The following is a 57,671-nucleotide window of genomic DNA, read 5'->3' as shown; positions in this document are numbered from 1 at the left end:
GTTGCCGGATGAAGACGCGTGGCGTACCCACCTTGCCGCCCAGATCGATTGGGCGGCGAGCGAGTTCGGGTTCTTCTATGTCATCGGTCACGGCATCGATCAGGACCTCACCGACTCGCTGTTTGCGCTGAGCCGGCGCTTCTTCGCGCAGGACACGGCGGCGAAGAATCGCATTCACATGCAATGTGGCGGCCGCGCGTGGCGCGGCTACTTTCCGGTGGGCGGCGAGCTCACCTCCGGTCGCGCCGATCTGAAGGAGGGTATCTATTTCGGTGAGGAACTGGCCGCCGACGATGCGCGCGTGCGTGCCGGCCTGCCATTACACGGATCGAACCAGTTTCCCGAGCTGCCGGGTTTCCGCGATACCGCGCTGAACTACATGTCGGCGCTCAAGGGCCTCGGCCATCGGTTGATGGCATCGATCGGCCGCGGGCTGCATCTTGGAGACGAATACTTCGACGAGCGTTACACCGACAAGCCGACCACCTTGTTTCGCATCTTCAACTATCCACCGTCGGCGCCCGGGTTCGACGGCGCCGGGGTCGGCGAACACACCGACTATGGATTGTTGACCATGCTCGTACAGGACGAGGTCGGCGGTTTGCAGGTCAAATACAAAGAAGCCTGGCTCGAGGTGCCGTTCGTTCCCGGATCGTTCGTTTGTAACGTCGGAGACATGCTCGAGCGCCTGACCGGAGGCCGCTACCAGTCGGCCCTGCATCGGGTCATCAATCGCTCACGGCGGGAGCGGGTGTCGATGCCGTTCTTCTTCGATCCAAGGTTCGAAGCGGAGTTGCACGAGATCCCCGGGATTCGCCCCGCTTCCCGTGCCCGCATTGAACGATGGGATGGCCTCGAGCTTGCGCAGCTACAGGGAACCTATGGGGACTACCTGATAGGCAAAGTCTCGAAGGTCTTCCCCGAGCTCGGCGGCGAGCACCTTCGGCGCGAGACGCCTGCCCGGACGGCAGCGGTGTGATGGCGGTGCAACGTCAACGCTTGGCGGCCAGCAGCTGATCCAGGATCCCATCGGGACCGAAGTGTTCCGCGGTCACGCGATCCCACCCGCCAAACGTATCTTCCACCGAGGTGAGTTGAACCTTGGGAAACTGCGACTGGTAACGCGCGGCGATGGCCGTGCTGCGTACCCGGAAGTAACGCTTGGCGAGGATCTCCTGCCCTTCGTTGCCATAAAGGAACTGCAAGTAGGCGGTCGCGACCTTGCGGGTGCCGCGCCGGTCGACCACCTTGTCTACTACGGCGACCGGAAAATCCGCGCGCACGCTGACCGATGGATAGACCACGTCGAGTTTGGCCTTGGCGTACTCATTGCGTATCGAGATGACCTCGGATTCGAAGGTCACGAGCACGTCGCCGATCTCGCGTTCCACGAAGGTGGTGGTCGCGCCGCGGCCACCGGTGTCGAATACCGGCACGTTTGCCAGTAGTTGGCCGACCAGCGCCTTTGCTTTGGCCTCGTCGCCGGGGAACTTGCGCAAGGCATACGCGTAGGCCGATAGGTAGGTATAGCGGCCGTTGCCGGATGTCTTGGGATTGGGGAATACCGGCTGGATGCCGGCGCGGGCGAGATCGTCCCAGTCCTTGATGCCCTTCGGATTACCTTCGCGGACCAGGAATATCGGCAGCGAATAATAGGGAGAGGCGCCGTTCGGAAATTTCTTTGCCCAGTCGGGGGCGACGAGACCGGAGCGGGCGAGGAAATCGATGTCCGTCGCCTGGTTGAAGGTCACGACGTCCGCCGCCAGGCCTTCGGCTACCGATCGGGCCTGTTTGGACGAGCCGCCGTGTGACTGGTGAATCTCGAGCTGCTGCTTGTGCTTCTTGAGCCAGGCTGCCTGGAAGGCCGGGTTGATCTGCGCGAAGAGCTCGCGCGATACGTCGTACGACGCGTTCAACAATTCGACCTTTTCGTCCGCGGCAAAGGAAGTGCCCGCGAAGCACAACATCAACAACGCGAGGGGCAGCTGCCAGACTTTCTTCACGACGATCTCCAGAGGCGGGAACCAATGCGGCGCGGCAGTCTTTCAAACGCCGGGCGTTCGAACAAATGCACTTTGGGAATGTGCTGAGAACTAACGCACGTAGGTGCGCATCAACGCGTTGACCGCGGACATCTCGCGCGCGCGCAGCTTGCGGCTCGGCTCCGCCACCACGTGCTCCCGCAGGTGATCGTCGAGAACTTCCATCATGAGTCCCTGCACGGCGCCGCGAACCGCCGCGATCTGCGTAAGTACGGCCGCGCAATCGATATCGGACTGCAGGGATTTTTCGAGTGCCGCGACTTGTCCGCCGATGCGCCGGATGCGTGTCAGCAGCTTGCCGCGATGTCCGGTTACGTGCGCCATGGGGCGGGATGATATACCCTCCCGGGGTATATGGAACCGGCCACTCCCGAAAATCCCGCGCACCACTGCCAGTCGCCGCGTTTCGATACCGGCAATCCACTCGCCGAGCGGGGCATCCGCCGGGCAATGTGGCTCACCGCGGCGATGATGGTCGTCGAGATCGCTGGCGGCTGGTGGTTCAACTCCATGGCGGTGCTGGCGGACGGCTGGCACATGAGTTCGCATACGCTTGCGCTCGGCTTGTCGGCGTTTGCCTATTCCTATGCGCGCCGCCAGGCGCGGCATCGCGCCTATGCATTTGGCACCTGGAAAATCGAAGTGCTCGGCGGCTACACCAGTGCGATCCTTTTGTTAGGAGTCGCAGCGCTCATGGTTTTCCAGTCGGTCGAGCGGCTGTTGACGCCGCAGGCGATCCACTATCGCGAGGCCATCGTGATCGCGGTGGTGGGCCTCGCGGTCAATCTCATCTGCGCGTTCTGGCTGCGCGGCGGACACGACCATGGTCATTCACACGATCATGCCGATGCCCATGGTCACGACGACATGAACATGCGCGCGGCGTACGTACACGTGCTGGCCGACGCGGCGACCTCCGTGCTTGCCATCGTGGCGTTGTCAGGCGGGTTGTTCTGGGGACTCGATTGGCTTGATCCACTGATGGGCCTGACAGGTGCGGTGCTGGTTTCGGTATGGGCGTGGGGGTTGTTGCGCGATTCCGGCCGCATCCTGCTCGACGCTGAAATGGACGCGCCGGTGGTCGCCGAAGTGCGTGACGCGGTCGAAAAGGGCGAGGTGGCGGCGCGTATCACCGATCTGCACGTCTGGCGGGTCGGGCGCGCGAAGTATGCGGTAGTGCTCAGCGTGATGACGCCGTCGGACAAGGACGGCGAATATTTTCGCCGGCTGCTGTGCGTGCATGAGGAGCTCGCGCACGTAACCGTCGAAATCGAACGCAGCGGATAAAAGGGGACATGCCTATTTAAGAGATCACACTCTTAAATAGGCATGTCCCCTTTATTTGAGGAAGGGGATCTTGACGCTCGCGAACTCGCGGTCAACCGCCTCCTGATCGTCCGCGTTCTCTGCAGCGGCGACCTGCCGTTGTGTCAGATGCGGCGCGAGCATCTGCAGGAAGTCATACATGAAGCCGCGCAGCAACACGCCGCGGCGGAATCCGGCCCACGTCGTATGCACCGGGAACAGGTGCGACGCGTCACGCACCTTGAGATCGCTGTCTTCGATTCCATCGATCGCGACATTCGCGATGATGCCGACGCCCAGGCCTTCGCGGACATACTTCTTGATCACGTCGGAGTCCCAGGCGGTCAACGCGACGTTGGGTGTCAGGCCTTCCTCGGCGAACAATTCCACCAGCGAGGCGGGCCCGCTGAAGCTGAACGAATAGGTGACGAGCGGATACTGTGCGAGTTCCGCCATGGTCGGTTTGCTGATTTCGCCCAGCGGATGGCCGTCCGGTACGACGATGGCGCGATGCCAGCGATAACACGGCAGGCGCACCAGTCCCGAGAACATGGGGCTCGCGCCGGTGGCGATCGCGAAGTCGATGCGATCGGTGGCCGCCAGGTCTGCGATCTGCTCGGAGTTGCCCTGGTGCAGGTGCAGACGGACCTTCGGATACTTGTCGCGGAAGCGTTTGAGCACCGGCGGCAATACGTAGCGCGCCTGCGTGTGGGTGGTCGCGATGGACAAGGCGCCCGCTTCATCCTTGCGCAGCTCCGAGGCCAGCGCCTTGATGCTGCGCGCCTGGCGCACGATCTGCGAGGCGCGGTCGATCACCTTGTTGCCGGCATCGGTCGGGCGTACCAGCGCGCGTCCCTTGCGCTCGAACAACTGGAAGCCGAGCTCGTCTTCGAGCTGCTTGAGTTGTTTGCTGACGCCCGGTTGCGCCGCATGCAACACGCGCGCCGCCTGCGTGATGTTCAAGTCGTTCTCGGCGACGGCCACGAGGTAACGCAGCTGGATCAGTTTCATCGGGGGAACAACTCTGGAATCTGGTGGGCCGACGGGGAGGATGAGAAGTGAAAATTCGTCGAGGGGGGCAACTTTCTCAACTCTCACTGTCCCCGCGGCCCGGTCTGAAGAGTACGCGGCCACCGGCCGCGTACGTACTAACTATTCCTTATCTGGGTATTCTCTGTGGTCGCGTTGCCTTATTGCGCGTAGATCTGGTCGAACACGCCGCCATCGCCGAAGTGTTCCTTCTGCGCCTTGGTCCAGCCGCCGAAATCCTTGATCGTCACGAGTTCGAGTTTGGGGAAGAGTTCGGCGTGTTTCGCAGCGACCTGCGGATTACGCGGGCGATAGTAGTTGCGCGCGGCAATCTCCTGGCCTTCCGGCGTATACAGGTACTTGAGGTATTCCTCGGCGATCGTGCGCGTGCCACGGCGCAGCACCACCTTGTCGACGACCGCCACCGAAGGCTCCGCCAGGATGCTGATCGTCGGGATCACGATCTCGAATTTGTCGGGACCCAGTTCCTTGGTGGCGAGCCAGGCTTCGTTCTCCCACGAGATCGCCACGTCGCCGATGCCGCGCTGTGCGAACGTCGTCGTGGAGCCGCGCGCACCCGTGTCGAGCACGGGCACGTTCTTGAACAGCTTCTTGACGAATTCCTTCGCGGTTTCATCGCTGCCGCCGGGCTGCTTCTTCGCCCAGGCCCAGGCCGCGAGGTAGTTCCAGCGCGCGCCGCCCGAGGTCTTCGGGTTCGGCGTGATGACGGAAATACCCGGCTTCGCAAGATCGCCCCAATCCTTGATGTTCTTCGGGTTGCCCTTGCGGACCAGGAAAACGATCGTCGAGGTGTACGGCGCCGAATGATCGGGCAGGCGTTCCTCCCAGTTCACCGGCAGTAGTTTGCCCTGCGTGGCGATCGCGTCGATGTCGGCGGCCAGCGCCAGCGTCACGACGTCGGCGGCGAGGCCGTCGATCACCGAGCGTGCCTGGCGGCCGGAACCGCCGTGCGACTGGTTGATCTTCACCGTGTCACCGGTCTTCTTCTTCCAGTACTCGGCGAACGACTTGTTGAAGTCGACGTACAACTCGCGCGTGGGGTCGTACGACACGTTGAGCAGCGTCACTTCGGCGGCATTCGCGGCGCTCCCGGCGCCGCCCACAAACACTGCGGCCGCCATGGCCAGCATCAACCTGCGTTTCCAGTTCGTATTCAGATCCGACATGTTCATTCTCTCCAGAAATCAGAAGTTGATGGCGAAGCGCGACAGCAGCGCCTGCTCGTCCGGGCGATCGCCGGTCGCGGCGCCGCCTTCGAAGCTCGTGACCTCATAGTTGAGCGACAGCTTCACGGTGTTCCAGGGATACCAGTTGACGCCGACGCCGTACGCGCTTTCCTTGCTGACGGCCGTCAGCGGATTCGCGAACGAGGCGGCGCCGCCGACGAACGCGTCGTCGTCGATCTCGAGCTCGTGGTAACGCGCCACCAGTTCCAGCGCGCCCCAGCCGGGCTTGCCGACCTTGTAGGTGCTGCCGGGTGTGAAGCCGCGGAAGGATTCTTCCTCGCCGGTCACGAACCACGAGAACTGCGCCTGCCAGGCGGAGTTGTCGAGCGTGTCCGAGCGGGTCGTGCCTCCGACCACGCGCGACACATCCTGCTTCACCTGGGTGTATTCGCCCAGGAATCCGAAGCTGCCGCGCGAGTAGTACACCTGGGGCGCCAGCCGCAGGCGCTCGCCGTTGGCAAAGGTCGCATTGTTAGGCGTCGCACCCGTGGCCGTGTTCGCACGATAGCTGAACACGCTGAGCTGGCCGGCCGAGCGGTAGGCCGCGAGGTAGGTGCTCGCCGCGCTGCCCGGGACGTCCTGCCAGGTGCTGCCGATGCCGAAGCCCAGTCCGCGCAGATTGAAGTTGTCGGAATTCAGGAACGGCTGGAAGAACAGGCGCGCCGCGTAGTCGCCGCCGGTGTCGTTTTCGACGTCCGGAGTCGGTAGTGAGTCGCTGCTGTTGCCGTCGGTGACACCGTTGAAGTAGCCGACCTGGTAACTCACCGTGCCGCCCGCGATATCACCCGAAAGCTGCAGGCCGAGGTCGCGATTGGGCACGAGGTTGGTGGGCAGGCCGCGCTCGATGAAGCGAATGTCCGAGCCGCTCTGCAGGCGTTCGAGTCCGACCGGTGGTTTGAACTTGCCGACGGTTACGACAGCGGCCGGATTGAAGCGCGCGGCCACATACGCGTCGACGACGATGGTTTTTCCGCCCGCGAAATCCGGCATGAACTTGAAATCGAAGATATTGCCGAACGTACCTTCGACGGTGGGGCGAACGCGTCTCAAGATGAAAGTGTCGCCGGTCTCCGGCGCCGAATCGCCGCCGTACACGCGGTTGTCGGCGTGCAACGTGCCCCGGAAGCGGATGAAGTTCGCGCCGTCGGCGGAACCGAGCTGGAAACGCGAGGCGCTCGCGGTGATCTTCGGGGCAGACGTCGCGGCGGCCTTGGCTGCCTCGTCCTGGATCTCGAGCTTGCGTTCGAGGATCAGCAGCCGTTGCTTCTGGTCGTCGATTTCGCGGCGCAGATCCGCGTTGCTGTCGCCCGTTCCCGCTGACTGTGCCAGCGCCACCCCCGCAAAAGGCAGCAGCGCCGCGATGGACGCACCCGCTGCTGCTCGTTTGATTTTCACCTTCGTTCTCCTGATCGTGTGTGCCACAAGGCGGGGGAGAGCGTAGGAATCGGGGGGTTATGCCGTCAGTCGAGACCCGGTAACGCGCCGGTTACGTCGCAAGAGGTTTTGGTTATAGCCATATGAACGAAAGACTGCGCAACCCGGTTTCAGTGGTCGCGCAGGCTGGCGGCGTAGCTCGACAGAAGTTTGGCCGCGCGGCGGTTGTCACCCAGCGGGATCACGCTGCCGCCCGCGCCCAGCGCCGCGAACAGTAGTTTGAGATCGTCGACCAGCTTGAGGCGCGGCGGGCGTGAATCGGGCGCCACGGCCCGTGCGGTCTCGACATCGAGATCCTCGAGTGGGACACGCACGGGTGAGGCATGGAAAGGGGCCAGCCGGGCGGCAAGTTTGGCCGAGACGGTGGTTGGTATGTGATTGTAAGTGCTCATGTTCGTATCTCCATCGGCAGGGGGCCGGTGCGTGCAATCTGCGCTACAGTTCCGACCTGAACAAACGCGCTTCCTGATGCGCGCATAAGGAAAAGTGACGTGTCCACCGCCTACGCACGGTTGCCGCTCAACGCCCTGCGGGTCTTCGAAGCCGTGGCTTCGCGCCTGTCATTTGCGGACGCCGCGGAAGCCCTGCACGTGACCCCGGCCGCGGTCAGCCAACAGGTCAAATCGCTCGAGGACTATCTGCAGGTGCAGCTGTTCAAGCGTGCCGGAAGGCGTATCGAGCTGACGGCGGAGGGCCAGCAGCTGCTGCCCGGCGTGCGTCGCGGGCTCGATGAGCTGGAAGCGTCCATGCAGCATCTGAAGCAGCACCGCGCCGAGGGTCCGCTGCAGATCACCCTGTTGTCGTCGTTCCTGCAGCGCTGGCTGCTGCCGCGCATCAGCACGTTCAACGATCTCGAGACCGGAGTGGAATTGCGCTTTCACACGGGCCGCGATCCGGTCGATTTCTCGCGTTCGGAGATGCATGTCGCCATCCGCATGGGCCTTGGCAAATGGCCGGGCCTACACGTGGAGAAACTGCTCGACGAGTGGGTCATCCCGATCGCCTCGCCCGGTCTGCTCGCGAAATACGGTCCGGTGCCGCGCGGCCAGGACCTGCAGAACTTCCCCTTGTTAGGCAGTGTCGACGAACCCTGGCAGGCGTGGATCGAAAAGGGCCAGGAAGGCCAATGGCTGGCGCGCGCGCCCATCATCGACGATTCGGCGGGCGTCATCGCCGCGGCCGAAGAAGGCATTGGTTTCGCGCTGGCGCGCTGGTCGCTGGTCGAGCGGTCGCTCGAACAGGGAAGAGTGGTGCTGGCTGGCGATGCGTTGCTGCCATTCCGCTTCTCGTATTTCTTCGTCTGCCCAGAGCCCTATCTAGTCATGCCGAAGGTAAAGCGATTCCGCGACTGGATCTTCGACATGGCGAAACAGTTTCCGAAGCCGCACGACCTGTTTACCAGGCGTGTCGCGAAGGCCCATCTCCCGAAGGAGTTAGCCAAGAAGAGTTAGACGGGAAGAGCCAGGCGAACGGGTATTCATCCGCGCTTTGTACCGCGCCGCGCCAGTCGGGTTCCCCGGTCGCATTAGGCATTCTTATGCCGCATTCAGGCATCGCGTTTGTTAGTGCGGGTTACAGCGCTCAGCATCCTGCTCCAAGTTCTCAACTCGCTGGAGCCAGCAATCATCTTCTCGCAACGCCTAGTTTCCTTCCTGGGTTTCGGCCTCGCGGCCCTTGCCTTCGTCACCGTCCAGGGGTTTGCGATCGAGCGTCTGTTCGTCAACGCGCTGGCGTACTGAAGACGTGCCCTCGCAGGGAGACCGACTTTATGAGCGCCCAGACCTGTTTGTCAGGAGCCAGCAATAACTCCTGCGACGCGCGCAGCGTGATGCGTGCCAGCAATGTGGCGGTCCGCCCGATGTCTAGTTCGACCAGCACGGCGCTGCCGACATCGGGCGAGATCGACACGATTCGCGCCGCCACCACGTTGCGCACTGACAAGCCGCGCGGCGATTCGGTGGCGACGATGACGTCGCGAGCCAGTACCTGGATTTGGATCCGCTGACCGACGGCGGCGCCTTCGAACTCCACGCTCAGCGTGGCATCGCCGACGCGCAGCAGTGCCAGTCCCGCCGAATCCATCTTCTCCACCCTGCCGGACAACACCGCGCCGACCGCGTCGGGGCCGACGATGTCGCGCAGCTCCGCGGTACGACTGACCGTGGCGATATCGCCATCGGCCACGACGTGACCCGCGTCGAGCAGCGCGACGCGCGTGGCGAGACGCAATACTTCATCGAACTGGTGGCTCACATAGACCAGCGGAATAGCCAGCGCGTCGCGCAGGCGTTCCAGGTAGGGCAGCACCTCTTCTCGTCGCGCCAGGTCGAGTGCCGCCAGCGGTTCATCGAGCAGCAGCAGTCTCGGTTGTGAGAGCAGCGCGCGGCCCAACGCCACGCGTTGTTGTTCGCCGCCCGACAGCAGTCGTGGCCGGCGCTGCAGCAACCCGTCGAGTCCCAGCAGACTGACCACCTCGTCGAAGCCGATGCGTTGCGCCGTGCCGCGCGGAATCCGCTTCACGCCGTAGTTCAGATTCCCGAGCACTGACAGATGGGGAAAGAGGCGCGCATCCTGGAACACGACGCCGATCCGGCGGTGACGCGCGTCGAGCGAGAAGTGCCGCTCGCTGTCGTACAACACTTCGTCGCCGATCTGGATGCGGCCCGCGTCCGGAGTGAGCAAGCCCGCGATCAGCGAGATCAGCGTGGACTTCCCGCAGCCGGAGCGGCCGAACAGCGCGGTGACTCCGGGCGTCGGCGCGCTGAAGTTCACGTCGAGCGAGAAATCACCGCGGTTCTTGCGCAGCTGGACCAGCAGCATCAGCGGCCCAGCACGGTGCGCAGCCGGCGCGCGAGGAATTCGGAGACGAGCAGGCCCGCGAGCCCCAGCGAAAACGAGATCAACGCCAGGCGCGCCGCCATCGAATCGCCGTCGGGTGTCTGCAGCGCGGTGTACAGCGCCAGCGGCAGGGTGCGCGTCTCGCCGGGAATGTTGGACGCGAACGTGATGACCGCGCCGAATTCTCCGAGGCCCGCGGCAAACGCCGTGACCGCGCCGGCCAGCACGCCGGGTGCGATCAGCGGCAGCGTGATGGAGAAGAAGCGGTCGCCCGCGCCGGCGCCGAGCGTGCGCGCGGCGTCTTCGAGGCCACGGTCGACGTTGTCGAGCGAGATGCGGATCGAACGTACCACCAGCGGAAACGACATGACCGCGGTGGCAAGCGCGGCGCCGGTGCTGGTGAATGCCAGCTGGATGCCGAAATGTTCATGCAGCCAGCCGCCGAGCGGACCGCGGATGCCGAACAACACCAGCAGTAGATAGCCCACCACGACCGGCGGCAACACCAGCGGCAGGTGCACGAAGGCATCGAACAAAGTGCGGCCCGCGAATCGCGTGCGCGTCAGCAGCCACGCCACCAGCACGGCGAATGGCAGGTTGAAGGCGACGCTGCGCGCCGCGATCGACAGGCTCAACGACAGCGCTTCGAGTTCGGCTGCGGTGAGCATCAGGCGGCGGGGGCGTGACTGGACGGCATGCGGGCCAGAGTATCCAAAAAACGGTACCGAAAAACGCCCGTGATGGCCGGTGAGGGCTGCTAACCTTGCGCCGCACGTGGATGCAAAGCCTCATCTTTCCGCCTGGCAAACAGCCAAGATCTGCGTCGGCGCGTTTGGCATCCAGTTCGGCTTCGCGTTGCCCCAGGCCAATCTCACGCGGATCTTCCAGAACCTCGGCGCGAGTCTCGAAAACGTTCCACTTTTATGGCTCGCGGGCCCGGTAACCGGCTTGATCGTCCAGCCGCTGGTGGGCCACTGGTCGGATCGAACCTGGACGAGATTCGGCCGGCGACGTCCGTACTTCCTGATCGGGGCGACGCTGGCGGCGGCGGCACTCGTCGCGATGCCGAATGCAACGACACTGTGGACTGCGGCGTTGCTCCTGTGGCTGCTGGATGCATCACTCAATCTGACAATGGGCCCTTTCAGGGCCTTCGTCGCCGACCAGATGTCGGCCGGCCAGAGATCGAACGGCTACCTCATGTACATGTTCTTCGCCAGCGTCGGCGCCGTGATCGGCAGCTTCCTGCCATGGATGTTCACGCAGTTCGGCGTGGCGTCCAGTGCCGCCGCGGGTGAGATCAGCAGCGCGGTCAAATATGCCTTCTACGTGGGAGCAGCGCTGTTGTTGTTGGCGGTCTGCTGGTCGGCGTTCGCCAACCGCGAATATTCGCCCGAGATTCTCGAGAAGTTCGATGACGCGGCCGTCGAACGCTCGCCCGCCCGCTCGCCTGGAGACATGCGCCGTCACGGGCGCGTGTGGCTTGCTGCAGGTGCCGTCGCCATGTTGGCGGCGTGGGTAGGGAGTGCGCGCGCCGCGATTTACGTTCTCGTATGCGCGTCGCTTGCATATGGCGTGTTCCTGCTGACGGCCAGCCGGCTGCGCAGCGACAACACGTTTGCCACGATCCTCAAGGACGTGGAGTCGATGTCCGCGTCGATGCGCCGGCTCGCGCTGGTGCAGTTCTTTTCCTGGTTCACGTTGTTCGCGTTCTACGTCTATGCCACACCGGCAGTTGCGAAGATCCACTTCGGCTCGATCACCCCGGGGTCGCCTGGTTATGAGGCCGCGGCCAATTGGGTCGGCGTCCTGTTCGCGGCCTACAACGCGTTGGCCGCCGTCGCGGCGCTGTTCATTCCCCAGCTCGTCAGGCGTTTCGGCAAGCGCCGCGCGCACCAGCTGAACCTGTGCGTGGGCGCAGCCGGGTTGCTGTCGATGTTGTTGATACGCGAACCCGAATGGTTGCTGGTTTCGATGATCGGACTCGGGGTCGCCTGGGCTTCGATCATCTCGTTGCCTTACGCGATGCTCGCCAACAATCTCCCGGCCGGGAAGATGGGCGTCAACTTCGGGATCTTCAACATCTTCATCGTGATCCCGCAGCTGCTCGCCGCGGGGTTGCTGCCCACCTTGTTAGATGTGTTCGCCGACGGCGATCCGTCTTTTGCACTGGTTTTAGGTGCCCTGGGCTGGTTGCTGGCCGGGATCGCGGTGCTGCGTAAGTCGGTGCCGGGTCGGACTTAGGGGAGTTAGTTACACTAACTCCCCTAAGTCCGACCCGGCACCGACTTACGGCACCACCTCGCGATCAGAGCGCACGGAAGCGCACGGCGAGGCCGCCGCCCGGCGCCAGCGCCGCGTCGAGCTTGTCCTTCGAAGTGACGCGCCGCTTCTCGATGATCAACGCCGCGGGATTCGTGCGGAAATCCGCATCCGGCGCATCGCGATAGATCTGCGCTTCGTAGCTCTTGCCGCGTTCCAGGAAATCTAGCGGGATGACGAGCTGACGCGCGTTCTCGTCGGTAGTCGCACCGAGATACCAGTCGGCCGCGCCGCGCTGCTGGCGCGCGACGACCACGAAGTCGCCGATCTCGCCTTGCAACGTTCGCGAGGTCTCCCAGTCGGTGGGCACGTCGCGGATGAACTGGAATGCCTCGGGCCGCTGCTCGTAGTTTTCGGGCAGATCCGCCGCCATCTGCACCGGGCTGTACACGATCACATAGAGCGCGAGCTGCGTCGCAAGCGTCGACTGCACGCGTTCGTTGATATCGGTCTTGCCGAAGGTCAGGTCGAAGATGCCCGGCGTGAAATCCATCGGCCCGGCTAACAACCGCGTGAACGGCAGGATCGTCAGGTGTTCGGGCGGGTTGGTCGGGCGCCCCCAGGCGTTGAACTCCTGCCCGCGCGCTCCTTCGCGGCTCAACATGTTCGGCCAGGTGCGCCGCAGGCCCGTGTCCTTGACGGGCTCGTGCGCGTCGATCGAGATCTGATACTTCGCCGCCACCTCGGCCACCTTGATCTCGTGATTCACGCGGTATTGTCCGGCGAACCACTCGTGACCCATCGTGCCGTCGGCCAGCGTGCGCTCGATCGAGCCGCTGGCCTTCACGTAGCCGGTCTTGACGACGCTGATGCCGTGGGCGGCATACAACCGCATCGCGGCATCGAGCTGATGCTCGTAGTTCTCGAGCGCGCCGGCCGTTTCGTGGTGGCCGATGATGCGCACACCGCGCTCACGCGCGTACTCCGCCAACTTCGGCAGATCGAAATCCGGATAGGACTCGGTGAAGTTAAAAAATTTGCCGTTGGCGACCCAGTCGCCATCCCAGCCCTTGTTCCAGCCTTCGACCAGCACGCCGCCGAAGCGATTCCTGGCGGCGAAATCGATGTAGTGCTGCACGTTTGCATTGTTGGCGCCGTGTTTCTCACCGCTGCCCCAGGTCGAGCGGTTGAGATGCATTTCCCACCAGACCCCGACGTATTTTCCGATGTGGATCCAGGAAGTGTCCGCGATGCGGCTGGGCTCGTTGAGATTGAGCTCGATGCGCGAGTCGGCGAGACCTACCGCGGAGTCCGAGATCAATACCGTACGCCAGGGAGTCGTGAACGGACCGATCTTCTTCACCAACGCGCCATCCGACCAGGGCATGAGATCGGCCTTCAACGTGCGCTCGGCGGTGCGCTTGAGGTTCATGCTGGCGTAGTCGACCAGCGCCGCTTCGTGAATGGACAGGTACAGATCGCTGCTCTGCAGCGTGAGCGGCGTTTCCGCCAGGTTCACCAGGTACAGCGGCGAACGGTGGTACAGGTATTCATCGCGGTCGGGATTGCGCGCCGGATACCACCAGGCATCGAAGTCACCCGCGAGCCGGAACTCGGTGAGCTCATCGACGATGGCAACTTCGCGCGCGGCCGCGATCCCTTTAAACGCGTAGCGAAACCCGACGCCGTCGTCGAACACGCGCACCGTGAGGTCGTAGGGCTCCGTCTGCGCCGTATCTTTGCCGGACAGCGTGACGATGAGCTCGGCATGCCGGTCCTGGATGACGCGTTGTTCGCCCCAGGGTTGATCCCAACTGACGTTCACGGCGCTGCGGCGCGGATTCGACACGAGCGTCGCCGGCTGGTTGCCGAATCCATCGAGCAGCAGTCCCAGCCTCGAATGGGCGATCACCGGGTGATCGCCGCGATACACCTCGTAGTAGGGGCCGTGCGCATCGGCCGCCACGCAAACCGTGAGCACCGCGCGTGGCGAACCCACACAGGTGCCAGCGCGTGCCGGCAGCGTACCCATTTGGGCGGCATCGGCGCTCGTCGCCAGAATGAACATGAGGCCCCACGCGGCAGCCAAATACGTCTTCGTCATGATGTATCCCTGGTAGATATTGGTTTACGTCTGGACCGGCGCGGCTTGCTCCCCCGCGCGCCGCGCCCGTTCAGGCTCCACAGGACTCGCGAATGATCAGCTCAGTCGACAACATTTCCGGACGGGCGTCGCCAGTCCAGTCGAGTAGTTTGGAGACGAGCAGGCGGCCGGCCTTGGGTATGTCCTGCTGGACGGTGCTCAGGGTCGGCGTGCTGAGGCGGCTCAACAGGTTGTTGTCGTAGCCGACCACCGAGACGTCGCGCGGCACGGACCGGCCCGCACGGGCGAGCGCCCGGATGGCGCCGAGCGCGATCAGGTCGCTGGCCGCCACGATGCCGTCGAACGGAATCTTGCGATGCAGGAGCCGGTCGACCGCCGCCTCGGCGGATTCCGCCTCGAACTCGACCCGGCTGCTCAGCGCGTCGTCGATCCTGATTCCGGCTTCCTGCAACGCCTCGGTGTAGCCGCGGTGGCGCTGCGTGGCTTCCGGATCGGTGCCGCCGATGAACAGCAGGCGCTTGCGGCCCAGCTTCAACAGGTGTTGCGTCGCGCGCCTGCCGCCGAGCGCGTTGTCCGTGCCGACCGTGCAGTATTTCTGGCCGGGAAACTGCGCACCCCAGACGACGAAGCGGCTGTCGGTCTGCGCCAGCCGGTTGAACTCGTCGTGCAACGTGCCCTGGCCGAGGAAGATGACGCCATTGGCGCGTCCCGTGGTCGTTGCATGGACGAGATCTTCGTAGTTAGCCGGGGTCAGGTGACTGACGGTGAAATCGCAGCCGCGATCGCGCGCCGCTTCACCGATGCTGGCAAGCAGCTCGAGGAAGAACGGATGCGAGAGGGGTAGCGGGCGGCCGCGCACCCGCGGCGTCACGATGGTGACGGCACCTTCGGCGCCGATCGGGCTTGACGGCATGTGGCGGCGGAACTGGTAGCCGTGTTTGCGGGCCAGCGCCCACAACTGTTTCTTGGTCGAGCTGCTGATCGAAGGATGGTCATTGAGCGAGCGAGAGACGGTGGAGACGGACACCTTCGCGAGCTTTGCGAGCTTCTGGAGCGTCACCGGGCTTCCGCCCTCATCATTTGAACGACTCATAAAGTAATCAAACCCCTCGACGGACCGGTTGTTAGCGCTACCCCGGTGATTCGCCCCCGGTTGACGCGTCGCGGCAAGCTACCGAGTTACGCAAATTTACGCAAAAGCTCCGCAAGCTATTGCGCAATTTTTCGCAACTTGGGTAGTGTATCAGCACGATTTCGCGGATAGCGCGAAATTATCGAACGCAAATATACGCAAAAGACGTTCACAGGGGGCTCATGAAAATTCGCAACGGTTGCCCGATTCAGGGATTTATTTCCGCGCGGGGCGCAATCGCGTCATCGCCTATCAACCAGACAGTGGAGGGCGCGCGATGAAACCGACGCCCAGATTCACATCACGCGCTTTGTTCACCATCGTCGGTGGCAGCGTGCTCATCAACCCGGTGTTTGCGCAGGATCAGTCGCAGGACCAGGCGGAGGCAGTGCCGGAAGTCGTCGTGACCGGCGTACGCGCCGCGCTCGAGAACTCGCAGTCCATCAAGCTCGCAGCCGACACGTTCGTCGACTCGATCACCGCCACGGACATCGGCGCATTCCCCGACAAGTCGGTGGCCGAAGCGCTGCAACGCGTGCCGGGCATCACGGTGTCGCGCCTGCAATCGAGCGACGACAGCAATCACTTTTCGGCGGAGCCGTCCTCCGTATTGATCCGCGGCCTCACGTTCGTTCGCACGCAGTTCAACGGCCGCGACAGTTTCTCGGCCGACGGATATCGCGGGCTCAACTTCAACGACGTGTCGCCGGAGCTCATGGCCGGCGTCGATACTTACAAGAACCAGACCGCGGAGATGATCGAAGGCGGCATCGCCGGTGTCGTGAATCTGCGCACACGCCAGCCGCTCGATTCCGACGGCCAGGACATCGTGCTGACGGGCCGTGCGAACTACGGCTCACTCTCCCAGGATCCGACCTACGAAGCCTCGGGCGTCTACAGCAAGACCTGGGATACCGACAGCGGCCGATTCGGCGTGTTGGTGAACGCGGCCTACTCGAACATCGTGACGCGCACGGAATCCGTCAACATGACGCGCATCGCGACGTTCTGCTCGGACTACGCGCCCGGCGCTCCCGCCGTGGTCGATGCGGATGGCAATCCGGTCTGCAACGCCAATCCATACGGCGGCACCGGCTTCCGGTATGCGCCGGGGCAGGTGAATTTCTCGCAGGTCGACTACGACCGCACGCGCACGGGCGCCGCGCTCGCGTTGCAGTACGAGAATGACGCCAAGAACCTGAAGTTGACCTTCACGGCGATCGATTCGAAGTATGAAAACCCGTGGCTCGAACGCAGCTCCAACATCAGCTGGCCTACGGGCACCGGGTTCGGGACTCCCGTCTGGGCGCCCCAAGGCAATGCCCAGTGGCGCCCGATCACCGGCAGCTTCGCGTTCGGCGCGGACGGCATGCTCGATTCGGGTGTGATCGGACAACCCTCGAGCGAATTGGGTTTCAACGGCGCGAACGCCGCGGCGACATTGAGCCACGGCTCGGCGGTGCCCGGATTGCCGTTCGTGAACGCGAACGATTCCTGCGGCGGGGTTCCCTGCATCACGGGCGCGAACGTGAGCGACGAGGCACGCATCTTCAATCACGAAGAACAGACCCGCGATTTCTCGTTCAACGTGGCCTGGGACGTCACCGAGAAACTGCACACGAGCTTCGATCTCCAGTACATCAAGGCAAACACCCACAACTACGACATCCTCGTCGCGGCCAACAGCCTCGCGCAGGTCGACTACTCGACCGACAAACACGGCACGCCGCGCATCGGATTGTCGCCCGGGCCCAACGTGAACTACGCGGATGGCTTCCTCGCCAACCCGCATAACTACTGGATGCAGTTCATCCAGGACCACTGGGAACACAACGACGCGGACGAAACGGCCGCACGTGCCGATGTCGAATACGACCTGGGCAGCGGCGGTTGGCTCAACTCGCTGAAAGCGGGCGTGCGCCTCGCGGACCGCGAACAGAAGGTGCGTTACTCGGCGTACAACTGGGCGGCAGTCGCTCCGACCTGGGGCTGCAACGGCCCGGGCTTCAACATCGACAACACGTCGCCGGGGACCTATCCGGAGGAATGCAACAAGGCGAACGATCAGTTCAACGGTTATCCCGCGGGCATCTGGGAAGCGACCAGCCTGTCGGATCACTACGACGGCAGCGTATTCAACAACGGGCCGGTTGTATTCCTGAATCGCGCGACACTGCGCGACTACGATCTGCACACCGAAGGCCTCGCGGCCCGCAACGTGAATCCGCCGCAGCAGGGCTGGAACCCGCTGTGCGATCGCACCAACAACGTCGAAGAATGCTTCACGGATCCCGAGATCCTCGACGTGAACGAAAAGAGCAAGGCTGCATACATCATGTTGAGGTTCGGCGGTCCGGAGACGAATCCGGGCGGCATCAACATCACCGGCAACGTCGGCGTGCGTTACGTGCGCACCGAAGTCGAGAGTCACGGCCAGGTCGGCTTTCCGAATGCGAACTGGTACAACAGCGCGCTCGCACAGGATCAGGGCGGATGCGATGCCTCGAACAACGGACCTAACCAGGCGACCGATATCCAGTGCTGGCTGACGCCGGCGCTGCTGGCGTACAGCACGGGTACGGGCAGGGCGAACACGCTCGACAAGGTGTACACGAACGTCCTGCCGAGCTTCAACGTCCGCTTCGGGTTCACCGACCGGCAATTCGCGCGCTTCGGTTATTCGCGCGGCATGTCGCGTCCGGATTTCGGCCTGCTGCGCAACACGGTGTCGATCAACGCGCCGCCGATCGATGTGAGCAACAACTCGCCGTACCTGATCAAGAACGCGAGTGGCGCCGTCACCGGCTACAACTTCATATTCAACGCCGAAGCCGGTTACGCGGGCCTCGAGCCGGTGGAAGCCGACAACTTCGACCTGTCGTATGAGGTGTACTTCTCGAGGAGCAGTTCGTTCACGTTGGGCCTGTTCTACAAGAAGCTGGAGAATGCGATTGCCTACGGTCGTGCCGCGCGCGACATCGAGAACAATGGTTCGACCCAGACCGTTACGGTCCGCGGTCCGTCCAACGATCCGGGCAGCGGTGGCACACTCAAGGGCTTCGAAGTGGCCTACCAGACGTTCTTCGACTCCTTGCCCGGCGCCTGGTCTGGCCTCGGGGTGCAGTTGAACTACACGCGCACCGAGCAGGACGACATCAACAACTCCAACCTGGCGGTGCAGGCGGGCTATCTACCTGGCAGCACCACCGCCTTCGGCGGCGGCAACAACGGGTCGACCGGTGGCGCGGGCAATGCGGGCAATCCGCTGTCCTTCACGAGCAACGTGATCGACTCGCATCGCCTGGCGGGCATTTCGGACAATTCGTTCAACGTCGTGGGTCTGTACGAATTCGGCAAGGTGGGCGCGCGGCTTGCCTACAGCTGGCGTTCGGAATTCCTGACCGCGAACCTCGATTGCTGTATCGGACTTCCGGTGTGGCAGAAGGCGAGCGGCTACCTGGACGGATCCGCGCGCTACAGCCTCACGGACAACTTCGAGTTGTCGGCGGACGTGTCGAACATCCTGAATACCACTGCCGTCACTCAGCAGCAGGTATTCGGCGATTCGACGCTCACGCCCGGCGCGAGTCCAGTGAAGATCGATTCGGGCTGGGTGCGCAATGACCGGCGCTTCCAGCTTGGGGTCCGTTTCAAGTACTGACGCAGCAGCGTCGGGGAAACGCGCCGCTGCGGTCCGCACCCGCAGCGGCGCGTTTCTGTTATATGGGCAATCGAACAGGGGGGTGAACGGTGTCCTCACCTTTGCGAATCGTCATCGTCGGCGGTGGCTCGGCGGGTTGGATGTGCGCGGCGGCCTGCGCGCAGGTGCTGCCCTCGCAGCGGTATTCGATCACGCTGATCGAGTCGGACGAGATCGGCACGGTCGGCGTCGGCGAAGCCACGTTGCCGGCGCTCAAGCACTTCAACGATCTGCTCGGCATCGACGAGTCCGCGTTCATGCGCGAGACACAGGGCACGTTCAAGCTGGGGATCGAATTCCGCAACTGGGACCGCCAGGGCGATCACTACGTCCATCCATTCGGCTCGTTCGGCCAGTTGTGGGGCGGCGTGGAGTTCCAGCATCACTGGATGCGCGCCCGGAACCTTGGATTGAATCCCGCGCCACTCGAGGAATACTGCAGCGCCATCGCCGCGTGCCGCCGGAACGCCTTCGATTTTCCGGACACGCGCTCGATTCGATCGACCTATTACAGCTACGCGTACCACTTCGACGCGGGGCTGTACGCCAATTTTCTGCGCACCTGGACCATGGCGCGCGGCGTAAAACGCATCGAGGGGCAGGTGGTGGGCGTCGCGCTCCACGGCGAGAGCGGCAATGTCGAAACACTCACCTTCAAGTCCGGCGAAAAACTGACCGGCGATTTTTTCGTGGATTGCAGCGGCTTCCGTTCGCTGTTGCTGGGCGATCGATTGCAGGTGCCGTGGGAAGACTGGAGCGAATGGCTGCCCTGTGACCGCGCCTGGGCCGTGCCCTGCGAACGCTCGGCCGACTTCACGCCGTTCACGCGCTCGATCGCGCAGCCCGGCGGCTGGATCTGGCGCATCCCCTTGCAGCACCGCACCGGCAATGGACACGTGTTCTCGACGCGCTTCATCAGCGAGGACGAAGCGCGCGCGACCCTGCTTTCGCAGCTGGACGGCCGCGCGCAGATGGAACCGAAGATGCTGCGCTTCCGCGCCGGCCGCCGTGCGCAGGCCTGGAAGAAGAATTGCGTGGCGCTGGGGCTCGCGAGCGGATTCCTCGAGCCGCTCGAATCCACGAGCCTGTTCCTCATCCAGAAGGCGGTGCAGGACATGTTGCGGCTGATTCCGGCGCCCGAAGCCGGCGGCATCGACACCCGGCTGGCCGGCGAATTCAACCGGCTGTCGGACGCGCTGTACGAGCGTATCCGCGATTTCCTCATCCTGCACTACGTGGCCAACCGCAGGACAGGAGAGCCGCTGTGGGATCACGTGCGCACCTATCCACTGCCCGAGAGCCTGACGCACAAGCTCGCGTTGTTCGATTCCCGCGGCCACGTGCCTTTCTTCAAGGACGGATTCTTCTCGCGCGACAGCTGGCTGGCGGTGCTGTTCGGGCAGGGATTGATGCCGCAGAGCTACGACCGGCTGGCGGATTTTCTGCCCGCCGACCCGCTCGCGGAGAAACTGCGCGACCTGCAGGAACGAGTGGCGACGCACGTGGCCGACATGCCGACACACGCGGAAATCATCGCCAGCTACTGCGGGCAACCGACCCTGGCGCGGGCGGCAGCGCCGTGAAAAACGTCGCCCGTCACATCGTGATCGTGGGCACCGACGCGCCCGCGTGGCTCTCGGCCTGCGTGCTGCACTACGCCCTCGCGCCCGCGGGCGTGAGGGTTACCGTCGTCGAACTACCGGGCCGCGCGCGCCCGGCGGATGTTTTCGCCACGCTGCCCGCGCTCGAGCCGTTGCATACGCGGCTGCGCATCGACGAAGCGAAGTTGATCGGCGCGACGCGCGGCGCGTTCACGCTCGGCAAACTGTTTACCGACAGCGCCGGCCATGCCGCGCCGTTTTTCCATGCGTACGGCTCGACCGGGACGCGCATCGAAAAGAAGGAGTTTCTGCCGCACTGGTTGAAGGCTCACCGTGCCGGATTTCCGGTGGGGTTTACCGAGTTCTGCCTCACGGCCGCCGCCGCGCGCCATGGCCGCATGCTCGTACCCGATCCCGAGGTCGAGGGTTTCGGCTTCACGGATTACGGCTACCACCTGCCCGCGATTCCGTACGGCGCCTGGCTCAGGGCCCTGGCGTTGCGCCGTGGTGTGCAGGTCCACGCGGCGCAGTCGGTGGCGGCGTGCCTGGAAGCGGGCGGCGATATCGAAGCGCTCGATCTCGATGGCGGGCGCCAGGTGGTCGGCGATTTTTTTCTGGACGTCACCGGCGGCGATGCCAGTCTGATCGGCGCCGCGCTCGGCGTGGCAACAGAAAGCTGGCGGCCGTCCTTCATGGCCGATCGCGCGCTGACCGCCTTCGGCGCGCCGCTGCCGGCGGCGCCTATCTATTCGGAAGTCCGTGCCTGTGCCGAAGGCTGGGTGTCGCTGCAGGCGAGCCAGGTCTGCACGCACGTGCTGCATGCGTATTCGAGCGAGTCATATTCCCACGCGGGGGGCGACGAGGCGGCGCTGCGGACGCTCGCGCGTGTCACGCGCATGGAATTGCGCGACGCGGCGATTCGTCCGCTCGAGCCGGGTCGGCGCGCGTATGCCTGGCAACGAAACTGCGTGGCGATCGGCGAGTCCGCCTGCCGCTTCGATCCGATTCACGCCGTGGATCTGCAGGCCGTGCAGGTGGGCCTCGTGCACCTGCTGCCGCTGTTCCCGGTGAGCGCGGACTACGGCGTCGAGCGCGCCGAGTACAACCAGAACGTGCGCGCCGCGTTCGAACGCATCCGGGATTTCCAGCAGGCTCACTACCGTCTCAACCGTTATGGGACTTCGCCGTTCTGGCAGAAGGGCCGGGCGGCCCAGCCGGGGTCTGAGCTCGCGCACAAGATCGACGCATTTCGCGCGCGCGGCGATGTCGTTTATTACGAGGACGAAACGTTTGCGATCGACGACTGGCAGTCGTTGTTGCTCGGGCACGGCGTGCTGCCCGAGACCTACGACCCGGCGGTCGACCGCACGTCCCAGGAGGTCGTGGAACGCGAGTTCCGGCGGATCCTCGCGTTCATCGCCAAGAAAGTGGGTGAGCAGATGTCGCACACCGAGTATCTGCAGTCCGTCTGTGGCCTGCCGGATCCGGGTGCACGCGCGGCAGGGCCCGCATTCTCGTGACGCTGACGATCACGCAGTCGTTCGACGATCTGCCGCAGGTCGCGGCGCGTGGTGTGACGACGCCCGCGGAATTCGCGGACCTGGTGCGCGCGGAGGAGCCGGTCGCCCTCAGGCAGGCGCTTGACGGCTGGCCGGCGCTCGCCGCCGGCCGTGAATCCGTCAGCGCGATGAACCGTTATCTCAAGTCACTCGACGCAGGAAGGCCGGCGTCGATCCTGGAAGCGCGTGCGGCGAGCGATGGCTGGTTCATGTATCAGCCGGATCTGCGCGATTTCAATTTTGCGCATCGCGAACGGCGCATCGGCGACACGCTCGACCACATGGAGCGCCTGCTGGGCCAGCCGGACGCCCCGTTCATCGCGATTCAATCGCTGCCGCTCGCCGACCACATGCCGCTGTTCACCAGCGCGAATCCCGCGCCGTTCCTGCCGCCGCAGGTGTCGCCGCGCATCTGGATCGGCGGCAAGGTGCGTACGCAAACGCACCACGATCCGGACCACAATCTCGCCTGCGTCGTGGCGGGCCGGCGCCGCTTCCTGCTGTTTCCCCCGGAGCAGGTGTCGAATCTGTACGTCGGCCCGATCGACCGGCCGTTCCCGCCGCCGCTGTCGCTGGTGAATCCCGAAGCGCCCGATTTCGAGCGTTATCCGCGATTCCGCCGCGCCCTGGCGGCGGCGCGTATCGCGTGGCTCGAGGCCGGCGACGCCTTGTTCATCCCGAAGTACTGGTGGCATCACGTCACCTCGCTCGAGCCTTACAACGTGCTGGTCAACTACTGGTGGGGCAACGATGCGAAAGGCCTCGAGCGCGCGATCGACTGCTTCCTCACGGCACTGCTGGCATTGAAGGACCTGCCGCCGCGCGAACGCGCGTACTGGCGCGAGATGTTCGAGACGCATGTTTTCCGGCCGGACGGCGGCGATCCGGTCGCCCACATTCCGCCTGCGTTGCAGGGATTGTTAGGCCCTTTGAGTCCGGCGATGCGTCAGACGCTGCGTCAGCAGTTGAAGATGGCGTACCTGAAATCCTGACAGGTCAGGTGCCTTCCGGATTCACCTGCGCGTCGCGGCCCGCGACGGCGCGCGCGCGTTCCGGCGGCACGCCGAGACTGCGCAGCGAATACTCGAGCATGCCGCGCGCCAGTTCGCGTTCGCCCATGACCACGCGGCCCGCGCCCAGGTCCTCGAGCGTCTTGAATTCGCTGTCCTTGTGCGTGCGCACCACGATGTCGAGCGAATGGTTGAGGCTGCGCGCCAGCTCCACGATGTGCCGCGCCTGGAAGCTGTCGGGAGTGGCGACCACCAGCAGGCGCGCGTGCGCGATGCCGGCTGCCTGCAAGGTTCCCGGCGCGGCCGCGTCGCCGACCAGGGTGGGAACACCCTGCGCCTGCGCGTTGCTCAACATCAGGTGGTCGCGTTCGATCACCGCGAAGGGCAGGCCCTGTTCCTTGAGCACCGGGCCGATGGCGCCGCCGACGCGGCCGTAGCCGACGATGATGGCGTGTTGACGGAGCAGGCTGGTGTCACTGACCGGCGTACGATGGCGGTCCGCGCCGCGCCGCTCGAGTAGTTTGAGCAGCCGCGGCCGCGCTTCGATCCAGCGCGACAGCGGGGCGATGCCGGCGAAAGTGACCGGGTTCAGCGCGATCGACAACAACGCGCCAGCCAGTATGAAATCGCGGCCATCCGGCGGCAGCAATCCGAGCGCGGCACCGAGGCTCGCAAGGATGAACGAGAATTCGCCGATCTGCGCCAGGCTCGCGGACACGGTGAGCGCCGTGCGGACCGGATGGCGGAACGCCAGCACGATGACGAAGGCCGCCAGCGACTTCCCCACCATGATGATGGCCAGCACTGCGAGCACGGAGAGCGGCTCGCGCACCAGCACGGTGGGATCGAACAACATGCCCACCGACACGAAGAACAACACGGCGAACGCATCCTTGAGCGGCAGCGTGTCGTTGCCGGCCTGGTGGCTGAGCTCGGATTCGCTCAGGATGACGCCCGCGAAGAACGCGCCGAGCGCGAACGACACGCCGAACGCCGCCGAAGATCCGTATGCGATGCCCAGTGCGATCGCCAGCACGCACAACGTGAACAACTCGCGCGAGCCGGTCCGCGTGACGTGCATCAGCAGCCATGGCACGGCGCGCGTGCCGACGACCAGCGCCAGCACCACGAACACCGCGACTTTGGCGAGCGTGATGAGCAACGCGAGCCAGGTGTTGGTGGAGCCGACGTGTGGATCGATGACACCGGCGTTTCCGCCGAGCGTTTCTGCCAGCGCGGGCAGCATGACCAGCGCCAGCACCATGGCCAGATCCTCGACGATCAACCAGCCGACGGCGATCTTGCCTTCGGAGGACTGCAACGCATTGCGTTCCTCCAGCGCGCGCAGCAACACCACGGTGCTCGCCACGGACAGCGACAACCCGAACACGAGACCCGTGCCGAAACTCCAGCCGAGCAGGTGGGCCATGCCGGCGCCGATGGCCGTGGCCGTGACGATCTGCGCGATGGCGCCCGGCAGCGCGATGTAGCGCACGGACATCAGATCCTTGATCGAGAAATGCAGGCCGACGCCGAACATCAGCAGGATCACGCCAATTTCGGCGACCTGGCTTGCGAGGCCCGAGTCGCCGACGAAGCCGGGCGTGAAGGGCCCGACGGCGATTCCGGCGAGCAGGTAGCCGACGATCGGCGAGATACGCAGCGCGGCGGCCACCAAACCGAACAACAAAGCAAGCACGAAACCGATCGCCAGCAGCGCAATGAGTGAAGTTTCGTGTAATTCCACGGGCATACGCACGAGGGTACCGAAAAAAAGCGGCCCTGGGCGGTCGATCCCGGGTGAGTGGGCCTAAAATGCGCCCGTCGTTTTTTCAGGTTCTTATGAAGTCCCAGCAGGCTTTGGGTCCCGCGGTCATCGGCGCCATCGGCGTCGTCTTCGGCGACATCGGCACCAGTCCGCTCTACGCGTTCAACGCTTCGCTGTCCGCCGCGGAATTCGTGCCGGGCGATGCCGTGAAAGTGCTCGGCATCCTCTCGATGATCTTCTGGAGTCTGCTGATCGTCGTCACGATCAAGTATGTCGGCATCATCATGCGCGCCGACAACGCGGGCGAGGGTGGCGTGTTGTCGCTGGTCGCGCTGGTGCAGAAGCATTTCGGCACCGCGACGCCGTGGGTGCGTAATGCGGTCGCGCTCGGCGTGCTCGGCACCGCGCTGTTCTACTGCGATGCGTTGATCACGCCGGCGGTCTCCGTACTGAGCGCGGTCGAAGGCCTGTCGCTGCTGGATGCCGGATTCACCAAGGCCGTACTGCCGGTCACGATCGGCGTGATCGTCATCCTGTTCGCGATCCAGCGGCGCGGCACGGAGCGCGTCGGCCGGATGTTCGGTCCGATCATGGTGATCTGGTTCGTGACGCTGGCCGCGCTCGGCGTGGTGGCGATCGCCCGGGCACCCAGTGTGCTGCTCGCCGTGAATCCGCTCTACGGTCTGAGTTTGTTAGGCCACCATCCGGCGCTCGGTCTCGCCATCCTGGGCTCGGTGATCCTCGCGGTCACCGGTTGCGAGGCGCTGTACGCCGACATGGGACATTTCGGACGGCGGCCGGTGCGGCTGGGCTGGCTGATCCTGGTGTGGCCCGCGCTGGTGCTCAACTATTTCGGCCAGGGCGCGCTGATCCTGGAGAGCGTCACTGCCGTCGCAAATCCGTTTTATGCGCTGGCGCCCCAGGCCGCGCTGCCGCTGCTGGTGCTGCTGTCCACGGCGGCGACCGTCATTGCCTCGCAGGCGGTGATCTCGGGCGCCTTCTCGCTGACCCGCGAGGCGGTGCAACTCGACCTGCTGCCGCGCGTGCGCGTCATGCAGACCTCTGAGGAAGCGCAGGGGCAGATCTTCGTGCCCGCCGCCAACATGTTCCTGTTCGTTTCCGTGATCCTGTTCGTGCTGCTGTTCCGCAGCTCGGCGGCGCTCGCTTCTGCGTACGGCGTGGCGGTGATGGGCACCATGTTCGTGACCACCTTGTTAGGCGTGCTGGTCGCCCGTTCGATGTGGAAGTGGTCCTGGTGGAAGGTGGGGCCGCTGTTCGGGCTGCTGTTGCTGGTCGATCTCGCCTTCCTCGCCGGCTGCATGACCAAGATATCGACTGGCGGCTGGGTGCCGCTGGCCTTCGCGGCCGTGATGTTCGCCATATTCGTCACCTGGCGCGATGGGCGGCAACGCCTGCGCGCGGAACTGGAATACCGCGCCGTGTCGGTGAAGAAGCTGCCGGAACTGCTGGCGCCGACCGCCAAGGTGCCCGGCACCGCGGTGTTCCTGATCAGCCAATCCGGCTTCGTGCCGACCGCGCTGCTGCGCAACCTCGAGCACAACAAGGTGCACCACGAGCAGATCGTCATCCTGCACATCGAGATCCAGCGCGTGCCGCGTATCGATCCTTTGAGCCGGGTCCTGGTGGAGCAAATCTTCCCCGGGGTCTACGACGTGCGCGCGCGCTTCGGTTTCATGGAGACACCGGACGTTGGCGAGACACTGCGCAATGCGCGGCGGCAAGGCCTGTGCGTTTTCGCAGAAGACTCCTCTTTCTTCCTGGGGTGGCACCTGGTTCGGGCGCGGCCCCGACCCGGGCTCGCGGGCATCAAGGCGCGTGCATTCGCGTTCTTGCAGCGCCGCAGCGCACAGGCCGCCGAGTTCTTCCGCATGCCGACGCGCGGCGTGATCGTGCTGGCGACCGACATCGAGCTGTGACCGCGGGTTACTCGATCTTGCGCTGAACGAACTGCCATCGGTGCTGTAGCTGAACGACACCCTGGCACCGTCGGTCACCGTGGCGCGCAGATAGAGTAGTCGGCATACAGCACGGGATTCTCCTGCAGCGCCATCAACCAGAGAAGGCCGGTGAATCTATGGTCCGTGAATTGGTCTTACGCGAGGAGGCCGGATTGTACGCGGTGACAGAATGCGAGCTCGCGGCGAAATATTGCAGCGGTTTTCCGGGTCTCCTGCGTATACGGTGAAGGAGAAATGATGAAACGGACTCTCATGGCATTGCTGCTCTGCGCGACATCCAGCATCGGCGTACAAGCCAGCGAAGCGGCGGTGAAGATCCCCGCGCCGCTGGTCGATGACAAGCCCGCGGCGGGCGGTCTTCAGACCGCCGTCATTGCGGGCGGTTGCTTCTGGGGCGTGCAGGGCGTCTATCAACATCTGAACGGTGTGCGCAACGTGTTGTCCGGGTACTCCGGCGGCACGAAGGCGGATGCGGATTATCGGACGGTGGGTGGCGGCGACACGGGCCACGCCGAATCCGTGCAGATCGTTTACGACCCTGCGAAAGTCACGTACGGCCAGATCCTGCAGATCTTCTTTTCCGTGGCGCACGATCCGACGCAACTCAACCGGCAGGGGCCCGATTCCGGCTCGCAGTACCGCTCGGCGATTTTCTACGGCAGCGAACGTCAAAGAGAGATCGCACAGGCTTACATTGCGCAGCTGAACGCGGCCAAGGTGTATCCGGCCGCGATCGTGACGAAGCTCGATCCGCTCAAGGGGTTTTATGCCGCCGAGGATTATCACCAGGACTTTCTCGTGAACCACCCGGCTCATCCGTACATCGTCTTCAACGATCTGCCGAAGGTGCGCAATTTCGAGCGCCTGTTCCCCGCGATGTACAACGCGCGGGCGGTCACGGTCGCGAACACAAAGTGATGTCGTCAGCCGTCAAACGCAGTCTCGCCGCTGCGGCCCTGTTCGGAGTTGCCGCGCTGATCGGCGGCTGTGACTCATCCGGGAAACCGGTGGCCGCCGCGGCAGCGCCGGTGACGGCGCCCGCGCCTGGCTCCCCGCCAGCCGATCGCGAGATGCCGGAATTTCCCGCTGGCGCGACCTGGATCAACTCCGCGCCGCTGACGCGCGAAGCCCTGCGCGGCAAGGTGGTGGTGGTCGATTTCTGGACCTACTCGTGCATCAACTGTTTGCGCGCGACGCCGTACATCAACGCCTGGTATGCGCGTTATCGCGATTCCGGCCTCGTGATCATCGGTGTTCATTCGCCTGAATTCGGCTTCGAGAAAGACGCTGCCAACGTGCGCATGGCGATCCAGAAGTTCCACATCGAATACCCCGTGGTCCTCGACAACGATTTCGCCATCTGGAAGGCGTACGACAATCGTTTCTGGCCCGCGCACTATTTCATCGACGCAGAAGGCAGGATTCGCGGCCATCACTATGGCGAGGGCAAATATGCGGAGTCGGAACACACGATCCGTGCCTTGTTGACCGAGGCCGGCGTAGCGAACCTTCCTCCGCCGGTCGACGCGGCCGCGGGCGAGGGTGTCACCGCCGCCGCCGATGTCGCGAACATCGAGTCGCCGGAAACTTACCTGGGTTTCGCGCGCGGCGAGAATTTCACATCGCCCGGTTCGTTCGAGCCCGACGCGGTGAAGGACTATCAACTGCCGGCGCAAATCGCGCTCAACGAATGGGCGTTGGCCGGACGCTGGCTCGTGTCGCGCGAGAAGGCGCAGCTGCAGGCGGCGCCGGGCCGCATCAAGTTTCGTTTCAAGGCGCGTGACCTGCACCTCGTGCTGGGTCCTGGTCCGAAAGGCGAGCCGGTGCGATTCCGCGTGTTGCTGGACGGCAAACCACCCGGTGCCGATCACGGCATGGACATCGATGCCAGCGGCGCGGGAGTGGTGCGCGAGCAGCGCCTGTACCAGCTCATCCGCCAGCAGGGCGGTGTGCAGGAACATGATTTCACCATCGAGTTCCTCGATCCGCACGTCGAGGCTTTTTCGTTCACCTTCGGTTGAAGACGCGAGGAAACGGCATGCAGGATTTCAGTAGTTCGCGGCGTGGATTCCTGTTGGGAGCGGTGGCCGTGCCGGTGGCGCTGAGCACGGTGGCGTGCGCGCGCGCGGCGGACCAGGCGCCGGTGTTGTCCGCCGACGTGCTCATCGAGAACTTCTCGCCAGCCGGCGTCAGCACGGGCACGGCCAAGGTGCCGCGCGTCGTGAAATCGGACGACGAGTGGCGCAAACAACTTTCCGAGTTGTCGTTCCTCGTGGCGCGCAAGGCCGGGACGGAACGGCCGTTCACGGGCAAGTACAACGACAACCACGCTGACGGCCTGTATCGCTGCATCTGCTGCGAGACCACGTTGTTCGATTCGAAGTACAAGTTCGATTCGGGCACGGGCTGGCCCAGCTTCTGGAAGCCGCTGTCGAAAGTGAACGTGGCCGAATCCGAGGGCGGCAGCCGCATGTTCGGGATCGAGGTGCATTGCGCGCGCTGCAACGGGCACCTCGGGCATGTATTCGCGGACGGGCCCGAGCCGACCGGACTGCGTTACTGCATCAATTCGGTATCTATCGACTTCGTCGCGCGCAGCGCGTAGGCCAGGTACACACCTCCGCCAGAACCGCTCCTTTCCTTGCCACCGCTGGCGAAGATTGCGACGAACTGACGTCCATCGATCTGATAGGTGATGGGGGTCGCGTCAGCAGAAAACGGCAGCGCCGCTTCCCACAGCAGCGTGCCATCGCGCTTGTCGAACGCGCGGAACTTGCGGTCGTGAATCGTCGCGCCGATGAACAACAGGCCGCCCGAGGTCACGAGCGGGCCACCGTAGTTTTCGCTGCCGGTGTCCTTCATGCCGCGCGCGGCGAGCTCGGGAAATTCGCCGAATGGGATGCGCCAGATGTACTTACCGGTCGCCAGTTCGATCGCGTTCAGCGTGCCCCAGGGCAAACCGACCGCCGGATATCCTTGCGGATCCAGCCAGCGACGGTAGCCGGTGAAGCGGTATTCCTGGTTGGCGGGCGACGTATCGGCCGCTCCGGCCGGAATGTCGGCGCCGCTCGTCAGGAACGTGTTGATCGCGTGCAACGCCTCATCCTGCAGATTGGGAAACGCCGGCATGCGGCCACCGCCCTTGCGCACCCGTTCGGCGAATTGATCTGCCGGCAGGCGATCGCCGATGTTGGTCAACGAGGGAAATTGCGGCGGCGAACCCTGGCCGTTGTCGCCATGGCAGGCCGCGCAGTCGCGCAGGTAGATGGACTTGCCGCTGCTACGGCCCGTGTCGTTCGGCGCGAGCGATCCGAGCCACGCCATTTCATTGGCGTTCACGTACAGCAGGCCCGTGTCGGGGTCGTATGCCGGGCCACCCCATTCGGCGCCGCCATCGAATCCGGGGTAGATAGTCGAGTCGACCCCGACGCTGAGCGGCTTGAACGGGCCGTCGCTCAGGAGCTGCGCGAATTGCGCGCGCGCCCAGCTGTTAGCCTCCGGCGTGCGGGTGGTGAGGTCGTTCGCGGTCAGGCGTTGCCGCGCGTACGGAGCGGGCGACGCCGGGCGTAGATAGGACGGATGGGACACCTCACCGGGCACGTCCGAAACCGGCGCGGCCACTTCTTCGAGCGGAAATACCGGCTTGCCGGTGTCGCGATCGAGGACGAAGACGAAACCTTGCTTGGTCGTCTGCACCAATACATCGACAGCTTTTCCCTTCAAGCGCAGCGTGACCAGTGTGGGGGCCGTGGGCAAGTCCCGGTCCAGCACGTCGTGTTTCACGAACTGGAAATGCCAGCGCAGTTTGCCGGTGGCGGCATCGAGCGCGAGCAGGCAGTTCGCGTACAGATTGTCGCCCTTGCGATTGCCACCGTAGAAGTCCGAGGCCGCCGACCCGGTTGGAACGAACACGACGCCGCGCCTGGCGTCGAGGGTCATGCCCGGCCAGCTGTTTACGCCGCCGGTGTACTGCCACGCATCCCCGGGCCAGGTTTCGTAACCCGGTTCGCCGGATTGCGGAATGGTGCGGAAGGTCCAGCGCAACGCGCCGCTTTTGACGTCATACGCGCGCACGTGGCCGGGAGAGGCGGGCAGATTTTCGCCGACTCGTCCGCCAACGATCATGAGGTCTTCGAAGATGACGCCCGGACTCGTGAGCCGGACGGATTGCGATGCGGGATCGCGGCCGAGGTTCTCGCGCAGGTCGATGCGGCCGGCTTTGCCGAAGCCTTCGATAGGTTGGCCGCTGGCGGCGTCGAGCGCGTAGATGAAATTGTCGACTGCCGCGAATACACGCGCCTGTTTTCCATCGGACCAGTACATGAGGCCGCGATTCGCGCCCACTCCGGCGATGCCCGAATCGAACATCCAGAGTTGTTTGCCGGTGACCGCGTCGAGGGCGAACGCCTTGTGTGTCGGCGAATATCCGTACAACACGCGCCCGATCACGATGGGCTGCGTCTGCGTGTCGCCTTTCTCGCCCGTGTCGTAGCTCCAGGCGAGCGCGAGTTGTTTGACGTTGCCGCGATTGATCTGCGTCAGCGGCGAGTGGCGCATTTTCGAGGCATCGCCGCCGTAAGCGGGCCAGTCGCTGTCTGCCTGCGCCATGCCGATCGATGCGAGCAGCCAGGCGGCGAGTGCGCCGGCGCGTTTAAAGTCCATGCCTCCCCCGGCCAGCAGAAAACGGTGACGCAATCTAAGTCAGATTGCCGCTGTGGTCACGCGCGGGGACAGGTCATGGTGCTGCGGGCGCGCGTGTATGCTTCCGTCCGCGATGCCGGTACCTGCCCACCATTGCTATGTTCGCAAGTCGATCGAATCGCCCGTGGGCGAGCTGCGGTTGTTTGCGAGCGATGCGGGGCTCGCCGCCATCCTCTGGCGCGACGAACCGGGACTTCATTTGCGGTCCGGTGCGGTAGTCACAGCGGGCGCGCATCCTGTGCTCACGGAAACCGAACGCCAACTGCGCGAGTACTTCGGTGGCGAGCGCCGGGCATTCGATCTGGTGCTGGACTTTCACGGCACGGATTTTCAGCGCCAGGTATGGTCGGCGCTGCTGACGATTCCTTACGGGGAGACGCGGACTTACGCCCAGGTCGCGACGCTCATCGGACATCCCACGGCCATACGCGCGGTCGGCGCGGCCAACGGCAGAAACCCGATCTCCATCGTTGCCCCCTGTCATCGCGTGATCGGATCGAACGGAACGTTGACCGGTTTCGGCGGCGGTCTGGAAAACAAGGCCAGGCTGCTTGCGCTCGAAACCGCACAGGCCGACCTGTTTGGTTGCGCGGGCACGGAAGCAGGCGCTGCAAAAATGCGTGCGTGATTGCGCCGCCGGTCGGCGCTGGCATGAGTAGTGAGGATGCGTCGGCAACAAAGTTGACGAATCCCATAATTGACCGCGGCCGGCAAAGGGCCGAAGCTGGGATTGCGTGTGACCTTGTGAGGTGCCCGCGAAGACCAGAACAGCCAGGGACCTATGCCACGTTCCTCACGCCGCGCGTTGCGGGTTTTTCTGTTGCCACTCGCCGCGTTGCTGCTGTGTGCCCCGCTGCGCGCGGGGCCGCCGGAAGTGGCAGTCGACCAGCTCTATTCCACCGAGTGGACCGCCCGGGACGGTGCTCCCACCGGCATCCAGGCGATGGCGCAATCCGCCGACGGCTATCTATGGGTGGGCTCGACGACCGGACTGTTCCGGTTCGACGGCGTCCAGTTCGAGCGTGTCGGCTTCGGCGATAAACAGCTGTCCAGCAACATCTTTGCGCTGTGGGCGCCTCCGGATGGAGGGCTCTGGGTGGGCTACGGCTTCGGGGGTGCGACATTCATCCGGGACGGCCAGATCACGCACTACTCCCAAGCTGAAGGACTGCCGCGCGGATCCGTGCTGTATTTCGTGAAGGACGCCGCGGGCAGGTTATGGGCGGGCACTACGCGCGGGTTCTTCTACCTGCACGATGGAAAGTGGGTCGCGCCCGACGCGACATGGAATGCACCCAGGCGCCTCGACTGGGGCCTCGCAGACGGAGAGGGTGGTCTTTGGGCGATCTCGGGTCGCGCCGTCGTCACGCTTCGGCCGGGCACGCGTCGTTTCGAAGAGATAGGTGTGGTGCTTCCGGACACCAATACGCGGTCAAGCCTCAACCGATCGCCAGACGGCACCGTGTGGGTGTTATCGCAGGATTCCGAAGACACGATCTCACTGCGCGCTCCGACCAAAGATAGAACCACGCGCATAAAGCTGGGAAGCGGTAGCGCGGCAGAGGATTTTTCGATGGGTCTCTTCGATCGCCATGGCTACTACTGGCTGGTGACGAACAAGCGTGTACGCCGTTTGAGGCTGTCGGATTCCGCAATGAGCGAAATCCGCGGGGACGAACTGGCTTCGGCGACACCGCCCCAGGCAAGCTCCTATACAAATACCGCCCTCGAGGATCTGGAGGGAAATATCTGGCTGGGTACTTCCGCTGGGCTCGTCATGCTGCGCGAACCGGCAGTGGTTAGAGTCGCTGTCGGGCCCGCAGTGATAGCCCCTGCCGGTGATGGCGTCTGGTTCGGTGCCGCCCGGAAGGATCTTTTCAGGATTGCACGCGACTCGGGAAGGGCGATGCCGGCCGATCCTCCGCCGGGAAAAGCGCCGGATGCCTGGTTCACCTGTTTCTACACAGACCCGCTCGGCGACCTGTGGATCGGCACGCGAAACCAGATCCGGCATCTGCGGCAAGGGCGGTGGCATTCCATCGAGCCGCCGAAGGCTCTCAAATCTCCCGGCGCCGGTTCCGGCGAGATTCAAGCGATGGCCATGGACAAGGCGGGGGCGCTGTGGGTCTCCATCGCGCGCGTCGGTGTGTATCGGGTCGAAGGGAATGACTGGATTGCGCGCGACGGTTACGACGCGCTCCCCGCGGAACCGGCCACCGTATTGAAGGCTGATGAGCAGGGACGCTTGTGGCTCGGCTATGCGAACAGTCGCCTCGCTCGACTCGAGAACGGTCGCATCACAATCTTCGGTGCCACCGACGGGCTGGACGCTGGCGCGGTCCTGGCGGTGACCGTGCGTGGAAACCACATGTGGGTTGGAAGCGAGCGCGGTCTCGCCTGGTTTGACGGAAGCGCCTTCCATCCGGTCGCGGGCGCCGGGGGTGTCCAGTTCTCGACCGTCTCCGGAATAGGAGAGCTGCCCGATGGTGACCTGTGGCTGAACACCGCGCAGGGTGCCGTGCACATCGATGCGGCAGAAATCCGGAAGCTGGGCACCGACGCGAGTCACCCCGTCGCCCACACCGTGCTCAATGCCCTCGATGGAATGCCGAGCGGCCCGATTTCGGTTCGGCCGCTGCCGACACTCGTAGTTGGCGAAGACGGTCGGGTGTGGTTCGCCACCGGTGATGGCGTCGCCTGGACTGACCCGGTGCACAGATCCCGCAACACCAATATTCCCACGGTGTACGTGAAGACGGTGCAGGCCGACGGCATGAACCACGATGCTTTCACGTTGAGAGGTGCGCTCAGGCTGCCTGCCAAGACGCGCAATCTCGAGATCGCTTATACCGCGCTGAGCCTCACCGTCCCCGAGCGCGTTCGCTTCAAATACCGGCTCGAAGGTCACGAGTCGGCCTGGCAGGATGTCGGCACGCGTCGCCAGGCGTTTTATACCGATCTCAAACCCGGCCAATACCGCTTCCGCGTGATCGCGTCTAACAACGATGGCTTGTGGAACGACGCCGGCGCCGCGATCGACCTCATTGTTCCGCCCACGTTCATGCAAACGGGCTGGTTCACCGCGCTGTGGGTTTTGGCCGCGCTGGGTCTGCTGCTGCTGGTTTTTTCCTGGTGGTTACGCCAGGCGAAGGCACAACTGCGCCTGCGACTCGAAGAGCGAATCGTGGAGCGAGAACGCATCGCACGCGATCTTCACGACACGTTCCTGCAGGGCGTGCAGGGGTTGATGTTGCGCTTCCAGCTTGCGCTGGACCGCATACCTGCGCACGAGCCCGCGCGCGCGCTCATGGAGGACGCACTCGAGCGCGCGGACGACGTGCTCGCGGACGGACGCCGCAAGGTGACGAACCTGCGTGCCTCGACGCTCGAGGATGGCGATCTGTCCGAAGCCCTGCGCATCTTCGGCAGTGAAATGATGCGGGATCACCGCGCGCGCTTCGAATTGTCCGTCGAAGGAGCAGCGAGAGAGCTCCACCCCGTGGTGCTCGAGGAAGCATTTCGAATTGCTACCGAAGGCGTCACCAACGCCTTCCGCCACGCCCAGGCGACGCGCATCGATATGCGGATTGCGTTCCAGCGTTCGTCGATGCTGATCGAAGTGAAGGATGACGGGCAAGGATTCGATACGCACAAACTCGCGCCCGCGGGCCATTGGGGAATCAAGGGTATGCAGGAACGAGCCGCACGTATTCGCGGACACCTTCTCGTCAAGAGCAAGCCTGGTGAGGGTACGACGATCGAACTACATATCCCTGGCAGGGTTGCGTTCAAAAAGACTTCCCGCACGGACGCGGGCACTGCGGACTGGGTCTGAGTACGTGCGCAATACGAGCCCGACACTCGGGAAACTCATGTCGCTTTCTTCATGCCACCGGTCGCGCGTACTCCTGTTTTCGCTCGCCGCACTGCTGTCGTGCGCGCCGCTGCATGCAGTCTCGCCGCGTGTCGCCGTCGACCAGTTGTATTCCACCGAGTGGCCAGCGGGAGATGGCGCACTGAGCGGCATCGTCACGATCGAGCAGTCTGCCGACGGTTACTTGTGGGCGGGTACCGCCACCGGACTATTCCGGTTCGATGGCGTTCAGTTCGAGCACGTCGGGCTCGGCGAGGGGCAACTGCTTTCCAACAATGTCTACTCCTTGTGGGCGCCTCCGGAAGGGGGCCTGTGGGTTGGTTATACGTTCGGCGGTGCAACTTTCATCAAGGACGGCCGGTTTACGCACTACGCGAAAGGATTGCCGCGCAACACCGTGGTCGATTTCGCAAGGGATGCGGCCGGAACTTTGTGGGCGGCCACGACGCGCGGTGTGTTTTTCCTCGACGATGGAGAATGGATCGCGCCCAGCGCGGAATGGAACGCGCCACAGGGTGTCAACTCTTTCCTGGCGGACCGGTCGGGAACGCTCTGGGCGATCTCGGGTCGCTCCATCCTCGTCCTGCGGCCGGGCACGCATCGTTTCGAAGACACCGGCACGGTGCTGCCGGGGACCATGAGGTCGCATTTGTTATTGCAGCCTCCACACGACGTCGCATGGGCGGTGTCGCAGGAGGACGAGAAGACCGTTTCGCTGCGCGCGCCGGCGCAAGGGAGAAAGGTCATCGTCAGGCTGGATTCGAGCGGCACAGAAATCCTGACGCCTGGCCTCTTCGATCAACATGGATATTTATGGCTGGTCACCAACAAACGCGTCCGTCGGCTGCAGCTATCCGATCGCGCCGGGAGCGAGATCACCGGGGACGAAGAGCCGTCAGAGATCCGGGGGCAGCGCGCGTACTTCACCAACTCTACGCTCGAGGATCGTGAGGGAAACATCTGGCTCGGCACTTCAGCCGGGCTCATCAGGTTGCGCGAACCGGCCGTGATCAGGGTCGCGCTGCCACTCGGTCCTTCCACCATGGCTACCGGAGCCGACGGCGTCTGGATCGGCACCGTGCGCAAGGCTCTTTTCCGCTCCACGGGGTCACGGCTCATTCCGGTAGAGCCGCCGCCCGGGGCCGCCACGGAGCAGGAGTTCACCTGCTTCTATACCGACCCGCGGGGTGACCTGTGGATCGGTTCGCTCGACCGCATCTGGAATCTGCGAAACGGCCGATGGCGTTCCATCAAACGCCCGTCGGAGTTGAGATCTCCGGGCGCCGGCTCGGGAAGTATCCAGGCGATGGCCATGGATCGTGAGGGTGCGCTGTGGGTTTCCGTCGTGCGCGGCGACGTCTATCGGGTGGAAGGCAATGAATGGATTCCGCGGGGCGGCTCCGGCGGCCTTCCTGCGGGGCCCGCCACCGTATTGAAGTCCGATGAACAGGGGCGGCTGTGGTTGGGGTACGTGGATGGCCGGTTGGCCCGACTCGAGAACGGTCGAGTCACGCTTTTCGGCGCGGCGCACGGTCTCGATGGCGGCGCCGTTCTCGCAGTGACGGTTCGTGGAAGCCGAGTGTGGGTGGGAAGCGAGCGCGGACTCGTATGGTTCGACGGAGCGGCTTTCCATCCCGTTGTCAGTGCTGCAAATCTGCGACTCGCGGCAGTCACCGGCATCGCCGAGCTTCCCGGAGGCGACGTCTGGCTGAATACTGCCGACGGTGCAGTTCATCTCGACGCCGCAGAAATCGCGAAACTGGGCACGAATCCAGCTCACGCTGTCACGGGCACCGTGCTGGATTCTCTCGATGGAATGCCCGGTGCGCCGGTCTCCCTCCGACCGGTGCCAACGCTGGCGATCAGCAACGACGGAAAGGTCTGGTTCACCACCGGTGACGGCGTCGCCTGGACTGACCCTGGGTACCGGCCCCGCAATACGATCATTCCCACGGTGTACGTGAAATCCGTTCAAGCCGACGGCACGAACCACGATGCCTTCACGTTGAGCGGTGCGCTCAGGCTGCCTGCCAAAACGCGCAATCTCGAGATCGCTTATACCGCGCTGAGTCTCACCGTTCCCGAGCGCGTTCACTTCAAGTACCGGCTCGAAGGTCACGAGTCGGCCTGGCAGGACGTCGGCACGCGTCGTCAGGCGTTTTACAACGACCTCAAACCGGGGCGGTATCGCTTTCATGTGATTGCGTCCAACAATGATGGCCTGTGGAACAAGACCGGGGCCGCCATCGATCTCTTGGTTCCGCCCACGTTTACGCAAACGGGGTGGTTCACCGCTCTCTGGGTTTTGGGCGCACTGGGTCTGCTGCTGCTCGTGTTTTCATGGTGGCTACGGCAGGCGAAGACACAACTGCGCTTGCGGCTCGAAGAACGCATCGTGGAGCGCGAGCGCATCGCGCGCGATCTGCACGACACGTTCCTGCAGGGCGTGCAGGGGCTCATGCTGCGCTTCCAGCTCGCGATGGACCGCATTCCTGCGCACGAGCCCGCGCGCGCGCTCATGGAGGACGCACTCGAGCGCGCGGACGAGGTACTGGTAGACGGCCGACGCAAGGTGACGAACCTGCGCGCCTCGACGATCGAGGATGGCGACCTGCCCGAAGCCCTGCGTTTGTTAGGCAGCGAAATGATGCGCGATCTTGGCGCGCGCTTCGAGTTGTCGGTCGAGGGGAGCCCGCGCGAGCTGCATCCCGTGGTGCGCGAGGAAGCTTTCCGAATCGCCGCCGAAGCGATCACGAATGCATTCCGTCACGCGCATGCGACGCGCATCGATGCGCGGATCGCTTACGGGCGTTCGTCAGTGCTGCTTGAAGTGAAGGATGACGGCCAGGGTTTCGACTCGCGCAAACTTGCGCCCGCAGGACATTGGGGACTGAAGGGCATGCAAGAGCGGGCAGCACGCATTCGCGCACGGCTTCTCGTTACGAGCAGGCCCGATGAAGGGACGACCATCGAGTTACATATCCCCGGCAAGGTCGCCTTCAAAGGGGTTTCCCGTATTGACTCCGGCTCGACCGACTGGGCCTGAGCCCCCGTACCCACGATACGGGCGATCACAACACCCCCTATCGGGTCGTGACGGCGACGTGGAGCTGTGAGCAAATGCGTGATTTCTGGGACCGGCCGGTGTTCACCGGCCTCGAGGAGATAGTTCCTTGTCGACGCCGCCACTGACGCCCTCGACCTCGGGCCGCATCCGGATACTCGCCGCAGACGATCACCCCATGATCCGCGACGGCATTGCGCTGTCGGTCCAGGCGCAGCCCGACATGGAGTTCGTCGGTGAAGCAAGCAATGGACGCGAGGCGCTACTTCAGTATCGCGCCTTGCGGCCGGACGTCACGCTGCTCGACCTCAACATGCCGGTCATGGGCGGCGTGGATACGATCGTCGCGATTCGCGAGGAATTTCCCGACGCGCGCATCGTCGTGCTGACTACCTACAACGCCGACGTGCTGGCGATGCGTGCGCTGAAGGCGGGGGCGCTCGGATACCTGCTCAAGAGCTCGCTGCGCAAGGACCTGATGCACGCCATTCGTGCCGCCCATCAGCGTAAACGCTACGTGCCGAGCGAAGTCGCGCTCGCCATTGCGGAGCACGTCGGAAGTGAGGATCTCAGCGAGCGTGAAATCGACGTCGTTCGCGGGGTGGCGTCCGGGCTCAGCAACAAGGAGATCGCCGCCCGGCTTTCGCTGTCGGAGGAGACGGTGAAGGGTTACCTCAAGAGCGTCATGGCAAAACTCAATGCCAGCGACCGGTCGCACGCGGTTGCGATCGCGATTGCGCGCGGCATTCTCGAGCTTTAGCCGTCGGAGTTCTTCCGCCGGCGTGAGGCGCCGACCCCCTGATCGAGGGGCCCGTTGGCGCACTGGTTCCGGGCTACAGAAAATTCAGGCGTTCCCTGACGATTCGTCCATCGCGAGCTGGCTCGCATGGACCACGAGGCACGCTGTGATGGAAATCATCGATCGAAGTCACCAGACCGTGTTCATCGTCAGTGGCGACGAGGTGGTGCGGTCCGGTCTCGAACAAGTGCTTTACGCACAGGGCATATACGCCATTACGTTCGAGACGGCCGCCGCCTATCTACAGTATCCGGAACGGGATGCGCCCGGCTGCGTCATTCTGGACGTCGTGTTGCCCGATATGTGCGGGCTCGATCTGCAGCTGCAGCTCGCGGGCGCATGCCCACCGGTCCTGTTCGTGACCCAGCAGGCGGACGTCGTGTATTCCGTTCGCGCGCTCAAGGCCGGCGCGCTGGACTTCCTGACGACTCCCCTGCAGCCGCACACCATGCTGCGTGCAGTCAGGGCTGCGCTCGATCTGGACAGGATCATGCGGGTCGAGCGAGCGCGGGAGATCGAATTGCGCCAGCGACTCGCGACACTCACGCATCGCGAGCGGCAGGTGCTGCCGCTGGTCGCCGGCGGGAGTCTCAACAAACAGTCGGCGGCCGAGCTGGGTGTCACCGAGATCACGATCCAGGTTCATCGCCGGCGAATCATGCAGAAGATGCAGGCTGCGTCTTTCGCGGACCTGGTGCGCATGGCGTATTTTCTTGGAATTCCGGCGCTGGGCGTTTCGCGCCCGGCACGCTCGTCGTCGCGGATCGGCGGCGATTGCAAGGTGGTGACCTTCCGCGAGACGCGCAGGTTCGTCGAATTGCCGGGGACTAACTAGCGATCGAGCCCCGTCGAATTACGTAGCCTTGAACCAAAGCTTGCGGCCCCTCAGAGCTTGAACATGCCGCCGTCGACCACGAGCGTCTGGCCGGTCATGAAACCTGCGTCATCGCTGGTCAGGAAAAGGATGGGGCCGACGATGTCATCCGCCTGCGCGATTCTCTTGATGGCCTGAAGGCCGGCCACCGCTTCGAGCTCCGCGCGCGGACGGGACCTCTGCCCCGGGGTGTCCGTGAGCGCCGGGCAGACGGCATTCACGGTGACGCCGAGCGGCGCTACGTCGTTTGCGAGGCCGCGCGTCAGGCCGATCGCTCCCATCTTGCTCGCCATGTAGTGGCTGAGCCCGGTCGCCGCAATGGCAATGGAGTTGGACGACACATTGACGATACGTCCCCAGCCATTGCGTTGCATCAACGGCACCAACGCCTTCGCGCCAAGGAACTGCGAGTCGAGATTCACGCGCAGCACCCGGGACCACAATTCGTAGGTCAGCTTGTCGAATTCGGCGAACGGATAGATGCCGGCGTTGTTGACCAGGATGTCGGCGCGGCCAAAACGCTCGATCGTCATCGCCGCGATGCGCTCCCAGTCTTCCGGTAGTGAGACGTCGGCGTTCACGCACAGGCTTTCGGCTCCCGACGCCGACAGTTTCGATGCGGTTTCGGTCGCCGCCTCGAGGTCGACGAGTACCAGCTTCGCGCCGCGCTCGCCCAGCTGGCGAGAGATCGCTTGTCCGATTCCGCGTGCCGCGCCGGTGACGACTGCGACTCGATTTGCATGGGTGTTGATGCTTGACATGGCAATGCTTCCAAACCGTGTTGAAGCGTTCACGCTCCGGGAGCTTGAAATGCTCGCGCAGAATTGCGCGTGGCGTGTTTCATGGGAGCCCGCCACGATTTCAGTTGGAATGCCGCGGTTCATTGCGCGGGATTGCAGGTCACTTCGCGTTAGACTGGCATGAGGAGTGAGAAGCGATGAAGAAATTGAAACACGAGGCCGAGCTGTTCAAGGCGGGGTTGCTCGCGGCCATGAAATACGCGCAAGAACGCGGCGCCGTTGAATTCGAGCCGACGGATTCCGCCAGCCAGAAGCTGCTCTACGTGTACCGGCTGCTGGTGCACGACAAGCTGATCCAGCCGCTGCCCGAGGATCAAGTTGCCGAGAACACCATGCGGCACAAGCTGGCCATTTGGTATTCGAAGCAGCTCCCGGAAGATCACCCATTGTTGAAGTGATCGACGCTTCCATGGACTCTCTGCCGATCATTCGCTGGCTCGAAGACGGCAAAGCCTTCGAGGCGCGGTGGCGTTCCCATAGCGGGGCGCTGCCCGCTACGCACGTCGTTGTTGCCGACGGGAAAATGACCGCGGACGAGGCGTATGGCCTCGCCTGCCAGGGGACCGCGCTGCTCTGGCGCGGGGATTTTCAAGAGGCTCGCCAGATGTTGACTGCGTTGGGGAATCGCGCGGATCGTCGCAAACGCGGAGCGAGAACGTCAGCCGCCGCTTCGAGCGCAAGCTCCGCCGACGTTTTCCATCTCTACCGGCAAGCCAGGTCGCAACGGGCCCGCACGCTCAACGCGTTGTTAGTTCCGCTCGACGCTGACTACTCGATCCCATTGCGAAGGGCGCCCGATATCCGGCCAGCCTGCGCGGAAGCCTACGGTCCCGCGGAAACCGCCTCAGTCACATCGCTGCGAGCCTTGCTCGGCGTGATCGGTGCGCACGAGTGGCGCACGAAAGGCATCGAGATTCCAGAAGCCGGCGGCCGGATTCATCCGCACTTCGGCGTGTTTGCGCCGATCCGCCGCGAGTACGTGGACCTGGTCAGCACCACGCCGCTGCCCGCTGCGTGCGCTTCGGCACGCGTCGCTTTCGATATCGGCACGGGCACCGGAGTGCTCGCGGCGGTATTGGCACGGCGTGGCATCGAACGCGTGGTCGCGACCGATCTCGATCCACGCGCGTTGCTTTGTGCGCGTGAGAACATTCGACAGCTCGGGCTCAGCGAACGCATCGATGTCGTGCAGGCGGACCTTTTTCCCGAGGGTCGCGCGGCGCTCGTGGTCTGCAATCCGCCGTGGATTCCCGCGCGGCCGAGTTCGCCCATGGAAAACGGAATCTACGATCCCGAAAGCCGGATGCTGCGCGGATTCTTGCGGGCGCTGCCCGGGCATCTCGCGCCGGGAGGTGAAGGATGGTTGATCCTTTCCGACCTGGCGGAGCATCTGGGCCTGAGGACGCGCGCGCAGTTGTTAGGCGAGTTCGAGACGGCGGATTTGCGCGTGCTGGGCCGGAACGATGTGCCGCCGCGACATCCGCGAGCGGCTGACAAAACGGATCCGCTGCATATCGCACGCGCGGCTGAAATCACCTCGCTCTGGCGGCTGGCGGCACGCTGAGAGCAAGGTAGTTAGAATTTCTCGTCGGGACGCAGGTACCGCCACTTGCCTACCGGCAATCCTCCCAACGGGACGTTGCCGCTGCGCACGCGCTTCAGTCCGGTCACGAAAAGACCCACGAGTTCGCACATGCGGCGGATCTGGCGCTTGCGCCCCTGGCGCAGCACGAAACGCAGCTGGTGTTCGTTCTGCCACGACACTTGCGCCGGCCTCAGCTTCACGCCATCGAGCGTCAGGCCGTGCTGCAGGCGCTTCATGCCGTCGGCGGTGAGGTTGCCTTCGACCCGCACGAGGTATTCCTTCTCGACCGAGGAATCCTCGCCAATCAGCTGCTTCGCGACGCGCCCATCCTGGGTGAGCACCAGCAGCCCGGTGGAGTCGATGTCGAGCCGGCCGGCGGGGGCGAGCGAGCGCAGATGCGCCTGCTGAAACTGGATGGGCGAGGGATCCGCCGCCCAGCGATTCTCCGGGCGGACCAGCACGATGGCAGGTTCGTAACCGTCTTCTGCCTGGCCGGAGACATAGCCCACCGGCTTGTGCAACAGGATGGTGACCTGTCCGCTCTGGTGTTCGCGTGCGGCGGGATCGATCTCGATCGTTGCGTTGGGTGATACGCGGACGCCGAGTGTATTTACGACCTGGCCGTCCACTTTCACCCAGCCACTCTCGATCCAGCGGTCTGCCTCGCGCCGTGAGCACAGGCCGAGTTCGCCCATGCGCTTGGAAAGGCGTGGATGTCCTGGGTTTTCTGCAGATGCGGGAGCTCGTATCAACTTGGTATCACTAGTACCAAAATTTCGTTGAGCCGAACAGATTCCGAATCAACCGATGCCGCCGGTGGTGGCACCGGCGGCGGGCGGTTACGGCACGATCACGGCCTTGAGCGGTTCCCCGCGCGCGACGGTATCCAGCGCGGCCTGAGCCTGCTCGAGCGTGAAACGGTGGGTGACCATCTCAGCGAGCGGGAACCGCCGATGAGCCAGCTGCACCACCTGGATCGTGTCGTAGATGTGCCGCGGCTTGGTGAGGTTCGAGCCGATCACGCGGACATTGCGGTTGTTGAGATAACGTGGCTCGACGGGCGTGGTGCCGGGTGCGGACCACAGGCCGATGATCACATAGGTCCCATCGCGGGCCACGAGTCGCAGGCCTTCGCTGAACGCCGGGATCCTGCCGGCGGCTTCGATGACGACGTCGGCGCCGCGACCGTCCGTGATCTCCATCACCGTGGCTGCCCGCTCTTCCTGCGAGGTGTTCATCACGTCGACCGTCGCCGTGGCTCCGAGTCTCTTCGCCATCTCGAGCCGGTTGAGTGGTGCGCCGAGAACCGTGACGGTTGCGGCACCGGCGAGATGCGCGAGCAGCGTGGCGGCAAGGCCGACGGGGCCGGAGCCTTGCACGACGACGTGCTGACCGTAGCGGATGCCGCCCAGCCGCTCGATGGCGTGCAGCACCGTGGGCATGGCGCAACCGAACGCGATCAGTGCGTCGGGCGGGACGTCTGGCGGGACCTTGAAAAAAGCCGTGTGGTCCGGCAGCCAGACGTACTGGGCGTAGGTGCCGAACGGCGGCTTATCCGCGTGCTGGTGCAGTTGGTGGGTCACCAGGTTGGGACATTGTGAGACGTCGCCGAGAACGGTACAGGCGTAACAGCGGTGGCACGGTCGTAACGGCTGCCAGTAGACGAGGTCGCCCACCTTGACGGGCTGGCCCGCGTTGTCGGTCGTGACATCGGAGGCGAGTTCCTCGATGCGGCCGATAGCCTCGTGCCCCAAGACCATCGGATTGGGGAGTGTGATGTCGCCGGACGCGAGGTGATGGTCGGTGCCGCAGACGCCGGACATCAGGACGGACACGATGACCTCACCGCTGGCTGCCGGCGGAGTGGGACGATCCCAGATCTCCAGGGGCGAACCGGGTTTCACGAGCACGGCGCGTTTGACGTTACGCATGTTGTCTTCCTGTTGGGGATGGTGCTTGCGTCATGCCCAGTCCGCCGCCTGGGATCTGCGGATTGAGCAGGGGCAGATCGATCGCCTCGTTGCCGAAGATCTCGAGCATCTACCTACCGCTGTTCGCCGCCATGACACGGGTGAAAGTTCGCCGCTGCGACCGTGGTACGCAATTATGGGAAACGATATCGTGAGCGGTGGAGAGCCCCGCCTGCCCACTGGGCAAACCCTGGACCGAATCGACGATCACGAAAAAGATGCGCGGGATGATTTACAAGGGCAGGCGCAGCTGCTGTGCGTGCCCATGATGGATGCGGCCAACAGGAAGGATCGCGCGCTCGTCAACTGAGAATCACGCTGCGCTGACCGTCGAGCAGGATGCGGCGCTCCGCGTGCCAGCGCACCGCGCGCGCCAGCACGATCGCTTCGAGATCGCGCCCGATCTCCTGAAATCGCTCGGCGGTATGTTCGTGCCCGACGCGCTCGACGTCCTGCTCGATGATCGGTCCTTCATCGAGGTCGGGCGTCACGTAGTGGGCGGTGGCTCCGATGATCTTCACGCCGCGCTCGTACGCCTGGTGGTATGGACGCGCGCCCTTGAAGCTCGGCAGAAATGAATGATGAATGTTGATGCAGCGGCCGGTCATCGCGCGGCACAGGTCGCTCGACAGGATCTGCATGTACCGCGCCAGCACCAGCAGGTCTGCCTGGTAGCGCGAGAAGAGTTCCAGCATCGCGGCTTCCTGTTGCGGGCGCGTCTCTGGCGTGACGGGCAGATGGTGGAAGGGAATCTGATGCCATTCGACCAGGCCGCGCAGGTCGGCATGGTTGGAGACGACTCCCACGACATCGACGGGCAGCACGCCCGAGCGCCACCTATACAGAAGGTCCTGCAGGCAGTGGTCGAGCTTCGAGACCGCGATCAACACGCGCACACGCCGCGCGGTGTCTTCGATCTGCCAGGTCATGTCGTAGAGGTTCGCGAGTTTCGCGAACTCCGCGCGAAACTGATCGAGGTCCACGAATTTCGGGCCCACTGCCGCGAACACCGCGCGCATGTAGAAGCGCTGCGTGAGGCGGTCATCGAACTGCTTGGCTTCGACGATGGATGCGTCGTGGTCGGACAGAAATCCGGCGACGGCCGCCACGATGCCCTTGCGGTCGGGGCAGACGAGCAGCAACGAGAATGTGGTCTCAACGGTGGGCATTCGGGCACTCCAGAAGGTGGTGCCGCAGTCTAGTCGAAGGCGCGAACTGCCCGCACGCGTGCGGCATCCGCCCGTCGCGGTTCCAGGCCCTCGACTGATCGAGTACCCGGTTTTCCTGGGCGGCGACGCCATCTCGCTGCTCGCCTATCCAATCGAGTCCTCAATCGCAGAGAAATTCCAGGCCATGGTCGCGCTCGGCAACGCCAACAGCCGGATGAAGGATTTTTACGATGTCTGGATTTGCTCGAAACATCTCGACTTCGATGCGGATGCACTTCTCAAAGCAATCGACGCGACGTCCAAGAATCGGGAGACCGCGATTCCGCCCGAAGATGTCGAGGCGCTCACGACGGCTTTCGCAAAAGGGCATCGCGCCCAATGGAACGCCTTCGTCAGATAGGCGAGGGCGACCTCATCGATGCGTTCGGCAGCGTCGTTGATGACGTGAAGATCTTTGCGATGCCAGCGCTGGGCTCACTTGCCAGCGGCGAGAGGCTTAAGATGCAGTGGAAGGCGGGGCGGGGTGGCGGTGTGAAGGGTGATCGCGATGAAGAAACTACTACTCGAGATGCCGGCAACAACAGGCGTATGAAGCTGAATCGCCGGATCTCCGTGGCCCCGATGATGGATTGGACGGACGGTCTTTAAATCGTTTTGAGCATCAATAGTTTGGCGTGGTCGGAGAAGGCTTGTCTCCTTTACGTCTCCTCAAGCGCGACGTTTGCCCGGATATCCGTTGCCGAGTAGGCTGCCAGCACGATGACCGCCGCAGAAATTCAGCAGATTTCGTGGGAAGCCATTGGTCGCGAAGGCGAGCGCTACAAATCGCCCGCTTGGCATCAAGACGCGCTGATCGAAACTCAGCAGAGAGCCGAGGCCGGATCGGAAGTGCCCATCGACTGGGCGACTGCCAAGCGCAAACTGTGCAAGAAAGATGATGAGCGACGTGAGAGTTTTACCCGGTCATAGGCTCATTGCCTCGAGAAAACCCCGGATGCTCACACCATCCGAGATCGAATTATTGCGGCAGGACTTGAAGGCAGCGCTCAAGGCCCTCGGGCAAGATGAAATTGACGACGCGCACACGCTGATCCGAGAGCAAGGCTTTCGCAGCGAAGACTTCGAAATTCTTGAGAAAGCTGACCCGTCGCCACCGTTCCCGAGTGCCGCCATCGGTATCATTGTGGTGATGCGCAGAAGTAATCGAGCCTCCAGGTCCTATGCCGCTGGCCGCGGTTTAAAGTGGCTCGAACAGCTCGGCGCTGATCTGAAGCTGGGCGTGATTGGAAGTCAGAAATAGACACCCATCGGTGAGTCGCTGCCGCAGGATCACCCGCTGCTGAACTGATCCCAAGCGTTCGTTGGGTTCCGGGCCGGATGCTCGGCCAACCGGGCTAATGCGCATATATAAGTGCCTGCCGAGTGAGCGATCTGGCGACATTCCCACTGAATTGCGCGTAAATACGTCGTTCTGGCCTCTAGTTATGCGTAGAATTGCGACATTGTTGGGTCGGCTGGGCCCAGTTACGCGGAGATTAGCGACATGCCGCTCGTAACGGCCGGGGACGACAAGACGGAGGCGAGGCGACTTCAGCGGCTGGCCAAGCAGGGCCGGCTGCGCCGAATCTACGTCGGCATCTATACCGACGATCTCGCGCAGCCCCTGGAAACGGTCGTCCGCCGCGAGCTGCTCCCGCTCTGCGCGCTCATCGCTCCGGGTGCCATCTTGTCGCATCGCTCGGCACTGGAAAGCAGCCGGACAACCGCAGCCGGAAATGTATTCCTCACCGGACCGCAACGCCGGGACTTCAAACTACCCGGCGTCACGCTGCGGTTGGCACAGGGCGTTGGGCCCCTGGAGTCGGACATCCGCGTTCCCACGCTGAGTGGCGACGTTTACATCGCGAGTCAGGCGCGCGCACTGCTCGAGAACCTGGGTGAAAGTCGCGGCGATGCGGCAGAGCGGCGCACGTTGGGGCCTAAGGGTGTCGAGGCCTGGCTTGATCGATTCATCAGTCGCGATCTCGGCGATGGCATCAACAAGCTGCGAGATGCCGCGCGAGTCGTTGCCGAACCGCTTGGGCTTCAAAAAGAATTCGCACGACTGGATACCATCATCGGCACGCTGCTCGGTACACGCATGTCGCGCATGCACGCACCCGCGGCTATGGCGCGGGCGGCTGGCAGACCGTATGACGACGCGCGCGTGGCGCTCTTTCAGACGCTGGCCGAAGAACTGCAACGGGATCCATTGCAGGTTCCCGATGTGGATCCGAAAGCGGACAGCAACCTGCAAGCCTTTGTCGAAACCTATTTCTCCAACTACATCGAGGGGACCGAGTTCGAGCTGGAAGTGGCACACGACATCGTGGTGAATGGACGGCCGCTGCAATATCGCGAAGACGATTCGCACGACATTCTCGGTACCTACCAGGCGATTCTGAAGTCGAAGTCTGATCCTTCCGTACCGCAGGACTTCGTCGCCTTCGTCACGCAACTTCGGGAGTGGAACGCGCGTGTCATCGAATCGCGGCACGGGAAGAATCCGGGCGAGTTCAAGACGCAGGTCAATCGCGCCGGCAACACAGTGTTCGTGGCGCCCGAGCTCGTGCTCGGTACGCTCGGCAAAGGCTACGAAGTCATCATGAGCGCGGTGACTCCGGCGAATCGCGCCGCGCTGGCAGCATTTGTGGTGGCTGAAGTGCATCCCTTTGCGGATGGCAATGGCCGTACGGCGCGTCTTGCAATGAATCTTTTTCTGACCGGGGCTGGGCTGACGCGCATCATCATTCCGACCGTCTATCGCGACGATTACATTTCGGCGTTGAAGGCCATGTCCACCACCGCGCATCCCGTTCCGCTGGTCCGAATGCTCGCGCGTGCGGCGCTGTTCAGTCGCTGGATAGACTTCAGTTCGCAGTCGGCGGCGTTTGCCACGTTAAAGCAGTCGAAGGCGCTTGAGCGGCCCGAGGTGGCTAGGCTGGTGTTTTGATGAAGCGGTGGATTGCGCCGAGCGCTAGCGCGACAACCTATCAAGGGGCACAGCCAATCTCATCGGGCATTGGCCGCGTCCCGGTCAAAACGAAACCCTTCGGGTAGGGGCGTCTTGAGGGCGCGCAGGCGTTGCAATGCTCGCGCCCTGCGGGAATCGCGTCTGACCTCAAATTGTCGTGTTCCGAACGCGACGATCTCGATTTCGTCGCCGGCCTTCAGCTTCAATGCTTTGACGACCGCATTGGGAAGCCGGACGGCCAGGCTGTTTCCCCATTTTCTAACGTGCATGAATCACCTGTGGATGTGCATTCTCATCGTCGGTTATGGCCAAGTTGGCCAGACGCCCATTTCGGCGGCGGCTGATTGCTGGAATTGTGAGCGTGGGTTGGGCATGCACAAAACTTAAGTTTTATTGAAGTTTTGTGGAAGCGATGGCGTCGCTTTGGGGGCTTGCCTCGCCGTGTGGGTAATAAACCTGCCACTTAATGACAACTGGTGCGAGTATTACCCACCATGAAGACCCGGAACCACGACACCGCGCTGAAGGCCTTTCGCGACAAGGGCGGCACGCTGCGCACCCGCGATCTCATAGCGCTCGGAGTGCACACCGAAGCCCTATACACGCTGCGTGACAGCGGTCGAATCGCTTCCGGATGATCAGTGCTCCGCGTGCGCCACGGACTAAAGTTTGTAGATAGCCTTTAGTTCTCTTTGAAGCACGTGGAATCCGGCCTCGATGTTTCCCTTCGGAAACGGCACGTACGCCACTCCTGATAGGTTCGTGGGGATATTGACACCTTCTTCGTGAAGCAGCACCACAGCACCTCGGCCGTACGTTCCTTGAAAGAAGCCAATTTCGTGCATGACATTCTCACGAACACGAGCCTCTTCCGGCTTCGCGATGTCGTCGCCCGTCATCACAATAGCGGCGCTGTCACATCGCCCGGAATTGTCGATGAGCTTCTCAATGATTGTGCGACCCATGTTCGGCTCCTGTGCCAACTCTAGAGTTGCCAGGCAGACGTCTTTCTCAATGAACGCCTGCACAGCGCGCCAATCGTTGGAGCGACCATGCGATATGAATACTCTTCGTGGCGACGCGGCCTTAGGCGGGGCCAATTCACTGTTGGCACGTATCTCAAAGATCTGATCTACGTCACGAACAAGCCGTTCGAGTTGCGCTCTTGAGAAGTGCATTGGTGCTATGGCGCCCGCTGGCAAAGCGACCATCTCTGTTCTTGGCTCAACATCAAGATCTTGGAAATCCGAGTAGAGATCGGGGAGGAACTTCTTGAGAATCTCCAATTGAGCTTGCGCCTGAGAGAAGTAATGCTTTACTTGGTCCGGAGGAAAGTTGGCCCTCGTCTTTATCTCTCCGGCACCACGATTGCGGCTGACATTCTCGCTCGTTACGTCCACCAGGGCGTTCCGAATGCCAGAGAGCTTTGCCATTGCGTTGGAAACTTCCGCCATCGTTGACAATCCTTGGCCGCCTAGCGGCTACGTTCCAGCAGTTTGTTAGGCAACATCCCGTTCGTGCAGACGTGCATCAATTTCCAGCGGAGCATCGTTGTACCCAACTGTCGCGATTTGTTGCAGATAGACTGGCAGAAAGTTTGCTATTGAGCCCGCTACTTCGTACTGGTGCACGTGTCGGCATTCGTGCGAGACCAATCGATTCGAGCCCTGACCAGCAACAACATAGATGCCATAGCCGAGGGTCAACCCGGCCATGTGTGGGCCGATTAAATCTGTCTGTTCCGCCGCGAACTTAAGCTGAGGGTCATCCGGCAATGGAAGGCACGGGACCTCCAAGATTCGAATCAGATCGGGCCGCACAACCCCGACTCCACTGGCGAGGCGAATGCCGTAGTCGTTTAGAGGGCTACCTGCCGCGCGAATCTCACTCGAGCGCGCCTCCGCCCAGGTGATGGCGCTCGGCAGAATCTGCGGAAGTATGGCAGCGAGGTTGAACATGTTGCCTAACAGTTGAGCGGAGTGCCGCGACCGCAGCGGTTTGAACTGGGCACTTTATCTTTCACGCATGCACTCCAGCGAGGTGTGAGAGGTCATGACGCCAGATAGTGGAGGAACAGTCCGTGCACGATCGCTGAAATCAAGACGCCACTGCCACAGAGCCCGGTGATGAGCGTGATCCAGAAGGCCCATGCCCAGATCTTAAACATCCGAATGTCGATAGCTTGACGAGTCTTTTCAAAGTCCAGAAGTCTCTGTAGGAAGTGATCGGGGTCCGCGACGATTGCATACAGGCCCCGCAACTGCTGAGAAACATAGTAGGACTTGTAGACCTCGAACAGGATGAAGGAAAGCAGAGAAAGGATGACAAGCAGCGCTGTCCACAGCTCCGTCGTCGGCGTCAGGCGGTCGTGCATAAACGCCCAAGTGGCAAAATAGCCGACGTAACCCGCTCCCAGGACAACGTTGTTGTATGCCGCCGCGCTGTTGTACGAAAACGCCAGAATTGCTTTCTGCGCGTCGAGTACTGATTCGATGGTCGGCGGAGTCATCATGACCTCTAACCACGAGTGGACCGCAGAGACGCGGCGTTGCAAAGGAGAGATGGCGCGGCATAGCGCCGGTGGTAGCGCGATCCCGAGTGTTTCCACTTCACCATGGGCTGCCAAATACGTCAACGCGACTCCTAACTCATGCCACTAAGCTAGCCGCGCTGCGATCCTTTTTTCGAGCGTAGTAAGGGGCCCAGACGAATTCTATGGATGTCAGGTCTCGCACCGAGGGCGTAGAAGTTTGCACGAGCGAAATCGATGGATAGAGCAGCGTGGGGTTCGTGACGTGAGGTTTCGTACGAATATTCCTCGAAACGATGGCATGAGTTTTTTGCAGGGGCGTCTGCAGGGTAGCGAAGGCTGCCGTTCTGGCGGACGCTGAGGGTTTGGAACCTGCAACGAAGGAGCATTGCCATGGGCGATTTATCGGTAGCGATTGATCTGGCGAAGAACGTCTTCGAACTGGCGGTGGCAGACGAGAGCGGCGCGATCGTTGAGCGCCGGCGATTGACGCGAACGCAGTTCATCCGCTTTTTCGAGAACAAGAAGTTTAAGCGAGTGGTGATGGAGGCCTGCGGATCGGCCCACCACTGGGGGCGATGGTTTGCGGCCAGCGGATTCGAGGTGTCGCTGTTGCCGCCTCACTACGTACGCGCGTATGTGCGACGGAACAAGACCGACCGGGCCGATGTGACCGCGATCCTCGAGGCCTCGAAGGCGACGGACATCATCCCGGTGCGAGTAAAGTCCGTGGAGCAGCAGGCGCTGCAGAGTCTGCATCGGGTGCGCTCTGCGTGGCAGACCACCCGCACCGCCAGGATCAACACCCTTCGGGGCCTTTGTCGGGAGTTCGGCGTGAACGCACCTCTCGGCGCCAAGCGTGGCATAGCCGAGCTCGCGCAGCAGGTGGCAGATCCCGACTCTGCTGTTCCGAACTTGCTGCGCCGCGCGCTCGGTGAGTTGGTGGCGGAGATCCGCAGCATCGATGAGCACATACAAGCCATCGAGGCGGAGCTTGCGGAGATTGCGCGGCAGTCCGAGGTCTGTGAGCGGCTGCGCAAGATTCCCGGTATCGGGCTGATTGCTTCTACGGCGATCGTGGGCGCAGTCGGAGATATCGGCAGCTTTCGCAATGGCCGGCGGTTCGCCAGTTGGTTGGGACTGACGCCGCGGGAACATTCCTCCGGCAACATCCGACGCCTGGGCTCGATCACAAAGCGCGGCGACAAGTATCTGCGGACGCTGCTGGTGCACGGCTGCAGAGCCGTGATCTTTTCGGCCAACGCATCCAAACGGGCAGGCAGGCCCTTGGACGCGTTCCGCCAGTGGGCGAGTGACATACGCGCCCGGTGCGGGCACAACAAAGCGGTCATCGCCGTGGCTAACAAGGTCGCGCGGATCATCTGGGCGAGTTGGTATCGTCAAAGGGATTTCGAGTTCCGGGCACCAGGCGCGGCCGTGGCCGCGTAGTCCAGGGACGTCCAAGATCATGAGGGTGCGACGAGAGTGATCATCGTCATGGCACAACCGGTCGGACCGGCGTGGTGGCAAGCCGATATCCTGCGTGGCCCATCTGTGGCCATTGAAACGATTGGCTCACCGCGCGCGGATTCCATGGTGGCCCGGGAAGCGTTCTTCCCAACTCAGAGGCCGGATATACGACTGCACCCGACCCGTTGGCGTTGGACTGCGATCGCCTCCGTCACCCCTCATATTCCGAAAGACTTCCGATCCGGGACGACTCCGGATGAAAATAGTTAGGTATCAGGGCAAAAAACTCATATACGCAGGATAGGCTTTCAGCCGCTGCTGTCACACGATGTTGCTCATGGCAGCCGAAGCATTCATTCAGTGTCGTGTGTCTCAGGCGACGAAGGCGGCGCTCCGAGCGGCCGCCGAACGGCAGCAGCTCACGGAGTCCGCGCTGCTCAAGCGCATGCTCGAACTTGTTCTGCATACCGCCGGTGCGGCAGAGGTGGGCGAGGTCGTCGTCGCTTATCGACCGGCACGCCAGGCGCGCCTTTACGTCCGACTCACGGTGGGCGACCGCCGGCTGCTGCAGGCGCGTTCTGCCGCTCGCTGCCTGGCACCGGCGACCTATGCCTCCACCTTGCTCCGCGCCCATCTGCGCGCCCTGACGCCATTGCCAGAGGCGGAGCTGCGCTCAATCCGGCAGTCGACCCGCGAGCTCGCTGCCATCGGCCGGAACCTCAACCAGATCGCACTAGCTACGCGTCGGGGCGATTCGGGCGCAGGGGTTACCCGCGAGATGCTGTGGAATTTCCTCAAAGCCTGTGAGGCGCTCCGAGTTCACGTTCGCTCGTACATCAGCACCAACCTCTCGAGCTGGAGTTCCGGCGATGCCACGTCGCAACTTTAGACTCCCTGGCGACGGTGGGTTCCTGGACATCGTGAGCCATGGGCGTGGGGTTGCCGCGGAGCGGCAGCTGCTGCTGCCCGCTCAGATCGAGCAGATCGCGCGCACCGTTCGGCACACCCCGGAAGTGATGGTCAAGATTTCCGGCGGCGGCCAGAGCGCCAAGGCGGTCGCCGCTCATTTTAAATATCTCAGTCGTCAGGAGTTCGAAATCGAAACCGACGACGGTGAGCACCTCAAGGGGAAGGAGCCTGAAAAGGCGTTGATCGAAGATTGGGACGTGGACCTCGACGCCGCGGAATCACGATCCCCTTATCGCGGCGTACCGGGACGCAAGCCGGTCAAGCTGGTGCACAACATCGTGTTGTCGATGCCGGCTGGTACGCCGGCGGCAGGCGTGCTCGAAGCGAGCCGCGCGTTTGCCCGGGAACAATTCGCACTAAAGCACCGGTACGCCCTGGTGCTGCACACCGACCAGCCCCATCCGCACGTCCACCTGGTCGTGAAGGCGATGAGTGAGCAGGGGAGGCGGATGAACATTCGCAAGGAGAACTTGCGGGAGTGGCGGCGCCAGTTCGCGAGCCACCTCCGGGCGCAAGGCATCGCGGCGAACGCGACGGAGCGAGCAATTCGGGGCGTCACCAAACCCCAGAAGCACGACGGCATCTACCGGGCGATCCGCGACGGCCGATCTACTCACATGCGGGGGCGCGTCGAGTCGGTCGTCGCCGCGTTGCGTTCAGGCGTTCAGGGCGAGTTAGGCAAGACCCAGATTCTGGACACCCGCCGAAGCGTGGTTCGGGGCTGGCTTGGCGTTCGAGAAGCGCTCCGCGCTGACGGCAGGGAAGGGCTTGCGAACGAAGTCGAGCGCTTTATTAGGGGCATGCCGACGCCGCAGACGGAGCACGAGTGGCTGGCGCAGGCTGTGCAGGAACGCGCACGGGATGCTCGTCGGCAGATGCAACTAACTGTCGAGCGGTGAGCTGCGAATGAACCAGTTGCCGCTCTTCGATGGCCGAGGAGCAACAATCCGCGCAGCCAATATCCGCGCTGTCTATGTACCGAATCGTGAAAGATGGCAGACTGCTGTCATCCGCTTTGCAATCCAACGTGACAATGGGACCGCTGCACGCGGCCGCCGTGTTTGGGGAGGGATGGTGAGCAACAAGGAAAAGATGCCGTTGTTGGGATTTGGCCTCGCGGGCTACCGCTCGTTCGGTCCGGAGCTTCAGGTAATCGGCCCACTAAGCAAGATCAATTTGCTTGCGGGTCCAAACAACAGCGGCAAATCAAACGTACTGACTTTCGTCGCCGAACAGCTGGTCAGCGCGTGCGAGAAGCTGCACCAATATCAAAATCATTCTGTGGCAAAGCTTGACGTGCCGATTGGCGACGGTGGAGCGCCTTTACAGTTAGCCCTGCCGGTTCCAAATGACGAAGCTTCAATCTCTTTACTTGCCGAGGGTATTGGAAGCGGTCGACCGTCGCACGAGATTCATCGGCTCAAACAAATTCTTACCTCTCTGCTCAACGCAACTCCGCTAAGACCGGCCAGAAGATTTGCTTGGATTCCGGTGGTGACTGCCAACAACGATAAACGCGGCTTGGGATTTCCGGATGAGCTACTACGCAGACTTTGCAGGACGACAGATGCCGTCGGAAACACTGACTATGGCATGGACATCGAGTCATGGAAGATCTTGCACAAGGCTTTGACGGGCACAGCAGGCACAGAACTAAAGCACGTTGTTCCCGAGTCACTGCAGAAACTCGTGGTGAAGGTGATTCCTGCAGTTACGGTAAGGAGCGTTCCAGCGTATCGGCAAATGACAGCAGATGTGCAGGCCGCGCCTGATCCGAACGGCAAAGGATTGATTCGCGAACTCCAGAAACTGGCTCATCCGGTTTTTGAGCGAGCTGCTGATCAAGAGAAGTTTCGCAGGATCGTCAACTTTCTCCGCGCGGTTCTGCAGAGACCAGATGCGGAAATTGAGATTCCGCATGAACCCACCACCATTCACGTTCGAATAGGCGGGCGGCTCTTGCCTTTGACGAACCTTGGGACGGGCATCCACCAAGTAGTGATGATCGCCGCAAACGCGACGCTCAATGACGAAATACTGATCTGTCTCGAAGAGCCGGAGATGAACCTGCATCCGACTTTGCAGAAGCATCTCATCCGCTACCTATCCGACCACACGACGAACCAGTATCTGATCTCGACCCACTCCGCACATTTACTGGATACGCCGAACGCAACGATCTTCAAAGTGAGCAACCCGGATGGGTGGACTCGCGCCCAACTCGTTAAGACAGCCGACGATCACTTAGATGTTTGCTCGACCCTCGGTTATCACGCGTCAGATCTATTGCAGGCGAATGCGGTGATCTGGGTCGAAGGGCCATCGGATCGCCTTTACCTGGCTCATTGGATTAAGCAAATGGATCCAGATCTTGTCGAAGGCCTGCATTTCTCGATCATGTTCTACGGCGGTCGACTACTCAGTCACCTAACTGCGGATGAGTCTGACGCGAACGAATTCATCGACTTGCGAAAACTTAATCGCCACCTGGCGGTGGTAATCGACAGCGACAAGGAAAGAGCCTCGAGCGCAATAAATGCGACGAAACAAAGGGTAGTTGAAGAACTGTCGAAGGGGAGCGGGATCGCATGGGTGACGGATTGCCGCATGATTGAAAGCTACATTCCACCGGAAGTGTTGAATGCGGCGACTCGAACAGTCCACGGCAAGGCAAAACACAGCTGGGACGGCAACAAATGGTCGCACCCGTTCGACGGGATCGAGAAGCCGGACAAGGTGGCGATAGCGCGTGCAATTGTTGGGGGAGGGCCGGCAGTTCCCGATAGGCACGATCTGCAGATAAGGATTGATGAAATTGTGAAAATGATTCGGGACGCGAATCCGCGCGTTACCGAATTGAAGTCATGACTGTGGAAGATCCATGGACCGAGACTTGGACTGTCAACTGGTTTGCCGCGTTGCTCGCCGATGCCGTCAGTTTTGACCAGCAAGCACAAGCTGCAGCTCCCGTAGATTTTCCAACCGTAAACCGCTTTGCTCGCGCTGCAATTACTAGCGCTGTTCTTGCTGTCGAGGCAGCTGCAAACAGTTGCATGGCACGAATGGAGTATCCGGCCATTGTGGTAAAACAGTTAGATAAGCTATCGACAATCGACAAGTACGATGCGCTGTATGCGTCGCGCTTTGCGAAGAATATCGATCGGGGAAGTGCGCCCTTTCAGGTAGTCGCAGAACTGTTCGGATTTCGGAATCGGTATGTTCATCCGAAGCTCGCGAAGATTGCGGTGCGGATCTCGATCGACGACAAAGGCAGCAAGAGATATGAAAAGGATGCTGAGCAGCAAAAGAAGGCAACGCATCTCGGAATTCCCTTCGACTTCGCAACGTGGACAGGGGAGCATTCGCGCGTTGCCGTCAAAGAAACGATCTTGTTCTTCAATCACTTCTTTAGTGATCTTTGCGGTCTAGACAAACAGGAGTGCACTGCACTGCTTTCGCTGTTTGCGAAAGGGGCAGCCGGAACCGCCAATCTACTTGCTGTCCATGAGACGACAATTCTGCGCGGCGCTGAACAGACGTACGGAGTTGAGATTAAATTTCTGTCGTTGTAGCGCAGCGACAAGTCCGCTCAGGTTCCTAGATCCCGCGCTAGCAACTCTCGTTCCGTTCGCGTGACGCCAACTATCAAGTCTGAAATCTTCTTCGCACGATCTTCGAGAAAGATCTCGTAGATGTCGTCATACGTTCCGCCTATTAGGTCTTTTGGAATGAAATGCGCCTCAAGCGCTGTCGCCAGCTTGGGATTCTTTACTTGAAGTTCCGCCAGATATTTCGATGGCGGCTTATTGCTGATTCGAATGTTCTGTAGCTTAGGAATCAATG

The 57,671-nt window shown here is 62.8% G+C and carries 52 protein-coding genes and 1 pseudogene (2 of these 53 running past the window's edge); 32 read left to right on the top strand and 21 right to left on the bottom strand.

Features of this window, described 5'->3' with window-relative positions:
• On the top strand, positions 1–979 hold the 3' portion of the coding sequence (locus tag WDO72_02570) for a 2-oxoglutarate and iron-dependent oxygenase domain-containing protein (protein MEJ0084543.1). Its footprint begins 47 nt before the window's first position; the window shows 979 of its 1,026 coding nt (coding positions 48–1,026); the start codon falls outside the window, past its left edge; it ends in the stop codon at positions 977–979.
• 13 nt (positions 980–992) lie between these two features.
• Here the strand turns inward: WDO72_02570 and WDO72_02565 are convergent, their stop codons facing one another.
• Positions 993–2,003: a sulfate ABC transporter substrate-binding protein gene (locus WDO72_02565; GenBank protein MEJ0084542.1), complete on the bottom strand. Its 1,011-nt coding sequence runs from the start codon at positions 2,001–2,003 to the stop codon at positions 993–995.
• 90 nt (positions 2,004–2,093) lie between these two features.
• Positions 2,094–2,366 carry a metal/formaldehyde-sensitive transcriptional repressor gene (locus WDO72_02560; GenBank protein MEJ0084541.1) on the bottom strand — a complete coding sequence of 91 codons (273 nt, stop codon included), beginning with the start codon at positions 2,364–2,366 and terminating at the stop codon, positions 2,094–2,096.
• 30 nt (positions 2,367–2,396) lie between these two features.
• Here WDO72_02560 and dmeF point away from each other — a divergent pair, with 30 nt between their 5' ends.
• On the top strand, positions 2,397–3,329 hold the full coding sequence (gene dmeF, locus WDO72_02555) for a CDF family Co(II)/Ni(II) efflux transporter DmeF (GenBank protein ID MEJ0084540.1): 933 nt from the start codon (positions 2,397–2,399) through the stop codon (positions 3,327–3,329).
• Between the two features lie 51 nt (positions 3,330–3,380).
• Here the strand turns inward: dmeF and WDO72_02550 are convergent, their stop codons facing one another.
• The 4 genes from WDO72_02550 to WDO72_02535 all read right to left on the bottom strand — a co-directional run bounded on the left by WDO72_02550 (position 3,381) and on the right by WDO72_02535 (position 7,449).
• Positions 3,381–4,358, bottom strand: coding sequence for a LysR substrate-binding domain-containing protein (locus WDO72_02550; protein ID MEJ0084539.1), 978 nt, complete (start codon positions 4,356–4,358; stop codon positions 3,381–3,383).
• 179 nt (positions 4,359–4,537) lie between these two features.
• Positions 4,538–5,527 (bottom strand): sulfate ABC transporter substrate-binding protein, encoded by a 990-nt coding sequence (locus tag WDO72_02545; protein ID MEJ0084538.1) that lies wholly within the window; start codon positions 5,525–5,527, stop codon positions 4,538–4,540.
• 54 nt (positions 5,528–5,581) lie between these two features.
• The gene (locus WDO72_02540; GenBank protein ID MEJ0084537.1) at positions 5,582–7,018 is read right to left on the bottom strand and encodes a porin; all 1,437 of its coding nucleotides are present in this window, start codon (positions 7,016–7,018) and stop codon (positions 5,582–5,584) included.
• A gap of 149 nt (positions 7,019–7,167) precedes the next feature.
• The gene (locus WDO72_02535; protein ID MEJ0084536.1) at positions 7,168–7,449 is read right to left on the bottom strand and encodes a hypothetical protein; all 282 of its coding nucleotides are present in this window, start codon (positions 7,447–7,449) and stop codon (positions 7,168–7,170) included.
• Between the two features lie 99 nt (positions 7,450–7,548).
• On the opposite strand from WDO72_02535, the gene WDO72_02530 reads away from it, so the two are divergent.
• Entirely contained in the window at positions 7,549–8,508 is a 960-nt protein-coding gene (locus WDO72_02530) for a LysR substrate-binding domain-containing protein (GenBank protein ID MEJ0084535.1), read from the top strand.
• A 108-nt stretch (positions 8,509–8,616) separates the two neighbouring features.
• Complete coding sequence (locus tag WDO72_02525; protein ID MEJ0084534.1) at positions 8,617–8,796, top strand: hypothetical protein; 180 nt, start codon at positions 8,617–8,619, stop codon at positions 8,794–8,796.
• Here the strand turns inward: WDO72_02525 and modC are convergent.
• On the bottom strand, positions 8,777–9,877 hold the full coding sequence (gene modC, locus WDO72_02520; GenBank protein MEJ0084533.1) for a molybdenum ABC transporter ATP-binding protein: 1,101 nt from the start codon (positions 9,875–9,877) through the stop codon (positions 8,777–8,779). The genes WDO72_02525 and modC overlap by 20 nt on opposite strands.
• Positions 9,877–10,563: a molybdate ABC transporter permease subunit gene (gene modB / locus WDO72_02515; protein ID MEJ0084532.1), complete on the bottom strand. Its 687-nt coding sequence runs from the start codon at positions 10,561–10,563 to the stop codon at positions 9,877–9,879. The genes modC and modB overlap by 1 nt, the downstream gene beginning before the upstream one ends.
• Positions 10,564–10,669: 106 nt before the next feature.
• Between modB and WDO72_02510 the strand changes: the two genes are divergently transcribed.
• On the top strand, positions 10,670–12,139 hold the full coding sequence (locus WDO72_02510; GenBank protein MEJ0084531.1) for an MFS transporter: 1,470 nt from the start codon (positions 10,670–10,672) through the stop codon (positions 12,137–12,139).
• 64 nt (positions 12,140–12,203) lie between these two features.
• Here the strand turns inward: WDO72_02510 and WDO72_02505 are convergent, their stop codons facing one another.
• Together WDO72_02505 and WDO72_02500 are read right to left on the bottom strand one after the other, a co-directional pair.
• Positions 12,204–14,261, bottom strand: coding sequence for a glycoside hydrolase family 97 protein (locus WDO72_02505; GenBank protein ID MEJ0084530.1), 2,058 nt, complete (start codon positions 14,259–14,261; stop codon positions 12,204–12,206).
• A 70-nt stretch (positions 14,262–14,331) separates the two neighbouring features.
• On the bottom strand, positions 14,332–15,321 hold the full coding sequence (locus WDO72_02500; GenBank protein MEJ0084529.1) for a substrate-binding domain-containing protein: 990 nt from the start codon (positions 15,319–15,321) through the stop codon (positions 14,332–14,334).
• Positions 15,322–15,670: 349 nt separating this feature from the next.
• On the opposite strand from WDO72_02500, the gene WDO72_02495 reads away from it, so the two are divergent.
• The 4 genes from WDO72_02495 to WDO72_02480 all read left to right on the top strand — a co-directional run bounded on the left by WDO72_02495 (position 15,671) and on the right by WDO72_02480 (position 23,245).
• A complete protein-coding gene (locus WDO72_02495; protein MEJ0084528.1) occupies positions 15,671–19,054 on the top strand; it encodes a TonB-dependent receptor in 3,384 nt (1,127 codons plus the stop codon).
• Positions 19,055–19,143: 89 nt separating this feature from the next.
• Positions 19,144–20,676 (top strand): tryptophan halogenase family protein, encoded by a 1,533-nt coding sequence (locus WDO72_02490; GenBank protein ID MEJ0084527.1) that lies wholly within the window; start codon positions 19,144–19,146, stop codon positions 20,674–20,676.
• Positions 20,673–22,214, top strand: coding sequence for a tryptophan 7-halogenase (locus WDO72_02485; GenBank protein ID MEJ0084526.1), 1,542 nt, complete (start codon positions 20,673–20,675; stop codon positions 22,212–22,214). The genes WDO72_02490 and WDO72_02485 overlap by 4 nt, the downstream gene beginning before the upstream one ends.
• The gene (locus WDO72_02480; protein MEJ0084525.1) at positions 22,211–23,245 is read left to right on the top strand and encodes a cupin-like domain-containing protein; all 1,035 of its coding nucleotides are present in this window, start codon (positions 22,211–22,213) and stop codon (positions 23,243–23,245) included. The genes WDO72_02485 and WDO72_02480 overlap by 4 nt, the downstream gene beginning before the upstream one ends.
• Before the next feature lie 4 nt (positions 23,246–23,249).
• Here the strand turns inward: WDO72_02480 and ybaL are convergent, their stop codons facing one another.
• Entirely contained in the window at positions 23,250–25,016 is a 1,767-nt protein-coding gene (ybaL, locus tag WDO72_02475; GenBank protein ID MEJ0084524.1) for a YbaL family putative K(+) efflux transporter, read from the bottom strand.
• A gap of 89 nt (positions 25,017–25,105) precedes the next feature.
• On the opposite strand from ybaL, the gene WDO72_02470 reads away from it, so the two are divergent.
• The 4 genes from WDO72_02470 to msrB all read left to right on the top strand — a co-directional run bounded on the left by WDO72_02470 (position 25,106) and on the right by msrB (position 29,615).
• Positions 25,106–26,968, top strand: a complete 1,863-nt coding sequence (locus WDO72_02470) for a KUP/HAK/KT family potassium transporter (protein ID MEJ0084523.1) — start codon at positions 25,106–25,108, stop codon at positions 26,966–26,968.
• Between the two features lie 279 nt (positions 26,969–27,247).
• Positions 27,248–27,928 (top strand): peptide-methionine (S)-S-oxide reductase MsrA, encoded by a 681-nt coding sequence (gene msrA, locus WDO72_02465; GenBank protein ID MEJ0084522.1) that lies wholly within the window; start codon positions 27,248–27,250, stop codon positions 27,926–27,928.
• Complete coding sequence (locus WDO72_02460; protein ID MEJ0084521.1) at positions 27,928–29,031, top strand: thioredoxin family protein; 1,104 nt, start codon at positions 27,928–27,930, stop codon at positions 29,029–29,031. The genes msrA and WDO72_02460 overlap by 1 nt, the downstream gene beginning before the upstream one ends.
• Positions 29,032–29,048: 17 nt before the next feature.
• The gene (gene msrB / locus WDO72_02455) at positions 29,049–29,615 is read left to right on the top strand and encodes a peptide-methionine (R)-S-oxide reductase MsrB (GenBank protein ID MEJ0084520.1); all 567 of its coding nucleotides are present in this window, start codon (positions 29,049–29,051) and stop codon (positions 29,613–29,615) included.
• Here msrB and WDO72_02450 read toward each other — a convergent pair.
• On the bottom strand, positions 29,567–31,672 hold the full coding sequence (locus WDO72_02450; protein ID MEJ0084519.1) for a PQQ-binding-like beta-propeller repeat protein: 2,106 nt from the start codon (positions 31,670–31,672) through the stop codon (positions 29,567–29,569). The genes msrB and WDO72_02450 overlap by 49 nt on opposite strands.
• A 112-nt stretch (positions 31,673–31,784) precedes the next feature.
• Between WDO72_02450 and WDO72_02445 the strand changes: the two genes are divergently transcribed.
• The 5 genes from WDO72_02445 to WDO72_02425 all read left to right on the top strand — a co-directional run bounded on the left by WDO72_02445 (position 31,785) and on the right by WDO72_02425 (position 40,283).
• Complete coding sequence (locus WDO72_02445; protein MEJ0084518.1) at positions 31,785–32,339, top strand: methylated-DNA--[protein]-cysteine S-methyltransferase; 555 nt, start codon at positions 31,785–31,787, stop codon at positions 32,337–32,339.
• 315 nt (positions 32,340–32,654) lie between these two features.
• Positions 32,655–35,546: a triple tyrosine motif-containing protein gene (locus WDO72_02440; GenBank protein ID MEJ0084517.1), complete on the top strand. Its 2,892-nt coding sequence runs from the start codon at positions 32,655–32,657 to the stop codon at positions 35,544–35,546.
• A gap of 37 nt (positions 35,547–35,583) precedes the next feature.
• Positions 35,584–38,631, top strand: coding sequence for a triple tyrosine motif-containing protein (locus WDO72_02435; protein MEJ0084516.1), 3,048 nt, complete (start codon positions 35,584–35,586; stop codon positions 38,629–38,631).
• 127 nt (positions 38,632–38,758) lie between these two features.
• Positions 38,759–39,409 (top strand): response regulator transcription factor, encoded by a 651-nt coding sequence (locus tag WDO72_02430; protein MEJ0084515.1) that lies wholly within the window; start codon positions 38,759–38,761, stop codon positions 39,407–39,409.
• Between the two features lie 148 nt (positions 39,410–39,557).
• The gene (locus WDO72_02425) at positions 39,558–40,283 is read left to right on the top strand and encodes a response regulator (GenBank protein MEJ0084514.1); all 726 of its coding nucleotides are present in this window, start codon (positions 39,558–39,560) and stop codon (positions 40,281–40,283) included.
• Between the two features lie 50 nt (positions 40,284–40,333).
• Here the strand turns inward: WDO72_02425 and WDO72_02420 are convergent, their stop codons facing one another.
• Complete coding sequence (locus tag WDO72_02420) at positions 40,334–41,083, bottom strand: SDR family NAD(P)-dependent oxidoreductase (GenBank protein ID MEJ0084513.1); 750 nt, start codon at positions 41,081–41,083, stop codon at positions 40,334–40,336.
• Between the two features lie 176 nt (positions 41,084–41,259).
• On the opposite strand from WDO72_02420, the gene WDO72_02415 reads away from it, so the two are divergent.
• Together WDO72_02415 and WDO72_02410 are read left to right on the top strand one after the other, a co-directional pair.
• On the top strand, positions 41,260–41,520 hold the full coding sequence (locus tag WDO72_02415) for a DUF5062 family protein (GenBank protein ID MEJ0084512.1): 261 nt from the start codon (positions 41,260–41,262) through the stop codon (positions 41,518–41,520).
• Between the two features lie 11 nt (positions 41,521–41,531).
• Positions 41,532–42,686 carry a class I SAM-dependent methyltransferase gene (locus tag WDO72_02410; protein MEJ0084511.1) on the top strand — a complete coding sequence of 385 codons (1,155 nt, stop codon included), beginning with the start codon at positions 41,532–41,534 and terminating at the stop codon, positions 42,684–42,686.
• Between the two features lie 11 nt (positions 42,687–42,697).
• On the opposite strand, the pseudogene WDO72_02405 reads toward WDO72_02410, so the two are convergent.
• Positions 42,698–43,420, bottom strand: a pseudogene (locus WDO72_02405) (pseudouridine synthase).
• A gap of 126 nt (positions 43,421–43,546) precedes the next feature.
• On the bottom strand, positions 43,547–44,638 hold the full coding sequence (locus WDO72_02400; GenBank protein ID MEJ0084510.1) for a zinc-binding dehydrogenase: 1,092 nt from the start codon (positions 44,636–44,638) through the stop codon (positions 43,547–43,549).
• Between the two features lie 25 nt (positions 44,639–44,663).
• On the opposite strand from WDO72_02400, the gene WDO72_02395 reads away from it, so the two are divergent.
• Positions 44,664–44,987: a hypothetical protein gene (locus WDO72_02395; protein ID MEJ0084509.1), complete on the top strand. Its 324-nt coding sequence runs from the start codon at positions 44,664–44,666 to the stop codon at positions 44,985–44,987.
• Here the strand turns inward: WDO72_02395 and purU are convergent.
• Entirely contained in the window at positions 44,980–45,846 is an 867-nt protein-coding gene (purU, locus tag WDO72_02390; protein MEJ0084508.1) for a formyltetrahydrofolate deformylase, read from the bottom strand. The two genes, WDO72_02395 and purU, sit on opposite strands and share 8 nt — an antisense overlap.
• Here purU and WDO72_02385 point away from each other — a divergent pair.
• The 5 genes from WDO72_02385 to WDO72_02365 all read left to right on the top strand — a co-directional run bounded on the left by WDO72_02385 (position 45,743) and on the right by WDO72_02365 (position 48,838).
• Positions 45,743–46,246: a nucleotidyl transferase AbiEii/AbiGii toxin family protein gene (locus WDO72_02385; GenBank protein ID MEJ0084507.1), complete on the top strand. Its 504-nt coding sequence runs from the start codon at positions 45,743–45,745 to the stop codon at positions 46,244–46,246. The genes purU and WDO72_02385 overlap by 104 nt on opposite strands.
• Entirely contained in the window at positions 46,225–46,494 is a 270-nt protein-coding gene (locus WDO72_02380; protein ID MEJ0084506.1) for a hypothetical protein, read from the top strand. The genes WDO72_02385 and WDO72_02380 overlap by 22 nt, the downstream gene beginning before the upstream one ends.
• A 111-nt stretch (positions 46,495–46,605) precedes the next feature.
• Entirely contained in the window at positions 46,606–46,815 is a 210-nt protein-coding gene (locus tag WDO72_02375) for an acyl-protein synthetase (protein ID MEJ0084505.1), read from the top strand.
• A 25-nt stretch (positions 46,816–46,840) separates the two neighbouring features.
• On the top strand, positions 46,841–47,146 hold the full coding sequence (locus WDO72_02370) for a hypothetical protein (protein ID MEJ0084504.1): 306 nt from the start codon (positions 46,841–46,843) through the stop codon (positions 47,144–47,146).
• Positions 47,147–47,389: 243 nt separating this feature from the next.
• Positions 47,390–48,838, top strand: a complete 1,449-nt coding sequence (locus WDO72_02365; protein ID MEJ0084503.1) for a Fic family protein — start codon at positions 47,390–47,392, stop codon at positions 48,836–48,838.
• Positions 48,839–48,897: 59 nt separating this feature from the next.
• On the opposite strand, the gene WDO72_02360 is transcribed toward WDO72_02365, so the two are convergent.
• Entirely contained in the window at positions 48,898–49,128 is a 231-nt protein-coding gene (locus tag WDO72_02360; GenBank protein ID MEJ0084502.1) for an AbrB/MazE/SpoVT family DNA-binding domain-containing protein, read from the bottom strand.
• 225 nt (positions 49,129–49,353) lie between these two features.
• Here WDO72_02360 and WDO72_02355 point away from each other — a divergent pair, with 225 nt between their 5' ends.
• Positions 49,354–49,497 (top strand): type IV toxin-antitoxin system AbiEi family antitoxin domain-containing protein, encoded by a 144-nt coding sequence (locus tag WDO72_02355; protein ID MEJ0084501.1) that lies wholly within the window; start codon positions 49,354–49,356, stop codon positions 49,495–49,497.
• 24 nt (positions 49,498–49,521) lie between these two features.
• On the opposite strand, the gene WDO72_02350 is transcribed toward WDO72_02355, so the two are convergent.
• From WDO72_02350 to WDO72_02340, 3 genes are all read right to left on the bottom strand, one after another.
• Positions 49,522–50,313 (bottom strand): nucleotide-binding protein, encoded by a 792-nt coding sequence (locus tag WDO72_02350; GenBank protein ID MEJ0084500.1) that lies wholly within the window; start codon positions 50,311–50,313, stop codon positions 49,522–49,524.
• Between the two features lie 45 nt (positions 50,314–50,358).
• Positions 50,359–50,817 carry a hypothetical protein gene (locus tag WDO72_02345; GenBank protein MEJ0084499.1) on the bottom strand — a complete coding sequence of 153 codons (459 nt, stop codon included), beginning with the start codon at positions 50,815–50,817 and terminating at the stop codon, positions 50,359–50,361.
• A gap of 92 nt (positions 50,818–50,909) precedes the next feature.
• The gene (locus WDO72_02340; protein ID MEJ0084498.1) at positions 50,910–51,494 is read right to left on the bottom strand and encodes a hypothetical protein; all 585 of its coding nucleotides are present in this window, start codon (positions 51,492–51,494) and stop codon (positions 50,910–50,912) included.
• Positions 51,495–51,782: 288 nt separating this feature from the next.
• On the opposite strand from WDO72_02340, the gene WDO72_02335 reads away from it, so the two are divergent.
• From WDO72_02335 to WDO72_02315, 5 genes are all read left to right on the top strand, one after another.
• Positions 51,783–52,838 carry an IS110 family transposase gene (locus WDO72_02335; GenBank protein ID MEJ0084497.1) on the top strand — a complete coding sequence of 352 codons (1,056 nt, stop codon included), beginning with the start codon at positions 51,783–51,785 and terminating at the stop codon, positions 52,836–52,838.
• Between the two features lie 358 nt (positions 52,839–53,196).
• Positions 53,197–53,748 carry a hypothetical protein gene (locus WDO72_02330; GenBank protein ID MEJ0084496.1) on the top strand — a complete coding sequence of 184 codons (552 nt, stop codon included), beginning with the start codon at positions 53,197–53,199 and terminating at the stop codon, positions 53,746–53,748.
• Entirely contained in the window at positions 53,729–54,727 is a 999-nt protein-coding gene (locus WDO72_02325; GenBank protein ID MEJ0084495.1) for a relaxase/mobilization nuclease domain-containing protein, read from the top strand. Before WDO72_02330 ends, WDO72_02325 begins: the two co-directional genes overlap by 20 nt.
• A gap of 7 nt (positions 54,728–54,734) precedes the next feature.
• On the top strand, positions 54,735–56,696 hold the full coding sequence (locus WDO72_02320; GenBank protein ID MEJ0084494.1) for an AAA family ATPase: 1,962 nt from the start codon (positions 54,735–54,737) through the stop codon (positions 56,694–56,696).
• Positions 56,693–57,400, top strand: coding sequence for a hypothetical protein (locus WDO72_02315; GenBank protein ID MEJ0084493.1), 708 nt, complete (start codon positions 56,693–56,695; stop codon positions 57,398–57,400). Before WDO72_02320 ends, WDO72_02315 begins: the two co-directional genes overlap by 4 nt.
• 17 nt (positions 57,401–57,417) lie before the next feature.
• Here the strand turns inward: WDO72_02315 and WDO72_02310 are convergent, their stop codons facing one another.
• Positions 57,418–57,671, bottom strand: partial view of a DUF262 domain-containing protein gene (locus WDO72_02310; protein ID MEJ0084492.1) — the 3' end only. It continues 1,531 nt past the right edge of the window; only the last 254 of its 1,785 coding nucleotides appear in the window; the start codon falls outside the window, past its right edge — the gene reads right to left on this strand; it ends in the stop codon at positions 57,418–57,420.

The sequence above is a fragment of the Pseudomonadota bacterium genome (assembly GCA_037200975.1).
GTDB lineage: Bacteria > Pseudomonadota > Gammaproteobacteria > Steroidobacterales > Steroidobacteraceae > CADEED01.
Note: the sequence above shows the minus strand (reverse complement) of the source record. Positions and strands in the feature narration are given on the sequence as shown.

Coding starts and splice junctions, on each gene's coding strand:
- WDO72_02435 (MEJ0084516.1), top strand. CDS start 35,584: ATGTCGCTTTCTTCATGCCACCGGTCGCGCGTACTCCTGTTTTCGCTC.
- modB (MEJ0084532.1), bottom strand. CDS start 10,563: ATGCTCACCGCAGCCGAACTCGAAGCGCTGTCGTTGAGCCTGTCGATC.
- WDO72_02445 (MEJ0084518.1), top strand. CDS start 31,785: ATGCCGGTACCTGCCCACCATTGCTATGTTCGCAAGTCGATCGAATCG.
- WDO72_02505 (MEJ0084530.1), bottom strand. CDS start 14,261: ATGACGAAGACGTATTTGGCTGCCGCGTGGGGCCTCATGTTCATTCTG.
- purU (MEJ0084508.1), bottom strand. CDS start 45,846: ATGCCCACCGTTGAGACCACATTCTCGTTGCTGCTCGTCTGCCCCGAC.
- WDO72_02365 (MEJ0084503.1), top strand. CDS start 47,390: ATGCCGCTCGTAACGGCCGGGGACGACAAGACGGAGGCGAGGCGACTT.
- WDO72_02440 (MEJ0084517.1), top strand. CDS start 32,655: ATGGCGCAATCCGCCGACGGCTATCTATGGGTGGGCTCGACGACCGGA.
- modC (MEJ0084533.1), bottom strand. CDS start 9,877: ATGCTGCTGGTCCAGCTGCGCAAGAACCGCGGTGATTTCTCGCTCGAC.
- WDO72_02385 (MEJ0084507.1), top strand. CDS start 45,743: ATGGATGCGTCGTGGTCGGACAGAAATCCGGCGACGGCCGCCACGATG.
- WDO72_02450 (MEJ0084519.1), bottom strand. CDS start 31,672: ATGGACTTTAAACGCGCCGGCGCACTCGCCGCCTGGCTGCTCGCATCG.
- WDO72_02345 (MEJ0084499.1), bottom strand. CDS start 50,817: ATGTTCAACCTCGCTGCCATACTTCCGCAGATTCTGCCGAGCGCCATC.
- WDO72_02545 (MEJ0084538.1), bottom strand. CDS start 5,527: ATGCTGGCCATGGCGGCCGCAGTGTTTGTGGGCGGCGCCGGGAGCGCC.
- WDO72_02410 (MEJ0084511.1), top strand. CDS start 41,532: ATGGACTCTCTGCCGATCATTCGCTGGCTCGAAGACGGCAAAGCCTTC.
- WDO72_02370 (MEJ0084504.1), top strand. CDS start 46,841: ATGCTCACACCATCCGAGATCGAATTATTGCGGCAGGACTTGAAGGCA.
- WDO72_02355 (MEJ0084501.1), top strand. CDS start 49,354: ATGAAGACCCGGAACCACGACACCGCGCTGAAGGCCTTTCGCGACAAG.
- WDO72_02335 (MEJ0084497.1), top strand. CDS start 51,783: ATGGGCGATTTATCGGTAGCGATTGATCTGGCGAAGAACGTCTTCGAA.
- WDO72_02350 (MEJ0084500.1), bottom strand. CDS start 50,313: ATGGCGGAAGTTTCCAACGCAATGGCAAAGCTCTCTGGCATTCGGAAC.
- WDO72_02470 (MEJ0084523.1), top strand. CDS start 25,106: ATGAAGTCCCAGCAGGCTTTGGGTCCCGCGGTCATCGGCGCCATCGGC.
- WDO72_02400 (MEJ0084510.1), bottom strand. CDS start 44,638: ATGCGTAACGTCAAACGCGCCGTGCTCGTGAAACCCGGTTCGCCCCTG.
- WDO72_02360 (MEJ0084502.1), bottom strand. CDS start 49,128: ATGCACGTTAGAAAATGGGGAAACAGCCTGGCCGTCCGGCTTCCCAAT.
- WDO72_02415 (MEJ0084512.1), top strand. CDS start 41,260: ATGAAGAAATTGAAACACGAGGCCGAGCTGTTCAAGGCGGGGTTGCTC.
- WDO72_02320 (MEJ0084494.1), top strand. CDS start 54,735: ATGAACCAGTTGCCGCTCTTCGATGGCCGAGGAGCAACAATCCGCGCA.
- WDO72_02535 (MEJ0084536.1), bottom strand. CDS start 7,449: ATGAGCACTTACAATCACATACCAACCACCGTCTCGGCCAAACTTGCC.
- WDO72_02420 (MEJ0084513.1), bottom strand. CDS start 41,083: ATGTCAAGCATCAACACCCATGCAAATCGAGTCGCAGTCGTCACCGGC.
- WDO72_02375 (MEJ0084505.1), top strand. CDS start 46,606: ATGACCGCCGCAGAAATTCAGCAGATTTCGTGGGAAGCCATTGGTCGC.
- WDO72_02495 (MEJ0084528.1), top strand. CDS start 15,671: ATGAAACCGACGCCCAGATTCACATCACGCGCTTTGTTCACCATCGTC.
- WDO72_02425 (MEJ0084514.1), top strand. CDS start 39,558: ATGGAAATCATCGATCGAAGTCACCAGACCGTGTTCATCGTCAGTGGC.
- WDO72_02315 (MEJ0084493.1), top strand. CDS start 56,693: ATGACTGTGGAAGATCCATGGACCGAGACTTGGACTGTCAACTGGTTT.
- msrA (MEJ0084522.1), top strand. CDS start 27,248: ATGAAACGGACTCTCATGGCATTGCTGCTCTGCGCGACATCCAGCATC.
- ybaL (MEJ0084524.1), bottom strand. CDS start 25,016: ATGCCCGTGGAATTACACGAAACTTCACTCATTGCGCTGCTGGCGATC.
- msrB (MEJ0084520.1), top strand. CDS start 29,049: ATGCAGGATTTCAGTAGTTCGCGGCGTGGATTCCTGTTGGGAGCGGTG.
- dmeF (MEJ0084540.1), top strand. CDS start 2,397: ATGGAACCGGCCACTCCCGAAAATCCCGCGCACCACTGCCAGTCGCCG.
- WDO72_02550 (MEJ0084539.1), bottom strand. CDS start 4,358: ATGAAACTGATCCAGCTGCGTTACCTCGTGGCCGTCGCCGAGAACGAC.
- WDO72_02560 (MEJ0084541.1), bottom strand. CDS start 2,366: ATGGCGCACGTAACCGGACATCGCGGCAAGCTGCTGACACGCATCCGG.
- WDO72_02330 (MEJ0084496.1), top strand. CDS start 53,197: ATGGCAGCCGAAGCATTCATTCAGTGTCGTGTGTCTCAGGCGACGAAG.
- WDO72_02460 (MEJ0084521.1), top strand. CDS start 27,928: ATGTCGTCAGCCGTCAAACGCAGTCTCGCCGCTGCGGCCCTGTTCGGA.
- WDO72_02380 (MEJ0084506.1), top strand. CDS start 46,225: ATGGAACGCCTTCGTCAGATAGGCGAGGGCGACCTCATCGATGCGTTC.
- WDO72_02325 (MEJ0084495.1), top strand. CDS start 53,729: ATGCCACGTCGCAACTTTAGACTCCCTGGCGACGGTGGGTTCCTGGAC.